The following is a 57,671-nucleotide window of genomic DNA, read 5'->3' as shown; positions in this document are numbered from 1 at the left end:
GTGTAATGGGCCTGATGTGGGGATTATTCAGCGTCATTATTGCTTCTGCTGCGCAATTAAGCCTCGGTTTTGCGGCGAATCATCTGCCGCCGATGACGCAATTATGGAATTTTATCGCGGCGCTTTTTACTTTTGATTTCGGTGCCCGGATGCTGGTCGTCGGCCTGGTTGGCTATCTGATCTCCGTTTTTTGCTGGTATAAGGCGTTGCATCGGCTGGCACTCAGCAAAGCCTATGCCTTACTGAGTATGAGTTATGTACTGGTATGGATTGCATCAATGGTACTTCCCGGCTGGGAAGGGACCTTCTCGTTGAAGGCTATGCTGGGCGTAGCCTGTATTATGGGTGGATTAACGCTGATTTTTCTACCAGCAGCAAAACAACGCTGCTAACTTTTGCAGCCAGACTGACATTGTCGCCCCCATTCTTCAACACTATAACTGCTCGCCGAAATGACTTTCACCGTGCGCTGTTTTTCCCGGTTGATGCAATAAAGCGCATCCTGTAGCGGAGAAAGCAGGTCACCTGATTTAACGCTAAAGTCAGTTTGCACTTCGGCAATCATTTTTATCGTGCCGCCAGTATCACAAAGCTTCAGTACATGTCTGTTGTCTTGTTTATCGCTGCATGATTTTTTAACCAGCCATTCCATTGCACTATCCTGCCTGATAAGAATTGTCACATTAATTTACAGATTAACAGATAAACTCATTATCAATGGCAATGGAATAGCGGAAATGAGAGATGAAACTAATGATTTCTTAATACTGGCGTTGCACCCACTCTTTTAATGCCTGACGTGAAATTTTAATGCCGCCGTTTTTCAGCTCCGGCGGAAGCGTCAGCCAACGCACCGGTTGTTGAAAACGGGCCAACTTGTCTTTCACCCATTCGCTAAGATCAACGGTTTCGTGGTCATACTCCACCACCGCTACCGGTCGATGACCAAACTCCTTGTCAGTAACGGGGACGATAAACACCTGCAAAACCGCAGGATGCGCGGCAATCACACGTTCGACTTCTTCTGGCTGAATGCCTTCGCCACCACTGAAGAACAGATTGTCTAAACGTCCGACAATGGTCAGCTTGCCATTATGCATCTCACCGCGATCGCGCGTGGCGTACCAGCCTTCGTCATTAACCAGCGGCACCAGTTTCCCGTTACGCCAGTAACCTTCTGCCATACTGGCAGCCCGCAGCCACACTTCATCGTTAACGATTTTTACTTGCCGCCCCGGCAGAGGCGAACCGACGTCAGCCAGGCCGTCCGCTTCTTTCGCGCAAACCGTGGAAGCGAACTCCGTCAGACCATAGCCGCAAAAGCAACGAATGCCCTGCTCGCGCGCCTGCTCCGTCAACTCAACCGGAATTGCCGCGCCGCCAAGTAACACCGCTTTCAGGGAAACTGAACTGCGGTTAACCAGCAAACGCCAGAGCTGTGTTGGCACCAGTGAAGCGTGAGTACAGCCTGCCAGCATTTGCTCCAATGGCTGTTTATCACGTACCGTCATCCGCGCACCAGCGTATAACCAGCGCCACATAATTCCCTGACCAGAGACGTGAAACAACGGCAAAGAGAGCAACCAGTCATCGTGATCGCCAAACGGAATCAGCGATAACACCCCTTCGGCACTGGCAAGATGGGCCTGATAAGTATGAACTGCGGCTTTCGGCAAGCCAGTGGAGCCAGAGGTTAACGTCATTGAGCACAGGCGCGTCGGCTGCCACGCAGCGGCATGTGCGCCTTCAACCAGCTGAATGTGCAGCGACGTTAACGCCGGAAACGTGTTTTCCCCTTCCGGCACCAGCGCAAATTGCAGAGTGAGATTTGGCAGCAATTCCTCAAGCAACGGTTGCGGCAGTTGTGGATTCACGGGCAGCACCCGCGCCCCACATTGCAGTAACGCCAGCCAGGCCAGCAGCGTTTGCGGCGTATTCCACGCCCGCAACATTACGCCGCTGCCCTCAACCACACCCTGCGCCGCAAAGCCGGAGGCTAATTCATCGACGCGAGCACAAAGCTTGCGCCAGTTGAGTTGCTCGTCATTAAGACGTAAGGCGATGGCTTCTCCCCGCACCTGCCGCCAGTGACGCCACGGCCAGTCAGAGAAGATCATAACAGCCGCTCCAGTGCATCAACTTCCACTAATGGCAGCGGGCTACCCGGCCAGCGACGAACCAGCTGCGCCTGCATCAGATCCAGCGTATCCAGCCCCGGAATGGTGTCTGGCGTTAACCAGGCAGCAATCCGCGCCAGTTGCGTTAAGCCTAAGCTCGACTCGATGGAAGAACTGATCACCGCCGTCAGCCCCAGCGCGTGCGCCGCCTGCACCTGCTCGCGGACTTTCTCCAGGCTGCCCGTGAGCGTGGGTTTGATCACCACCGCACGCACGCCCTCTTCCGCCACAAAGGCAAAATCCGGCTCGCGCAGGCTTTCATCCCAGGCAATGGCAATGCCGGTTTCACGGGCAAACGCACGCGAATCATCGCGGGTTTTGCACGGCTCTTCGAGAAACGCGATGCGGTGGCGATAGTCCGGGTTAACGTATTTGGCAAACTGCTGGCCTTTCAGCGGCGTCCAGGCGCGGTTCGCGTCAAGACGCAAATGCAGATCCGGAATTGCCTCCAGCAAAAGATTGACCACCATGCCGTCGCGCACGGCTTCGTACAATCCCACTTTGACCTTCGCCACTTTCTCGCCAGGCATATCGGCAAGTTTGAGGATCAGATCGTCCGGATCGCCATTACACAGCGGCGCAGCACGGTAATTGGCCGCCTGCGGGAGCGTATCTGCCAGTTCAGCCAGCGCGCAGCTTACGCCAAAGGCGACGGAAGGCATCTGTGGTAGCTCGCAATCGCCTGCCAGCCAGTTATGTACCCAGGCAAGCAGCACACTTTGCGCCTCTTCCCAGTTTTCCTGACTGAAGCCCGGCAATGGGGAGATCTCCCCCCACCCTTCGCGCTCGCCCTCACGCAGGCAAACGTATAGCCCGTCGCGGGTTTTTAACCGCCTGTCGCGCAGAACCACCCCCGCGTCCATGGGGATCTGCCAGCGGTATACCTGCGCGCTACGCATTACGGATTCCGTTTAAATTTGCTGAAATCAGGCTGACGTTTCTGGTTGAAAGCGTTGCGACCTTCCTGACCTTCTTCCGTCATGTAGAACAGCATGGTGGCGTTACCCGCCAGTTCCTGCAGACCTGCCTGACCGTCACAGTCAGCGTTCAGTGCAGCTTTCAGGCAACGCAGCGCCATCGGGCTGTTTTGCAGCATTTCACGGCACCAACGGACGGTTTCTTTTTCCAGATCGGCCAGCGGCACCACGGTGTTCACAAGGCCCATATCCAGCGCCTGTTTTGCGTCGTACTGACGGCACAGGAACCAGATTTCACGCGCTTTTTTCTGCCCGACGATGCGAGCCATATAGGAAGCTCCCCAGCCGCCGTCGAAGGAACCGACTTTCGGGCCAGTCTGACCGAAGATGGCATTATCTGCCGCGATAGTCAGGTCGCACATCATGTGCAGAACATGACCGCCGCCGATGGAGTAGCCAGCCACCATCGCGACAACCGGTTTCGGACAGGTACGGATCTGACGCTGGAAGTCCAGCACGTTGAGGTGATGTACGCCGGAATCATCTTTATAACCGCCGTAGTCACCACGTACTTTCTGGTCACCGCCGGAGCAGAACGCTTTATCGCCCGCGCCAGTCAGAATGATCACGCCGATGTTGTCGTCATAACGGGCATCCGCCAGCGCCTGGATCATCTCTTTTACCGTCAGAGGACGGAAGGCATTGCGCACCTGCGGACGATTAATGGTGATTTTTGCGATACCGTCGGTGGATTTTTCATAACGAATGTCCTCGAAACCTTCGGAGCAGTCGTGCCATTCAACCGGTGCGTAAAGCATTGCTTCATCAGGATAAATCATATTGTGTCCTTTAGTCAGAAACGCAAGATCTGCGCCAGACTTGCGATTACGCCAGCGGGATTTTCCCGATGCGCGTTATGTCCGGCGCGAGGAATGACATGGCAGTCGGCAGCCAGTTCCGCTGCCAGAGCGCGGAATTTGCTGTCACGTTCACCACATAAATAATAAAACGCAAATGTGCGGGCGCTAAGGTTAGCACGTAAATCAGGCTGGACGGCGAGAGAAGTGGCCTCCAGCATCGCGGCAAGGGTTGCGCCGTTATTGTTGCTGCGCAGCGCCACCAGCTCCCGGCGTTGATCGTCATTGAGCGAGGCAAAAACAGGCTGTTGATACCAGTCGGCAAATACCGCCGTTAACGGTTCTGAACAAAAACGCTGCGCCCAGCGATGATCGGAAAGCTGACGTTCCGTGCGTTGTTCAGCACTTTGCAGCCCGGGATGCCCACCTTCGACAATCACGCCACAAAGCCCCGCCATCCCCTGACAAGCCGCCATCATCGCCACCCGTCCACCGAGCGAGTACCCCACCAGCCAGAAGTTAAGGATGTTGTAACTAACAAAGGTTTTACGCAGTAAGTCGGTGACATCATCAAATCCATCGACGCTAATTGCCGCCGAACCGCCGTGACCTGGAAGATCAACATACAACCGCGAGTAGTCTGCAAACGCCTCGCCGACTTCCTGCCATTCGAGGCAATCGCCGGAGAAACCATGCAAAAACACCAGCCAGGGTAAACCTGGCTTGCCGTGTTTTGCCTGTGCGTGCAGGATCATAAATGGCTTACCTGCGCCAGCAGTTGCTGGAGGGTTTGCGCGCCGTCGGTGTCGTTAACCACCATTTCAATCACCGTGGTGGTCGGAGTGCGCCAGGCGTCGGCAAGTGCCGTTTCAAGTTCCTGCCAGTTTTGCGGACGATGATATTTCAGCTCAAACATCGCGGCAGCGTGCTCAAAATGGACGTTTTGCGGCATCAGATAGAAACGCTCGCGCTCGCTTTTCGGCGTCGGCAACAGCGAGAAAATTTGTCCGCCGTTGTTGTTCACCACAATTAATACCAGCGGCGCGGAAACCTGACGCAATAGCGCCAGCGCGTTGAGATCGTAAAGTGCTGAGAGATCACCCACAATCGCCAGCGTCGGTTTGCCGCTGGCCCGCTGAACGCCTGCGGCGGTAGAGAGCAACCCATCAATTCCGCTGGCCCCACGGTTGCTGTACACCGGATAGCCTGCCGGAAGTTGCGAGAGAGCATCGATCAAACGTACCACCAGGCTATTACCGACAAACAGTTGCCCCTGTTCAGGCAAATAGTCGCTGATGCGGTGCGCCAGTTGTGCTTCGCCAAACGCATCACGACGGGCAACAACTGCCTGCATTGCCTGTTCAGCCAGACGCGGGATCTCCACGCACCAGGGCTGGCGTTTTTCAGCCGGATGCAGCTCCAGCCAGTCGGCAATATTGGCGACCAGGCGACGTCCACGGTGGTGTGCCGGGTCAAGCTGCCCTTCGATGTTATCAACAATCCAGTACTCTTCTGGTTCACAGCTTGCCTGCCATTGCAGTAACCGTTTACCGGTCAGGCTGCTCCCCAGTTGCACGACAATCTGCGCCTGTCGCAGTTCGCTGGTCGCTTTGGCATTGCCTAACCAGAGATCGGCACACGGCAGCGGCTGCCCGGTTTGCGACAGCACGTCGCCAATCAGCGGCCAGCCAAGTGTTTGCGCCCACAGGGCAACTTTTTTGCCCTCTTCCGCACTCATGCGCCCGGCAACCACCACGCCGCGCTTTTGCCGCCAGAAGAACCAGTCGCGCTGTTTTTCGCTCTCAAGACGAGGCGCTTCACGCAGCCACGGTTTGTCGCCCTGCCACCAGTCGCCAAGACGTTGTTGCCAGCTAAGTCCGGTATCGTCCATCTCGCCATAAAGCGGTTCGGCAAACGGGCAGTTGATATGGACTCCACCCGCATGCAGCGTGCCTAAAGCGTGGTCGATAGTAGAAACCAGCCAACGGGCGGGAATATCCTGCGTCGGGCGCGGCAGTGAAATGCTATGCGTAGGATGAGAGGCGAACATGCCCGGCTGACGAATTGCCTGATTTGCGCCGCAGTCAATCAATTCCGGAGGACGATCGGCGGTTAACAGGATCAGTTTTTCTCCGGTTAACCCAGCTTCAATCAGTGCCGGATAGAGATTCGCTACCGCCGTGCCGGAAGTCACTATCACCGCCACCGGCTGCTTGCTGACTTTCGCCAGCCCCAGCGCCAAATGCCCCAGCCCACGCTCATCAAAATGAGTGTGATGAATGAAAGCGGAATTTTCCGCCGCCGCCAGAGTTAATGGCGTAGAACGAGAGCCTGGGGCGATGCAGACGTGTCTGACGCCGTGACGTGTTAATGCTTCCAGAATGACCGCCGCCCAGCGTCGGTTAAATGCGCTTACTGACATGAGTTTGTCCGGTATCAATATTGCGGCTAAGTATAAGGAGCTACAAAAAGAGATTATTGATATGAATCGGTAATGATGCGACTCATTACTATTCCAATTGTAATAAAGTGCGCAGTCCTGCCGCTTTGTTGTCGATTTCCTGCCACTCCAGTTCGGGGTCTGAGCCTCGGACAATACCCGCTCCGGCATACAATCGCACGACATTGCCACTGATTTTCGCCGAGCGCAGGGAAACGCAGAATTCGCTTTGTTGTAATGAGAGATAGCCCGCAGAACCCGCATACCATTCACGGGTAAACGGTTCGTGCCGGGCGATGAACTGCCGTGCCAAATCACGCGGTAAACCTGCCACCGCTGCCGTTGGCTGCAACTGATGCAGACAAACCACATCATCTGCCGTATTAAGCGAGGTCCAGATACAGCGACGCAGATGCTGCACTTTACGCAGACGAAGCACCTGCGGCGGTAAAACATCCAGCGCCTGGGTGTCGCTCTGTAATCGCTGGCAGATATCTTCCACCACCAGCATATTCTCGCGCTGGTTTTTATCATCCGCCATCAGCCACTCGCCCAGTTGCTGCGCCTGTTTATCATCAGGATGATTCGCCACCGTTCCCGCCAGTGCTTCAGTACGCAACGCTTTGTCACGCCGCCGCCAAAGCCGCTCAGGAGATGACCCCAGGAACGCGCTTTCGCCATCAAAGGCCATGTAGAAATGGTAGCAGTTCAGGTTCAACCGACGACTGGCAGCCATCATTGCCGCCGCGTTAACTGAATCGGAGAAATGCAGATCGGTCGCCCGCGCCAACACCACTTTATCCAGTTCACCTTCAGCAATGGTGTCTGTCGCCAGTTTAATTAACCCCGTCCAGGCTGATTTGTCCGGCCAGTGATTTTCTTGGATGATGGTTAAATGCAGAGCTGGCAACGGTTTAATGTTTGCCAGAGCAGCAATGTATTCCTTTGCCTGATGTGCGTCTTGCTGAAGGGAGTTTTCGCTGAAAAGGGTCAGTCGAAGGGTCGCTTTGCCTGCACAGCGTCGCCATTCCAACCGCGGGAGGAGTAAATTGCCCTGGGAAGGGTCAAACGCATTCAGCCCCCAGATACGCAAGTCGGTGTGATCCGGGTGTTGTCGGAGAAAACGCTGCGCCTGCGCCAGCGACGAAAAGCTGGCTATTGTACCCAGCACGGCAGCTTCTTCATCACCATTGCGTTGTTGCCAGTAAAATTGCGGATACATTTTCTGGCTGGCCAGCCAGCTTAAGGCATCAAAGGCGTCATTTAATGGGAAAGGAACATCAAAAACCCGAATGCCGGGCGTCGCTGGAAACTCTTGCGACAGATGGCGCAATAGATTTTCCAGCGCCGTAGTGAGTGATTGCACGCGGACCTCTCCCTGTTAAAAGCCTCACATTATACGGGGTACTGCAAAAAAAATGCAGTACCCCAGTGTAGGGAGGTTTTAACGGCGTGCCAGCAACAGTCCTAATACCAAACCAACCGCAGCGCCAACGCCAATCCCCTGCCACGGTTTTTCATGAACGTAGTCGTCGGCGCGATAAACCGCTTGCTTCGCCCGATAGTAATAGCTGTCCGAAGCCTGACTGACTCTTTTTTTCACATCATCCAGCGCCTTCTCTGCTCGCGCCTTCAGCTCAACATATTTCTGATCGGCGGGATCGCCAGAGGAGCGCAGCACTTCTTCCAGTGTTTCACTCAGCAACGTCAGGTCGTCATCGATGCGTGTATCACCAAATTGATTAGACATTCTCGTTCTCCATTTGCTTAAAACCTGCCACTAACTATAGACAACGGTTATCAATTACGCCTGAATGACTTCGCGCGCCATCCCAATGTGGGGAATACCATCTTCCTCGTAAATGTCGGTCACAGGGATAAAGCCAAAACTGCGGTAAAAGTTTTGTAAGTGCGCCTGCGCTCCCAGATAAATCGCCTTGTCCGGCCAGTGGCGCGTACATGATTCCAGCGCCTTACTCATCAGTTGCTGCCCCACTTTTTCGCCCCGCAACGCTTCGCTGACAATCACGCGACCAATCACCACCGGTTCGAGATCATCATCACTTTTCAGAATCCTCGCATACGCTACCAGTTTCCCGTTTTGCCAGCCGAGAATATGACGATTTTCACCAACCAGATCGTCACCATCGACATCCTGATAAGGACAGTTTTGTTCGACAACGAATACCGCACAACGCAGTTGTAATAAGGTATAAAGCTGAGAAACCGATAATTCAGAGTGATGAAGATCCTGCCAGTCGATCATGATGCGCTCCTTTTGGTTGTATGCCTTATACTAGCCGGATTATTTTTAGAAATGTGATGGTCTTATGGAATTAATTTTCTTAGGTACTTCGGCGGGAGTTCCGACCCGGGCGCGTAATGTCACGGCGATATTGCTTAATCTGCAACATCCGACCCAGGCCGGACTTTGGTTATTTGACTGTGGCGAAGGCACTCAACACCAAATGCTGCACACGGTGTTTAATCCCGGCAAACTGGACAGGATTTTTATTAGCCATCTTCATGGCGATCATCTTTTCGGTCTGCCCGGTTTGCTGTGCAGTCGTTCCATGTCAGGTATTGTGCAACCCTTAACCATTTATGGTCCGAAAGGTATCCGTGAATTTGTTGAGACAGCGTTACGCATTAGTGGCTCGTGGACCGATTATCCACTGGCGATTATTGAAATTAGCGCAGGCGAAATTCTTGATGATGGCTTGCGTAAAGTGACAGCTTATCCGATGGAACATCCGCTGGAGTGTTACGGCTATCGTGTAGAAGAACATGATAAGCCTGGTGCGCTGAATGCCCAGGCATTAAAGGCTGCAGGCGTACCGCCAGGCCCATTGTTTCAGGATTTGAAAGCCGGAAAAACTGTCACACTGGAAGACGGTCGGCAGATTAACGGCGCTGATTACTTAGCCGCGCCTACACCAGGAAAAGCGATCGCCATTTTCGGCGATACTGGTCCTTGCGATGCCGCGCTGGCGCTGGCCAAAGGTGTCGACGTAATGGTTCACGAAGCGACTCTGGATTTGGCGATGGAGGCCAAAGCCAACAGTCGCGGCCACAGCTCCACACGCCAGGCGGCGGCACTGGCCCGTGAAGCTGGTGTCGGTAAGCTAATCATTACCCATGTTAGTTCACGCTATGATGATAAAGGCTGTCAGCACTTGTTACACGAGTGCCGGACGATTTTCCCGGCAACTGAACTGGCGAGCGATTTCGCGGTGTTTAGCATTTAAGTCGAAAGCGGTGGTTAGTTGGCAGATTAATTTAATGATACCAACGCACTTATTTGCCATTTTTTCATCTGTTTGCCGGATACGTTTGATGTCGGTATCAGGCAAACAGATTTATCATTTTTAGTTTTGTGAATTATCCAGACCTTTCTCCAGCCCAATCAGGCGAATAAATTCCGCTCTGTAGCCTTGTTGATCCGGTCCTTTTGCTTGCCGCGCCCACTGTTCGATCTGCTGCCAGGATGTATTATTCAGGTATTCAGAACCGCGCAATTTTTGCCCATACGCAGAGACTGCTGCGCGAAAACGCATATCTTCTGAAGGTGCGTTTATTGTGGGTGCCAACGGGAATTCAACTAACTGACTTTCTTTTCCCTGCGGGTATTTCCAACGAATCTTTAACCAGGCCAGTTCTTTCGCTTTATCTGATTTCGCTGATTTGTTATCCGGGACATAGCGTAACTTATCAATTGATGCTTTTTGCCCATTCAGCGTTAGCTGCCGGTGTCGACGTCAAGGCTAAACGTCGCCAACGGGTTTTGCGCTACCTGCTTAACCGGATTATCATCGAACAGCTGATAGCGAGCGGTTCCTGGATTTGCGATACGTGTAGCTTTTGCTTTAGCCGCTCTTTCAAATGTTGGCGCTTCCTGCAATCGCCCCTGCAAAGCCTGTTTGTCTGAGGATTGTTGCGCTTCATGCAGGGCTAAGGTTTTTGCTTTCGCGGCTTTAGCGGCGGCGGCTCTTTGCTCCGCCACTTTTGTTGCCGCTTGTTGCGCGGCAAGTACTTGCTGGTCTGTGGGTGTAGTAGATTGTTGTTGCTGACTTTCCTTATCATCAGATTCCGGCCCACATCCTGACAAAATCAAACTACTAATAAGCAACATGATTATATTTTTATTTCGCATATAAAATCCTTTTAAATAAACTCAACCACCAGACATAAAATAGACTCTTTGTATAATCCGGCTAATCTTAATAAAATACGATCTCGAAACCTATAACAAATAATGATTCAACAACGAAACCTATCAACAATTTATATATGAAAAAAATAACCTTTTCCTTTTTTATATTGTTCCTGTGTTCACTTCCTCTGATTGTTTTTTACCAACCCTGGGTCAATGCATTACCACCAACGCCCCAGCACGCAAGTCCAGAGCAATTAGAAAAAACAGTTCGCTATTTTACACAAACTGTGCATCCACGTAGTGCCGACAATATTGATAATCTGAATAGGTCCGCAGAGTATATAAAAGAGGTCTTTGTCAGTAGCGGCGCCAGAGTTACCGTGCAGGATGTCCCCATTACTGGTGGCCCCTACAAAAACATTGTTGCTGATTATGGTCCTACCGATGGACCGCAGATTATTATTGGTGCGCACTATGACTCTGCCAGCAGTTACGAAAACGATCAATTAACCTATACGCCGGGTGCGGATGATAACGCCAGCGGCGTGGCAGGATTACTCGAACTGGCACGTTTGTTACAGCAGCAAGCGCCGAAAATAGGTGTGCAACTGGTCGCCTATGCGTCGGAAGAACCGCCCTTCTTTCGTAGCAATGAAATGGGGAGCGCGGTACACGCCGCTTCGCTTGAGCGTCCGGTGAAATTAATGATAGCACTGGAGATGATAGGTTATTACGACTCCGCACCAGGGAGTCAGGATTACCCTTACTCTGTCATGTCCTGGCTTTATCCCGACCATGGTGATTTTATTGCTGTCGTCGGTAGAGTGCAGGATATCAGCGCTGTGCGTCAGGTAAAATCTGCGTTGTTATCAGCAAAAGAGTTGCCTGTTTATTCTATTAATGCACCTGGTTTTATTCCCGGTATCGATTTCTCCGACCACCTTAATTATTGGCAACACGATATTCCCGCCGTAATGATTACTGACACCGCTTTTTATCGTAATAAACAATATCACTTACCTGGCGATACCGCAGACAAACTCAATTATCAGAAAATGACTCAGGTGGTGGATGGCGTTATAACCTTGTTGCAAAACAGTAAATAATAAAAATTTCTCGAGGAAGATCCAGAAAAAGCAACATGCGCATTTTATTTTCCCTCGTCTGTTTTAAGATGCGAAAAATTAAATTCGATGGAGGAAAAATAAATGGGAATGATTGGCTATTTTGCAGAAATTGACTCAGAAAGAATTAACCGACTGCTTGAGTCTACTGAAAAACCCTTAATGGACAATATTCATGACACGCTTTCAGGTTTACGGCGACTGGATATTGATAAACGCTGGGATTTTTTACATTTTGGCCTAACGGGTACCTCTGCTTTTGATCCAGCGAAGAATGATCCGCTGAGTCGTGCCGTGCTTGGTGAACACAGCCTCGAAGATGGCATAGATGGTTTCCTGGGATTGACCTGGAATCAGGAGTTAGCCGCGACAATCGACCGCCTGGAATCACTGGATCGAAGTGAGCTGCGTAAACAGTTTTCCATTCAGCGACTCAATGAAATGGAGATTTATCCGGGAGTGACCTTTTCAGAAGAGTTAGAGGGGCAACTCTTTGCTTCGATCATGCTTGATATGGAAAAGCTGATTAGCGCGTATCGACGTATGCTGCGACAAGGGAATCATGCGCTGACGGTTATTGTTGGGTGATATAGCTTGATGCCTGGGGGAGAAAGACCCATTAGTTAAAATTTACGCCAAGATCATCTTGAAAAAATATTTAACCATGGTCCGGTTTTTATCCCCTTGTATAAATATCGCTAAATGCTTGCTTAGTCGCATTCTTAAAGCAATGCCGTGTATTCGGTATATAACAGCGATGTCATCTGTGTTGGCAACGATTTGGAATCTTGGATGAAAACGGAACTCAACCTGTCATTACCTGGAAATTACCAGGCAGATAAAAAGCCTGTTCAATTTTGAGATGATTTTTTAAAAATCGTGTCCATTGTGACGACATGGGAAAAACTCAATATTATCCTCCACAAATTGCAGTAACACAGAATCAACATCTTTTGCAAGTTGGTCACAATGTGTGATAAGAATTTTGAATATTTCATCCTTTGTAATCTCATGAAAATTTTCTACCTTCTCTTTTAACTCATTATATCGGATTCTTGCAGTAACCATTTTTTTGGCAAGTTCTGACAATCCCAACGCTTGCAATTGTTGGTGAATATGATCACTTTCAAAAAAGATCCCACAATCCATTCCTTCCCAACCAACATATTCATGCCATTCATAAACCAGCATAAAAGTTTGTAAAACTGGCTGTAATAATTGGATATCTGCAAAACTAAACCAAAACTTACGCTTGAGATACCACTCATATTCAATCGCCAATGCTATTTTGTTTAAGGCATCTCCGGCATCCTTATTTTTACGCAAAATCAATTCCGTCAGTGTATAGCGTTGTTCATCAATACGCCGAAGAGTTTCTGCAATATCATAGTTTGTAGCCAACAAAACATTCTCTGCTTCCTGATGTGTGACGTCTGCTTTTGCAGTCAATAGATTGATTTGATCAATATGAAAGAATTTAATGGCCTCATCAACATTACCGCCAGTCCTCTCTAGCAAACGTCTGGCAGACTGGATACCGACAGGTACGTGCTCCCGAAGTTTGCGAATTTCACTTAACCATTCCATGTCAAACCCCTTTAAATATTTATGATGTTATATATAACAACGTCTGGATCACGACCCAGCCTAACTGAATATTTCACCTTTCCCTGCTTAACATCCATGTTATGATGTGCCTGAAACTAATAAGACGTGTGGCATTGTCACTATTTATCCGCTATTGAATTCAAACAATGCCATTCATTTGATGAATGAATTATTTCAGGGAATAATTATGACACCTTTAGAACGCATTACCCAACTTGTTAATATCAATGGTGATGTTAACGAGCCTGCTACCCCCCGTCCATTGTTATCTCTTGAGGATTTTTTTATCGGCAATAATATCCTCGGTTCAATATGTTGCAATGTGACTCCAGAACAATCTCCGCAAGCTATCTACCACCATTTGCTGAAAATTCGTGAGCGTAACGATGTCAGTGATGTTTTGGTAGAAATTACGATGTTCGATGATCCTAACTGGCCCTTTAGCGAAAGAATTTCAGTTATCACTTCTGCTTCACCCGAAGAAGTTCAGAATTGGTTTGCAGAAGAAATTGCCCCTGATGAGTGCCGGGAAGGATGGGAAGAAGATACAGATCATGGATGGGTTGAAGTCCCTGCGGGTATGCATCCGGTTAATTGTTGGTGGGATTAAAACATATTGCTCATTACGAAAAATTTTTAAAATACTTCATTGAGGATGTATATTGTCATTTTCAACGGGTGCTGTAATTATCATTTTTGCGTGTTATGCATTAGCCTTTATCATACCAATACTCTTTATCGTACCGTTTCTTCTTCGATGGGATAAAGAGAAAATGGATAACACCGGTTTCATTTCTTTAATCTATCTGGAATTGCCAATCGGCACTACCGCATTAGCCTATTTATTTTATTTCAATAAGTATTTCGATTCTTTCTTTGAATATATTTTCAACCTCATACCCTATACATTAATTTTATGGTATGTGTGTTTTCTAAGGAAAAGCATATATTGCAGCCCACGCAAGATTTTATTTACAGGCTGGCGCGCCTTTGCCATTATATTTGTTTTACATACATTCTATTTATTCCCCATGAAAAACGAATCAGATTATGACACTGCTGTGAATACGGCACTAAGACAAGGGGATGGTACTGCATTGGATAAACTTTGGAAAACATGCCCGGAGGGTATCAATTCACTTTTGTTCAATATGAAATTTAACTATAACAGAACATATAACTTTGACTACCCAATCACTTCATTCGAGAAAGTTATCCAGTGTAGTGAATTTAAAGACGACTTTACCAGCGATTATGCTGTCAACTATTCTTTTGCTAACGTAACAAGCATTAATTTCTTAAAATTTTTATATAGCAAAATAGATGATAATAAAAAGAAAGAGATTCAGAATGATAAAGGTATTATAAACACTAGATTAATTGATTTAAAGCGATGTTTAAGAGACGAAAAGTGCAGTGCACAAAAAATCCAAATGCTCGATTTTCTACTAAAGCTCGTTCCAAAATGGCAAAAGCATTTATTTATCAAACCGGTAGATTTGCATAATTCTATTTTAAACTCAAATAAGCTTAGTGCTTCTTATTTTTCAAAATTTGTTCAACCTGAAAATGAAAATGACATTATCGCTATGCATGTTGTTTTAGGTGATAACCAGTCCGTAATATCAAAAATAAAGAACAAAGAATACCTACCTTCCGTGATTGGTCAAGAATATGGTGATTTTGGTGAAAATATAACATTAGTAAAGTTTATTATAATGAATGGTACAGAAGACATGATCGACTTCATCATTAACGATTTAAACGTTGATGTGGCGTGTTATGCAAGTGCGTCAACCATAAACTATAATACTATTGTCTCTTCAGACTATAATTATAAATACAATAAACGTTTCCAAAATAAAACCTGCACAAACCCAATCAAATCATAACACCATAAAAAAACCGCCGAAATCGGCGGTTTTTTAACATCAATATTCAACCTTACATCAGCGGCAGGGCTAACCGCACAATGCTAATCAGCGGTTGCGGCCATACACCCAGCACCAGTACCAACAGTGCAGAGATCAGCACCACGATACCGCCCGCGCTGTACTGCCAGTTTGACGGTGCATCGCGACCCGGTTGTTCCGGGGCGTGCAGGTATAAGCTCACCGCCACGCGCAGGTAGTAGTAAAGGCCGATTGCCGAACCGACAACCACGGCCCCCACCAGCCACCACAAGTGCGCCTGGACACCGACTGCCAGCACGTAGAACTTACCGATAAAGCCCAGCGTCATCGGAATACCGGCCAGAGACAGCATCATCACCGTCATCACCGCCGCGAGGATCGGACGATGCCAGAACAGACCGCGGTAAGAGAACAGGGAATCAGCATCCGGGCCACGATACGGGCTGGACATCAGGCTGACCACGCCAAACGCGCCGAGGCTGCTGAACAGATAACCGGCCAGGTAAACCCCTACCGCTTCCATCGACATCTCGCCAGTTTGCAGCGCAATCAGCGCCACCAGCAGATAGCCGAGGTGAGAGATAGATGAGTAACCGAGCAGACGTTTGATGTTGGTCTGGCTCAGCGCCATCAGGTTACCGAAGATGATGGAGGCAAAGGCGATAATCGCCAGCACCACGCGAATCGCTTCGCTGTCACCCACTGGTGCGTAAAGGAACAGACGCATCACCACACCGAAGATAGCGATTTTGCTCGCCGTCGCCAGGAAAGTGGAAACCGGCGCAGGCGCGCCCTGGTATACGTCTGGCGTCCACAGGTGGAACGGCACCAGAGAGAGTTTGAAGCCGAGGCCAACAATCATCAGGCCGAAACCTGCCAGCAACAGCGGCTCGTTGAGCATACCGTCGCCGAGGTTTTTACCCAGTGCAACGAACGACAGATCCCCAGACTGCGCATACACCAGCGCCATACCGAACAGCAGGAAAGAAGACGCTGCGGCAGAAAGAATGGTGTATTTGATACTGGCTTCCAGCGAACGTTTCTGGCGGAAAGCGTAACCGACCAGGCCAAACAGCGGCAAAGAGATCAGTTCGATACCGAGGAACAAGGACGCCAGATGGTTGGCATTCGCCAGCAGGATCCCGCCCAGCGCAGCAATTAACACCAACAGGTAGAACTCGTCCTTGTTGCCGTTATAGCCTTCAAGCCACGGGTAGGCGAAAGTACAGGTGGCGAGGCTCGCCAACAATACCAGCCCGGTGTAAAGCATGGCGAAACCATCAACGCGCATCAGCGGCGTAACGTCCATAGCGCCCGCCTGGCCGACAAACCAGAGCGAAACCAGCGCCGCGTTAAGCCCAATAACCGAGAGCGTAGCGTTGAGGAAATGATTGCGTCGCCACGCAATGGAGAGCATCACAACCACCACCGTCAAGCCGACGATCAGCAACGGTAGCAGTGCGATCAGGTTTTGTGGAGTTATTGTCATGGCGATTTACGGCCTTGTAGTAGTAACGGAATTAACAAACCACTGCTGGATATTGCCAATCGCGGAGTGCGAGGTATCCAGAATCGGCTGCGGATAGAAGCCCAGCAGTACCAGCAGCACCACCAGCAACAGGATCATAAACAGCTCGCGCAGCGACATCCCTGGCAGTTCTTTGCTGGCAATCTCGCTTTTCGCTTTACCGAAGTAAGCGCGATGTAACATTGCCAGCGAATAAACAGATGCAAAGACCAGCCCAAAGGTAGAGATAACGGTAATCACCGGGACAACCTGGAAGCTGCCGAACAGAATCATAAATTCGCCGACGAAGTTACCGGTGCCTGGCATCCCAAGCGTTGCCACCGCAAAGAACAGCGACAGTGCTGGCAGCCATTTCATCTTGCTCCACAGACCGCCCATCATGCGCATGTCGCGGGTATGGATACGTTCATAGAGCTGACCGCAGAGAATAAACAGACCCGCCGCTGACAAGCCGTGCGCAATCATCTGAATTACCGCGCCCTGGTAGGCCAACTGGCTGCCGGTGTAGATGGCAATCAGCACGAAGCCCATATGGGAAACCGAGGTGTAGGCGATCAGACGTTTGATATCGGTCTGGGCGAAGGCCATCCACGCACCGTAGAAGATGCCGATAACACCCAGCCACATAGCGATTGGTGCAAACTCTGCCGACGCGTTCGGGAACAGCGGCAGGGAGAAACGCAGCAGACCGTAAGCGGCGGTTTTCAGCAAGATCCCCGCGAGGTCAACGGAACCCGCAGTTGGTGCCTGGGAGTGCGCATCCGGCAGCCAGCCATGCAGCGGAACCACCGGCATTTTCACCGCAAAGGCGATGAAGAAGCCCAGCATCAACAGGTATTCCACGCCGCCAGACATTGGCGTATTCAGCAGCTCTTCATAGTTGAAGGTCCAGACGCCGGTCGCGTTGTAGTGAACAAAGACCAGCGCCAGGATGGCGATCAACATCACCAGACCACTCGCCTGGGTATAAATGAAGAACTTGGTTGCCGCCGTGATACGCGTTTTACCGTCAGAAGCTTTATGCCCCCACAGTGCGATCAGGAAGTACATCGGCACCAACATCATTTCCCAGAAGAAGAAGAACAGGAACATGTCGATGGCAAGGAACACGCCGATAACGCCGCCCAGGATCCACATCAGGTTGAGGTGGAAGAAGCCCTGATATTTTTCGATCTCGTTCCACGAACAGAGTACCGCCAGCACACCGAGCAAACCGGTCAGCACGACCATCAGCAGCGACAGACCGTCAATGGCGAGATGGATAGAGATACCAAAACGCGGGATCCACGGCATGTCGAATTCAGACTGCCACTGCGGAATTCCGGCGGATTGCGTCAGTGAATAACCGCCCTGCAACCACAGTTGCAGCGACAGCGCCAGCGTCAATCCCATGGTGATCAGCGCTACCCAGCGCGGCACCTTGACGCCAAAGCGTTCGGTCTGCCAGCACAGGAAGCCGCCGATAAAGGGGATTAGTATTAACCAGGGTAATAACATAGCTAAGTATGTCCCTTATATTTACTCCTGCTCAGGCTATCTCACTCGCCAGCCCGAATCCCGGCAGTGCTCGCAATCCTCACGTACTTAAGTACGTTCCGGTTGCTGTGCGCTGGCGGTATCCGGTCTGACTTCGCCGATGACGCCTGTACTTCAGGAACAGTTACCTAAAATTTATTCTTAGTTCACAGACCCGGCGCAGCGCCGGGTATATTCACTCAGCCAACAACTCAACGCAGTACCATCAACAGTGCCAGCACCACGACCGCACCGATGCTCATGGATGCCACATACCAGCGCAGGTAGCCGTTCTCGCTTAACAGCAGACCTTTACCTGCAAAGCGGGAAAGAACCGCCGGGATGTTCATCATTGAGTTCAGCGGATCGCGTTTCAGCAACCAGGCAATCCCCAGGAACGGCTTGACGAATACTTTGTCATACAGCCAGTCGAAGCCCCAGGCGTTGTACCACCAGGTGCCCAGCAGGCGGCCCGGCGCACTGTTGGCGATGGAGGTCACCAGAGTACGTTTACCCAGCCACAGCCAGGCTGCCAGCAGAATGCCGACCACCGCGACCACGCCAGAGGTAATTTCCAGGGTCAACATGCTGCCGTGCGCCAGTTCCGTCGTTTGCGGAAGCACGCCCTGCAGCGGCGGTACAATCAGTGCGCCAACAAAGGTGGAAAGGATCAGCAGCACAATCAGCGGCAGGCTGTGAGTTACCCCTTTCACGGCGTGAGCGTGAATTTGTTCTTTTCCGTGGAAGACGATGAAAATCATACGGAAGGTGTAGAGCGAGGTCATAAACGCACCGACCAGACCTGCCACCATCAGATTGATATGACCATTCGCCATCGCACCCGCGAGGATCTCATCCTTACTGAAGAAGCCCGCAGTGACCAGCGGCAGTGCCGACAGTGCTGCGCCGCCCACCAGGAAGCAGAGATAAACCAGCGGAATAGATTTACGTAGACCGCCCATCTTGAAGATGTTCTGTTCGTGATGGCAGGCCAGAATGACGGAACCGGATGCCAGGAACAGCAGCGCTTTAAAGAACGCGTGGGTCATCAAGTGGAAAATCGCCGCATCCCATGCCTGCACGCCAAGTGCGAGGAACATGTAGCCAATCTGGCTCATGGTAGAGTAAGCGAGAACACGTTTGATGTCGGTCTGTACCAGCGCGGCAAAACCGGCCAGCAGCAGCGTAACCGCCCCAACAATACCCACCAGATGCAGAACTTCCGGCGTCATCAGGAACAGGCCGTGGGTACGGGCGATCAGGTAGACACCTGCGGTTACCATCGTTGCGGCGTGGATCAGCGCGGAGACAGGCGTCGGGCCCGCCATCGCGTCAGCAAGCCATGTCTGCAACGGCAGCTGCGCAGATTTACCAACCGCACCGCCCAGCAGCATCAGCGTCGCCCACATCAGCATGTTATTGCCGTCAGCAAAGTGCGCAGGCGCCAGTTCCACCATTTCGCGGAAGTTCAGCGTACCCAGCTCGTTGTAGAGAATGAACAGCGCGAAAGCGAGGAACACGTCACCCACACGGGTCACGACGAACGCTTTCATTGCCGCTGCGCCATTCTTCGGATCGGTGTAATAGAAACCGATCAGCAGATAGGAGCACAGGCCCACGCCTTCCCAGCCGAGGTACATCAGCAGCAGGTTATCGGCGAGAACCAGAACGACCATGCTGGCAATGAACAGGTTGGTGTAAGCGAAGAAGCGAGAGTAGCCCTCTTCACCACGCATATACCAGGAGGCGTACATGTGAATAAGGAAACCCACACCAGTGACCACCGAGAGCATGGTCAGCGACAGGCCGTCCAGCACCAGATTGAAACCGATGTTAAAGTCGCCTACCGACATCCACGTCCACAGCGGCTGGCTGTATGCCTGCTCACCGTTAGCAAAGAAGTCGACGCCAATAAAGGCAGTTACCAGCGCCGCCAGGCCCACAGAGCCAACGCCGACGATCGCCGAGACGTTTTCAGACCAGCGCCCACGGGAGAACGCCAGCAGGACGAAGCCAATCAATGGCAAAATAATGGTTAAGGCAAGCATGTTCATCCGCGCATCTCACTTACTGAATCAATGTTCAGGTTCTGGCGACGACGGTGAAGTTGCAGCAGCAGCGCAAGGCCGATACTCGCTTCTGCCGCCGCGAGGCTGATGGCGAGAATATACATCACCTGACCGTCGGTCTGGCCCCAGTAGCTTCCGGCGACCACAAAGGCCAGCGCGGAGGCGTTAATCATGATTTCCAGACCAATCAGCATAAACAGCAGATTGCGACGGATAACCAGACCGGTTAAGCCAAGAACGAATAAGATTGCCGCGAGGATCAGTCCATGTTGTAAGGGGATCATGCGTGCTCCTCCGTTTTTCTTTTCGCGCTGTCGTCTTTACGATTGCTCAGCACTTCACCCGCACGCTCTTCACGACCGACGTGGAAGGCCACAACCAGACCCGCGAGCAGCAGCATAGAAGCCAGTTCTACCGCCAGTACATAAGGCCCGAACAGCGTAATACCCACTGCTTTAGCACTGATTGGCGTACCGTCGATACCCTGATCGTTAACACCGAGGATGGCGTAAACAATCACCACCAGCATGATGGCCGACAAAATTGCCGGACCAATCCACACCTGCGGTTTCAGCCACTGGCGTTCTTGTTCGATTTCCGAACCGCCCAGGTTGAGCATCATCACCACGAACACGAACAGCACCATAATGGCACCCGCGTAGACGATAATTTCCAACGCACCGGCGAAGTAAGCGCCCAGCGAGAAGAACACCCCGGAAATCGCCAGCAGCGAAATAATCAGGTACAGCAGTGCGTGTACCGGATTGGTATGGGTGATCACTCGCAAGGTCGCAAGTATGGCTATCAGGCCACAGATATAAAAAGCGAACTCCATTGCCCCTCTCCTTACGGTAACAGGCTCTTGACGTCGATAGGCTTGGCTTCGTTCTCTGCTTCGCCCTTATCTTTGCCGTCGATTGCCATACCTGCCATCCGGTAGAAGTTATATTCCGGGTATTTGCCCGGACCGGAGATCAGCAGATCCTCTTTCTCGTAAACCAGGTCCTGGCGCTTGTATTCCCCCATTTCGAAATCCGGGGTTAACTGAATCGCCGTGGTCGGACAGGCTTCTTCGCACAAACCACAGAAAATGCAGCGTGAGAAGTTGATGCGGAAAAATTCCGGATACCAGCGACCGTCTTTGGTTTCTGCTTTTTGCAGCGAGATACAGCCGACCGGGCAGGCTACCGCGCAGAGGTTACAAGCTACGCAACGCTCTTCGCCGTCCGGGTCGCGGGTCAGAACGATACGACCACGATAACGGGGCGGCAGATAGACCGGCTCTTCCGGGTACATTCGCGTTTCGCGTTTGGCGAACGCGTGCAGGCCGATCATCCAGATACTACGAACCTGGGTGCCGAAACCTACTAACAATTCTTTTAAGGTCATGGTCTTATTGCCCCTTATTGCGCCTGCCAGAGAATGACAGCCGCCGTTACCAGCAAGTTGATCAGCGTCAGCGGCAGGCAGATTTTCCAGCCGAAGGACATTACCTGGTCATAACGCGGACGCGGTAACGACGCACGAATCAAAATGAACATCATCATAAAGAACGCGGTTTTCAGCGCGAACCAGATGAATGGCGGTAACAACGGGCCTTGCCAGCCACCGAAGAACAGCGTCACCATCAGTGCAGAGATGGTCACAATCCCGATGTATTCACCCACGAAGAACAGACCGAACTTCATGCCGGAATATTCAATGTGGTAACCATCCGCCAGTTCCTGCTCGGCTTCCGGCTGGTCAAACGGGTGACGGTGACACACCGCCACGCCCGCGATGGCAAAGGTAATAAAACCAAAGAATTGCGGGATGACGTTCCACACATGCGCCTGGCTGTTGACGATGTCGGTCATGTTGAATGAACCGGCCTGCGCCACCACGCCCATCAGGGAAAGCCCGAGGAACACTTCGTAGCTCAGGGTCTGCGCAGAAGCACGCATCGCACCCAGCAGCGAGTATTTGTTGTTACTTGACCAGCCCGCAAACAGCACCGCGTAAACCGCCAGACCGGCCATCATCAGGAAGAACAAAATCCCGATGTTCAGGTCGGCAACCACCCAACCTGGGCTGACTGGCACAATCGCAAAGGCCAGCAGCAGCGAGGTAAAAGCAATCATCGGTGCCAGGGTAAAGATGACACGATCCGAGAATTTCGGGATCCAGTCTTCTTTAAAGAACATTTTGATCATGTCCGCAACCAGCTGGAGCGAACCGCCCCAGCCAACACGGTTAGGTCCGTAACGGTTCTGGAACAGACCCAGCAGGCGACGTTCGCCAAAGCTCATGAATGCCCCACAGGTGACAACCACCAGCAGGATCACCACCGCTTTGAGGATGGTCAGCAGGATCTCAATCAGTTCCGGTGATATCCAACTCATTGTTGTGCCTCCTTGAGATCCTCAAGATGCGCGCCGGCCAGCACCGGAGCAATGCCGGACATACCCATCGGCAAGCCCACCTGCCCTGCCGTCAGCCCTTCGGCGATTTCAACCGGTAGCGTGACCGTGTTGCCATCGTAGCTAAAGGAGACGCGTGTCCCCGCATTCACGCCCAACTTCGCGGCATCCGCTGGGTTGAGTTTGATGTACGGCTGCGGCATACGGCTCTGGAAGACCGGAGCACGCTGTGACAATTCATCGCTGCCAAACAGGTGGTAGTACGGCGCGATACGCCATTTCCCGTCCTGCGGCTGGAAGCGTGCCGGTACGCTGGTGAAGTAATCCAGACCGTTTTCGCTGGTTTCAAACAGACGCACGCCCGGATCGCCAAAGCGCAGTTTGCCGCCCACTTCGTCCTGGAATTTGTTCCACGCCTGCGGGGAGTTCCAGCCTGGCGCCCAGGCAAACGGCACTTGCGAACGGTGCGCGGTCGGCTGGTTGTTACCTTCCATCGAGAAGGTGAACATGGTGTCAATATCCTGCGGCTGACGCGGCTCATGAACGCTGATATTGGCGCGCATGGCGGTACGACCGCTGTAACGGTGCGGTTCACGGGCCAGTTTCTGCCCACGAATACGGAATGTCGCATCCGGCGCAGCATCTTTGATACCTGCCAGTTCCGGGATTTTCGCCACAACAGCGTCAATTACATGGTCGAGCTGTGTCCAGTCCACTTCACGGCTCAGCAAGGTGCTGTGCAGCGAGTGCAGCCAGCGCCAGCTTTCCAGCATGACAGTTTTGCTGTCGTAATAGGACGGGTCGTAAACCTGGAAGAAACGTTGGGCGCGACCTTCATTATTAATTACCGTACCGTCGCTTTCAGCAAAGCTGGCAGCGGAAAGTACCAGATGGGCGTTTTCCATGATCGCTGTGCGTTGATGGTCAACCACCATCACCAGCGGCGCTTTAGCCAGCGCAGCATTCACGCGGGTAGCAGAAGCGTGACGATGCAGATCGTTTTCCAGCACCACCACCGCGTCGGCGCGTCCGGTTTCCAGTTCGGTTAACGCTTCTTCAAGCGATCCACCGCCCATAATGCCCAGACCCATGCTGTTGACGGAACGGGCAATCATGGTGATACCGACGTCAGCGCCGCGACCTTTCAGGGCTTTCGCGACGTTAGCCGCAGCCTGAATTACTTCAGCGCTACCGGCGTTCGTCCCGGAGATAATCAACGGTTTCTTCGCACCCGCCAGTGCCTGCACGATGACGTCGATTTTGCTTTGCAGCTCAGGTTCGATACCGTCAACCGCTGGTGCAGAGTTATCCAGCGCATGGGCGATGGCAAAACCTAAACGCGCCTGATCTTCAACCGGTGCGCGGTAAGTCCACGCCGCGATATCATCCAGACGGGTGTCATCAACGTTGGTAACAAACAGCGGATGCTTCGCACGTTGGCCGATGTTGAGGATTGCCGCAATCTGCCAGTCAGCCACTTTCTGGGCTGCCGCCATTTCGCGCGCTTTACCTTTCACCGCCTGACGCACTGCCAGCGCGACGCGCGCGCCGGTCTGGGTAACGTCTTCGCCCAGCACCAGTACCGCATCATAAGATTCGATTTCGCGCAGTGCCGGAGTATAAATGCCGCCTTCACGCAGCACTTTTAGTGCCAGTTGCAGACGTTCCTGCTCACCGTGAGCGATACCGGTATAGAAGTTTTCTTCGCCCACCAGCTCACGCAGCGCAAAGTTGCTTTCCACGCTGGCGCGCGGAGAACCGATGCCGATCACTTTCTTCGACTGACGCAGAATATCTGCCGCGCCCTGCATTGCCTGTTCGGCGTTGAGGGTAATGAAATCATCGCCACGACGCTGTACTGGCTGACGCGGACGATCTTTCAGGTTGACGTAGCCGTAACCGAAACGACCACGGTCGCAGAGGAAGTAGTGGTTTACCGTACCGTTGTAACGGTTTTCGATACGACGCAGTTCGCCATAACGCTCGCCGGGGCTGATGTTACAGCCGATGGAACATTGCTGGCAGATGCTCGGCGCAAACTGCATATCCCATTTACGGTTGTAACGCTCGGAGTGCGTTTTGTCGGTAAATACGCCGGTCGGGCAAATTTCGACCAGGTTACCGGAAAATTCGCTTTCCAGCGTGCCGTCTTCCGGGCGACCGAAGTAGACGTTGTCGTGCGCGCCATAAACGCCCAGATCTGTACCGTCAGCGTAATCTTTGTAGTAACGCACGCAGCGGTAGCAGGCGATGCAGCGGTTCATTTCGTGAGAGATGAACGGCCCCAGGTCCTGATTGCGGTGGGTACGTTTGGTGAAACGGTAGCGACGGAAGGTATGCCCGGTCATCACGGTCATATCCTGAAGATGGCAGTTACCGCCTTCTTCACATACCGGACAGTCGTGCGGATGGTTAGTCATCAACCACTCGACCACACTTTCACGGAACTGTTTCGCTTCTTCGTCGTCAATGGAAATAAAGGTGCCATCGGAAGCCGGTGTCATACAGGACATCACCAGGCGACCACGCGTGTCTTCCGCGTTTTGGTATTGCTTCACCGCACACTGGCGGCAAGCACCGACGCTTCCCAGCGCCGGATGCCAGCAAAAGTAAGGAATATCAAGGCCCAGAGACAGACAAGCTTCCAGCAGGTTGTCCGCTCCGTTGACCTCGTATTCTTTGCCGTCTACATGAATTGTAGCCATTAGCATGCTTCCAGTTTTCTCGGTCAGGGACCGAGCGTTAATCGAAATTCGGTTACCAGCGCTCTTTCAGCAGGTTCGGCTGAATCCCATTAATCAAATGGGTATTGCTGAACGGCTGTTTGATTCCCGCCTCAAATTCTTCGCGGAAATATTTGATGGCGCTCTGTAACGGCTCCACTGCACCAGGTGCGTGGGCACAGAAAGTTTTACCCGGGCCTAAGAATCGACACAGTTGCTCAAGTGTTTCGATATCGCCCGGCTGACCTTCGCCACGCTCCAGCGCACGCAGAATTTTCACGCTCCACGGCAGACCGTCGCGGCACGGCGTACACCAGCCGCAGGACTCACGGGCGAAAAACTCTTCCAGGTTACGCACCAGCGACACCATGTTGATCTCGTGGTCAACCGCCATCGCCAGCGCCGTACCCAGACGGCTTCCCGCTTTACCGATACTTTCGAATTCCATCGGCAGGTCAAGGTGCGCTTCGGTCAGGAAGTCAGTCCCAGCGCCGCCTGGCTGCCAGGCTTTGAACTTCAGGCCATCGCGCATACCACCGGCGTAATCTTCGAGGATCTCGCGTGCGGTGGTGCCGAACGGCAGTTCCCACAGGCCCGGATTTTTCACCCGACCGGAGAAGCCCATCAGCTTGGTGCCAGCATCTTTGCTTTTCGAGATGTTCTGATACCACTCCACGCCGTTTGCGAGGATTGCCGGAACGTTACACAGAGTTTCGACGTTGTTGACGCAGGTCGGTTTACCCCATGCGCCGGAGGTTGCCGGGAAGGGAGGTTTCGAGCGTGGGTTAGCGCGACGCCCTTCCAGGGAGTTGATTAACGCCGTTTCTTCACCGCAGATATAGCGCCCTGCCCCGGTATGGACGAACAGTTCAAAATCAAAACCTGTTCCCATAATATTTTTACCGAGCAGACCCGCTTCGGTCGCTTCGGCAATGGCACGGCGCAGATTCACGGCTGCTTCAATATATTCGCCACGCAGGAAGATGTAGCCACGGTAGGCTTTCAGCGCAAACGCGGAAATAAGCATGCCTTCCACCAGCAGGTGCGGCAGTTGCTCCATCAGCAGACGGTCTTTATAAGTGCCAGGCTCCATTTCATCGGCGTTACATAGCAGGTAACGGATGTTCATGGATTCGTCTTTCGGCATCAGGCTCCACTTCAGGCCAGTTGAAAAGCCTGCACCGCCGCGCCCTTTCAGACCAGAGTCTTTAACCTGATTAACGATCTCGTCCGGAGACAGCCCGGTCAGCGCCTTACGCGCGCCTTCGTAACCGTTTTTGCTGCGGTATTCGTCCAGCCATACTGGCTGTTTGTCATCACGCAGACGCCAGGTTAGCGGATGCGTTTCGGGAGTACGGATAATGTTTTTCATTTATACCGCTCCAGCAGTTCAGGGATCGCTTCCGGGGTCAGATGCGCGTGAGTGTCCTCATCGATCATCATGTTTGGCCCTTTATCACAGTTCCCCAGGCAGCAAGTTGGCAGCAGCGTAAAGCGGCCATCAAATGTCGTTTGCCCTGGTTTGATGTTCAGCTTTTTCTCCAGCGCCGCCTGAATGCCCTGGTAACCGTTGATGTGACAAACCACGCTGTCGCAATAACGGATCACATGGCGGCCTACCGGCTGACGGAAGATCTGGCTGTAGAACGTTGCCACACCTTCGACGTCGCTCGCCGGAATACCCAGCACATCGGCGATCGCGTGGATCGCGCCATCCGGCACCCAGCCACGCTGCTTCTGAACGATTTTCAGCGCTTCAATGGACGCCGCACGCGGGTCTTCGTAGTGGTGCATCTCGTGCTCAATCGCTTCACGCTCTGCCGCACTCAGCTCAAAAGCCTCGGTTTGTGGTTGTTGATTCTCGTGCATAATTAGCGGTCCACATCTGACATAACAAAATCGATACTGCCCAGATAAACAATCAGGTCAGACACCAGGCTGCCGCGGATCGCCGCCGGAATTTGCTGCAAATGCGCATAACTCGGCGTACGGATACGGGTGCGATAACTCATGGTGCTACCGTCGCTGGTCAGGTAGTAACTATTGATCCCTTTAGTCGCCTCAATCATCTGGAAAGATTCATTGGCAGGCATCACCGGACCCCACGACACTTGCAGGAAGTGGGTGATCAGGGTTTCGATATGTTGCAGCGTGCGCTCTTTCGGCGGCGGTGTGGTCAGCGGGTGATCCGCTTTGAACGGGCCTTCCGGCATGTTGTTGAGGCACTGCTCAAGAATGCGCAGACTCTGGCGCAGCTCTTCCACTTTAAGCATTACGCGGGTGTAGCAGTCAGAAACACCACCACCCACCGGGATTTCAAAGTCGAAGTTTTCATAGCCAGAATAAGGACGCGCCTTACGCACGTCGAAGTCGATCCCGGTAGCACGCAGGCCCGCGCCAGTGGTGCCCCACTCCAGCGCCTCTTTCGCGCCATAGGCGGCAACGCCCTGGGAACGACCTTTCAGAATGGTGTTTTGCAGCGCCGCTTTCTCGTAAGACGCCAGACGTTTCGGCATCCAGTCGAGGAACTCACGCAGCAGACGATCCCAGCCACGCGGCAGGTCGTGCGCTACGCCGCCAATACGGAACCACGCCGGGTGCATACGGAAACCAGTGATTGCTTCCACCAGATCGTAAATTTTCTGCCGATCGGTAAAGGCAAAGAACACTGGCGTCATTGCGCCGACGTCCTGAATAAAGGTGGAGATATAGAGCAGGTGACTGTTGATGCGGAACAGTTCGGAGAGCATTACGCGAATGACGTTAACGCGATCCGGCACGGTGATCCCGGCCAGTTTCTCTACCGCCAGCACGTAAGGCATTTCGTTAACGCAGCCGCCGAGATATTCGATACGGTCGGTATACGGAATGTAGCTGTGCCAGGACTGGCGTTCGCCCATTTTCTCAGCGCCACGGTGGTGGTAGCCGATGTCGGGTACGCAGTCGACAATCTCTTCGCCATCGAGTTGCAAAACGATACGGAAAGCCCCGTGCGCCGACGGGTGGTTCGGACCGAGGTTGAGGAACATGAAGTCCTCGTTTTCGGTGCCGCGCTTCATCCCCCACTCTTCCGGTTTGAAGGTCAGGGCTTCCATCTCCAGATCCTGTTTGGCTTTGGTCAGCTCAAACGGCGAGAATTCGGTAGCGCGCGCCGGGTAATCTTTACGCAGCGGGTGACCTTTCCAGGTTTGCGGCATCATGATGCGGCGCAGGTTCGGGTGACCGTCGAAAGTAATGCCAAACAGATCCCAGGTCTCACGCTCATACCAGTTAGCGTTCGGGAACAGTTTGGTAAAGGTCGGTACGTGCAGGTCGTTTTCTGCCAGCGCCACCTTCAGCATGATGTCGCGGTTACGATCGATAGAAATCAGATGGTAGAAAACGGAAAAATCCGCGGCAGGCAACCCTTCGCGGTGTGTGCGCAGACGTTCGTCCATGCCGTGTAAGTCAAACAGCATGACGTAAGGTTTCGGCAGTTTCTTTAAGAAATCGCCAACTTCCAGTAATTGTTCACGCTTGATCCACACAACGGGAACCCCGGTGCGAGTCGCCTGAACAGTAAAGGCATCCGGCCCAAAACGGTTGCGCAGTTCGCCAATCACCGGATCATCAAGATGATCGCGGGTCTGCCAGGCGGGTTCTTGCGCGGTTAAGTCGGTCATATTGTTCACCATTGCAAATGGTCCGTGGTGACTGTCGGCACAGTAAGCTTCGCGAAATAGATTTAGGAATAAGCGAAGAAAAATCCCTTTGCCGACAGGCGCAAATTAAATCTCGTCAGGTGTACGCAGGTTGGTTACGGCAATGCGTTCACCGCGCTTGCGTTCGCGCTCTGATTGCATATTGGCGCGATAAACGCCCTGATCGCCAACCACCCAGGAGAGCGGACGACGTTCTTTACCGATAGATTCCTGCAACAGCATCAGTGCCTGCATGTACGCTTCAGGACGCGGCGGGCAGCCCGGGATATACACATCAACCGGGATGAATTTATCGACGCCCTGCACAACGGAATAAATATCGTACATACCGCCGGAGTTGGCACAGGCACCCATTGAGATAACCCATTTTGGTTCCAGCATCTGGTCATAAAGACGCTGAATAACCGGTGCCATTTTTGTAAAGCAGGTTCCTGCCACCACCATCAGGTCAGCCTGACGCGGCGAAGCACGCAATACTTCTGCGCCAAAACGCGCCACGTCATGCACCGCGGTAAACGAAGTCACCATCTCAACGTAACAGCAGGAAAGACCGAAGTTATACGGCCAAATTGAGTTTTTACGACCCCAGTTAACCATGTCATTGAGCTTGCCCATAAACACGTTTTTGTTAACTTCTTGCTCCAGAGGGTCGGTTACGATCTCCTGCTTTTGCAGGGGGTAACGGTCGTTCTCACCGTTGGGATCTATGCGGGTGAGCGTATAATCCATCTTAATGCCTCGCGGTTAGCGTTGACGATTAGCGATACTGTTCGTTTCCGGGTTCATACGCTCGCGGCGTGAACGCGCGGGCGTCCAGTCCAGCGCGCCAATACGCACCAGATAAACCAGACCTGCCAGTAACACAAAAATAAAAATTGCAGCTTCCACAAAGCCTACCCAGCCGCTTTCGCGAATAGAGGTTGACCATGCGAACAGATACAGCGCTTCAACGTCGAAGATAACGAAGAACATGGCCACCAGATAAAACTTGGCGGACAGGCGTAAGCGGGCGGAGCCGACCGAGTCGATACCGGATTCAAACGGCACGTTTTTCGACCTCGCGCGTGCGCGACCGCCTAAAAACCAACCGCCTACCAGCATCAGGCAACACAGGCCAATGGCAACGATAAGAAAGATAGCGAATGCCCAGTGATGAGCGATGACTTCAGTGGATGTTGACATACTCATTGCTTACTCATCAAAAGTAGCGCCAGATTCACTGCTCTTCACGGCAGATGGACGCCACATCGATTCATGGGGAGGAATAAAAAAAACCTTACAACTACTGTAATAACAATTTTATACAGTGAATTGATGTGGTCTTTTACCCCTTTCTATAACCTTTTGTCAACTTTAACAAAAGTTTCTTCACATTAATTTACATAATACCAACAACCCTTGCATTTAATGCTCTTCATCCCAGATCATTGACGACTCCAGGAAAATTAGATGTTGTTGAATCGTGTCCGTTGTGAAGCAATGGAAAAAATACGGGCCTATTTTGACAGGAATTTGTGTCGATTCCTCCCCCTAAAAGAGAGTATTTTCTTGATCTGTGACACGCTTTTGTTAATCCATAACAAAAATACAGCAACAAGTTCACGTATTTTTTAACATTATTGTAGCAGGAGATTTTTATCAGGCGATTTTTTGTTCGCGCGTATAGAGAATGGAGGTCGATTGAAAAATGAACACATTTGTTCAAAATCAGGAAAAGTCGTCATCATTTATTGTAAAAAAAAGCCACTGACGTTCAAAAAAACATCAGTGGCTTGTTTTTACAAATGTGGTTACCTGGTACCAGGCAATTATTCGTAATCGCCTTCAATTAACAGAGAATCATCCCCTTCATGGGCTCCTGTCGCGCTGAACTGCCATGGATTCTGATAACTCTCCATAGCCTGATATATCACCTGGGCCAGTTCATTACCGCTGGACGGATCATAGCAGAGCAAATATTCGGTATCTGGCAGTGGTGGTAAACCGTCCACAGCACTCAAGACGCGCAGGTCCGGACTCATCATCTCAACCGGCCTGGCCGTTACACCCAATCCCGCTTTCACGGCAGCACGGACCGCCGGCAACGTGGAGGCGACATAAGCCAGACGCCATGGAATATCTGCTTTATTGAGTGTTGCCAGAACCATATCGCGGAACGGACTAGGATCATCCAACAACACCAGAGGGATCGGCTCGCCTTTTTGCAATACGTATTCCGCAGCGCAATACCAGTGCGTTGGAGAAGTTCTCAGATTCAACGCCTTAAAGGTATCAGGACGATTTGTGGTAACCATTAAATCCACTTCCTGGGACTTCAGCATATCTGCCATATAAGCATTACGCTTAACGCGGACATCCAGCGCAAGTTTCGGATAAACCGAACTCACGCGATTAAGCAGGAAAGGTAAGATCGTATCAGCAGATTCATCTGAAGCGCCGATTGTTAACACGCCCTGAAGATTACTGAACATTAATGATGAGCAAGCTTCATCATTAAAACGCAGGATCTTCCTGGCATAGCCAAGAAGCTGAATGCCATGTTCAGTTAACAGTTTGTTACGACCATGCCGAGCGAACAGTTCTTTCCCAACGAGTTGTTCAAGACGTTGCATTTGCTGACTAACAGCGGACTGAGTACGACACACGGCGGCAGCTGCGGCAGCAAAAGTGTTCAGATCGGCAACAGCAACAAATGTTCTCAGCAGATCGAGGTCGAGGTTAATTATCGGACGATTTGCACTTATCATATATTATCACTTACTGGCGGCTCATACTGAGCTGGTTAATGCTGTGCACACACAAACAAGCAATTCCATTTGTAATGTGCCTCCCTGGCAGTTTCATCCGGAAGTCTGGATGAAAGTTAAAATGCATATGAGTTGCACTAATAAGAACGACTCACATTGTTCCGTTATAATGCCTGAAGTAGTTCACAGAATATATCTTCAGGAATCGCATATCTATTAAGTTACTCACTCTTTTCTATTTATGACATGCGAGTGTTTGTGTAAATGTAAATGTTGATCCTTGTTCCACTACTAGCAAAGCGGCGCCAACCCAGCGTGAACACGCATAAGCGGCGATGATTTGTCTGCATCAAAAGTGGGGGTTCCGTCATTTAAGCGAGCATTTTACCCTAAAACCCATTTATTTATAAGGGCCATTGCGAATTATCTGATGCAAAGTTATGTTATGTTAGGCAAAGTAATCTTCTATTATTAATAAGCACAACAAAACCTTTTTGAATATTAAATAATAATTAATTAGCACACCCTGCATTCATTAATTACGCTTAACAATAGTTTCGCACGTCATCACCTATACGACACTTCGGCAATCACTACTCTGTTAATGTTTCACTTATAATGAAAATATCATGAATATGTTATGTTCGTGATTTCTTAAATCAAAGGAAATTCGCACATTTATCTACCAGACAAAAAACTATGCATTAGATTAATACTTAGAATAAATCACTACAAAACACAAATCATTAAGCATATGCATCTCAATATTTAACGATTATTAAGTTATTAACAGCACATTCCCTTCTTTTACTCTCGCAAAATCTTGTTCTGCAGAACTTCAAAACACCGCCTCGGGGGAGTACATTGTTCTAAGCTGACTTCCACGGCAGGGAGTGGCGATAACAGCAAAAAAGGTCAAGATTCATGTCACCCATTGAAAAATCCAGCAAGTTAGAGAATGTCTGTTATGACATCCGTGGTCCGGTGCTGAAAGAAGCAAAACGCCTGGAAGAAGAAGGTAACAAGGTATTGAAACTGAACATCGGCAACCCAGCCCCGTTCGGTTTTGACGCTCCTGATGAGATCCTGGTTGACGTGATACGCAACCTCCCGACCGCTCAGGGCTATTGTGATTCAAAAGGCCTCTACTCTGCGCGTAAAGCCATCATGCAGCACTATCAGGCGCGAGGCATGCGTGATGTTACCGTGGAAGATATTTACATCGGCAATGGTGTATCGGAGCTTATCGTTCAGGCAATGCAGGCCTTGCTGAACAGCGGGGATGAAATGTTGGTTCCTGCACCTGATTACCCACTATGGACCGCGGCGGTTTCGCTCTCCAGCGGTAAAGCGGTGCACTACCTTTGTGACGAGTCCTCTGACTGGTTTCCGGACCTTGATGATATTCGCGCTAAAATTACGCCTCGTACGCGCGGTATCGTTATTATCAACCCGAACAACCCTACCGGCGCGGTTTATTCCAAAGAGCTTTTAATGGAAATTGTGGAGATTGCGCGTCAGCATAATCTCATTATCTTCGCCGATGAAATTTACGACAAAATTCTCTACGACGACGCCGAGCATCACTCGATCGCGGCGATGGCGCCTGACCTGCTGACCATTACCTTTAACGGTCTGTCGAAAACGTATCGCGTGGCAGGCTTCCGTCAGGGCTGGATGGTGCTGAACGGGCCGAAAAAACACGCCAAAGGCTACATCGAAGGTCTGGAGATGCTGGCCTCAATGCGACTTTGCGCCAACGTTCCCGCACAACACGCGATTCAGACCGCATTGGGTGGCTATCAGAGTATCAGTGAATTTATCTTACCAGGCGGGCGTCTTTACGAGCAGCGTAATCGCGCATGGGAATTGATTAACGACATTCCAGGCGTTTCCTGCGTGAAGCCACGCGGCGCGCTGTACATGTTCCCAAAAATCGACGCCAAACGTTTTAATATTCACGACGACCAGAAGATGGTGCTGGACTTCCTGTTACAGGAAAAAGTTCTGCTGGTTCAGGGAACGGCTTTTAACTGGCCGTGGCCGGATCACTTCCGCATAGTTACGCTGCCGCGCGTTGATGATATCGAACTGTCATTAAGTAAATTCGCTCGTTTCCTTTCTGGCTATCATCAGCTGTAATCTTAAATTCACTGCCGGAGATTGCATCCGGCAGTGTTATCCCCCCACAATGATCTCATGAAGTCATCACACGCAAGGTCGTTATGAAGCAGAGCCATTTTTTTGCCCATCTCTCCCGCCTGAAACTCATTAACCGCTGGCCGTTAATGCGCAATGTACGGACAGAAAATGTGTCTGAGCACAGTTTGCAGGTGGCGATGGTCGCCCATGCGCTGGCTGCCATTAAAAACCGTAAGTTTGGCGGAAATGTCAACGCTGAACGCATCGCTCTGCTGGCGATGTACCACGATGCCTCTGAAGTACTCACCGGCGATCTCCCTACCCCAGTGAAATATTTCAACTCGCAAATCGCTCAGGAATACAAAGCCATTGAAAAAATCGCCCAACAAAAGCTGGTCGATATGGTTCCGGAGGAGTTGCGGGATATTTTCGCGCCATTAATCGATGAAAATGCGTATAGCGATGAAGAAAAGTCGCTGGTGAAACAGGCTGATGCACTTTGTGCCTATCTGAAATGTCTGGAAGAGCTCGCAGCCGGAAATAATGAATTTTTGCTGGCAAAAACGCGGCTGGAAGCGACGCTTGAAGCGCGCCGCAGCCAGGAGATGGACTACTTCATTGAAGTCTTTGTTCCCAGCTTCCAACTATCGCTCGATGAGATTAGCCAGGATTCGCCGCTGTAAGCAGACAGATACCAGCCGACGCAGCCTGATAAGACGCGCCAGCGTCGCATCGGGCTCTCGTTAAAACGGAAACAGCATCGGAATCATCACCACGCAAACCGCCATCACAATAACGGTGAACGGTACTCCCAGCTTCACAAAATCACTAAAGCTGTAATTTCCCGGCCCTAAAACCAACGTGTTAACCGGCGAGGAAACTGGCGTCATAAAGGCGGCGGATGCTGCCATCGCCACCACCATGGCAAATGGATACGGCGAGACGCCCATTGTTTTAGCCGCGGCCAGCGCAATCGGCGCCATCAACACAGCCGTTGCCGTATTCGAAATAAACAAACCAATCACCGCCGACAAGACAAACAAACAGCCAAGCATCATATGCGGCCCGTAACCGCCGCCGATGTCCATTAACCCTTTCACCGCCAGCGCGACACCGCCTGTTTTCTGTAGCGCTACCGCGAACGGCATCATCCCAACGATCAAAATAATGCTCGGCCAGTGAATGGATTTATAGGCGCTTTCAGCATCGATACAGCGGAATTTCCCCATCAGCAGGCAGGCAATGATAGCCGCGATGGGATTAGGGATTTCATCAGTCAGCATTAACGCCACCATCAACACCAGACAGAAAATGGCATGGGGTGCCTGACTGTGCGCAGGCGATGCTTCACTCACTTCTTCCGGTAAGTTCAGCGCCACGAAGTCGCGGCCCTGTTTTGCCAACATACCGATAAGCTTCCAGTTACCGACGACCAGAATGATATCGCCCAGCAGCAGAGGCTCATCCGCCAGCGAACCTTCTAGCGCCACGCCGTTGCGTTTCAGGCCCACCACATTCAGTCCGTAGCGCGTACGAAAGCCAATTTCGCGCACCGATTTACCAATCAACTCAGACTCAGGAATTAATGAAATCTCCGCCATGCCAACATCAAGGGCTTGATCGGAAAAATACTCGCCGCGCAGCACCATCGGTTCCAGCAATTGTTCACTACAAAATTGTCGGAGATCGACATCAGCCGCAGACATATCAATAAGCAAAACGTCACGCGCCCGGAATTCAGAAACCCCGTTCACGTTCACAATAACGCGACGAAAACGCCGCCAGCGTTCAACACCGATGACGTTAGCGCCATAACGTTCACGTAATTTGAGATCGTCCAGTCGCTGGCCAATCATCGGCGAACCGGGACGAATGGCCAGGCGACGCGCGCGCCCGGTAAGTCGGTATTCACGGATAAGATCGCGGAAGGTACGACGCGTCCAGCCTTCGCGCGGCGGGGTCTGGGCATCCCCTTTCAGCATGAAACGCATCACTAACATATACAAGATGCCCAGCACCAGTACGACCAGGCCGATGGGGGTTACGCTAAAGAAACTAAAACCATGATAGCCTTCACGCAGCAATTCACTGTTAATCACCAGGTTAGGTGGCGTTGCCACCAGCGTCATCATGCCGCTGATCAGCCCGGCAAAACTTAACGGCATCATCAGGCGCGACGGCGACGTTTGCATGCGCATAGCGACGCTTAACACCACAGGGATAAAGATAGCGACGACGCCCGTTGAACTCATAAACGCGCCAAGGCCCGCAACGGTCAGCATCAACAAAACCAACATTTTGATTTCACTGTTGCCTGCCACTTTAACCAGCCATGTCCCCATTACAGTGGCGACACCCGTGCGGACTAAACCATCGCCAATAATAAACAAGGCGGCGATCAGTACCACGTTAGGATCGGAAAAACCGGAAAACACTTCAGGGACGGTCAGCGTACCGCTTAATGCAAACGCAACAATGACAAACAAAGCGACCGCATCCATACGCACTCTGCCAGTCGCAAACAAGACGATAGCAACCGCCAGTAATGAAAGAACCCAGATCAATTCACCGTTCACAACGTATCCTTGTTAATTGAGGGGGATGGCCTGATTCTGCCACAAAAAAGCCCCGTCGGGACGGGGCTAAATCATGATCTGGCGTTTCACGCAATAATAACGTCACCATTTGGCTGTTTGATCACAGTAATTTGTTCCAGACTATGGAGGACCAAATCTACCTCATTCAGACGCGGCGTCTCAGTCGGCGCATTGACTGCGATAACCTTGCAACCCGCCGCCAGGCCAGAAAGCACACCAGCGGGAGCATCCTCTACCACCACGCATTCCTGCGGCGCAAGGCCCAACAGTTGTGCACCTAACAGATATGCATCAGGCTCTGGTTTTCCACGTTTAACCCGCTCTGCGGTAACAAACACTTCCGGCGCGGGAAGTCCGGCGACTTTGTGACGTGCTCGCGCAACAGGCATGGAACCAGAAGTGACAATGGCCCACGGAATCCCCGCTTTATTCAAATGATTGAGTAAAGCTATCGCCCCTGGGAGTGCGGTAATACCTTCGGTTTCCGTGGCCTCGATTTGTTCCAGACGGGTAAACTCGGCGGCAATTTCCGTCTCCGATTTGCCCATCATGAAATGGCGCAGAGACGTAATCGCCTGTTTACCATGAATAAACGCCAGCACATCTTCCGGTGCTAGCCCATGACGTCTGGCCCAGTTGCTCCACGCCCGCTCTACCGCGGGCAGAGAATCCACCAGCGTTCCATCCAGATCAAACAGAAAACCTTTACACCGCACGCGGGCCTCCTCAGGCGTTGATGATTTGGTTAATTTCGTTAGCGCTCAGGTGATACTGACGCGGGCAGGCATGCCAGACATTCAACATGCGCAGATATTTCTCCCACATTGGCGTCTGGGCATTAAAGCCGTGAGTTCCGGCATCAAAATGGGTGTAACGCCCTTCAACGTTAACCATAAAGCGGACATAACCGAGATAACGTGCTTCGGTGGCGGCGTCAAAGCCGAGGAAGGTGACACGACGTTCATCGATGGATTGCTGGTCCTGTAAATTAGACCAGGAAACATGCAGCGCGTGATACATCTCCATAATGTCGATGATAGTGCGGCAGGTTTCTTCTTTCAGCTCGCCAAACTCGCGATCCAGTTCACGCATTTGTAAACCATAACCACGCTCAATGATTGTTTGCAGGCGACGGTAACGTTCAGCATTTGCCGGATCGAGCATAGTCATCATTTTGTACTGGTTAGACAAAATAAGACGTTGCGCGTTGGTCATTTCCATTGTTGACTCCTGTATCACTCTACTACGGTGAAAAAAAAGAAGGCCGATGTCTGCCTTCTTTTATATGCGTAATCAGGGGTCAATTACAAATCATCAAGGAAAGTTTTATCCAGTTGTTTGAAGGCGCGCTTAAGCGTGTCAGCTAATGCCTGGTAATCAGGCTTGCCTTCAACAGGTGCCAGCACCTGTCCAGACTCCTGCAATTTACCGCGAACTTCATAAAACCAGTTGAGGATTGCAGGTGGTAATGGCGTTACAGAGCGCTTGCCCAGCCACCACAGTCCCTGCATGGGTAAGCTTAGGGCGAACAACGCAGTGGCGACTGCCGGACCAAGCTGACCGCCCAGCGCAATCTGCCAGCAGAGAGTAAACACGGCGATCGGCGGCATAAAGCGGATCGCATAGCGCGTCATCTTAATGACTCGATTCTCAACAAAGACCGGGGCAAGGCGTTTTTCCAGCGGCCACGTCTTTGAGTAATGCTGTCCCCGGCGAAACAAGCTAAAAAAATTAACAGAACGATTATCCGGCGTTGACATGCTTCACCTCAACTTCACATATAAAGATTCAAAAATTTGTGCAAATTCACAACTCAGCGGGACAACGTTCAAAACATTTTGTCTTCCATACCCACAATCAGGTATCCTTTAGCAGCCTGAAATGGCCGAGTAGTACATATTCATTGAGTCGTCAAATTCATAAACATTATGCCATTGGCTGAAAATTACGCAAAATGGCATAGACTCAAGATATTTCTTCCATCATGCAAAAAAAATTTGCAGTGCATGATGTTAATCATAAATGTCGGTGTCATCATGCGCTACGCTCTATGGCTCCCTGACGTTTTTTTAGCCACGTATCAATTATAGGTACTTCCATGTCGAGTAAGTTAGTACTGGTTCTGAACTGCGGTAGTTCTTCACTGAAATTTGCAATCATCGATGCAGCGAATGGTGAAGAGTACCTTTCTGGTTTAGCCGAATGTTTCCACCTGCCCGAAGCACGTATCAAATGGAAAATGGACGGCAATAAACAAGAAGCGGCTTTAGGTGCAGGCGCCGCTCACAGCGAAGCGCTCAACTTTATCGTTAATACTATTCTGGCACAAAAACCAGAACTGTCTGCGCAGCTGACCGCTATCGGTCACCGTATCGTACACGGCGGTGAGAAGTATACCAGCTCCGTAGTGATCGACGAGTCTGTTATTCAGGGTATCAAAGATGCAGCTTCTTTTGCACCGCTGCACAACCCGGCTCACCTGATCGGTATCGAAGAAGCACTGAAATCTTTCCCGCAGTTGAAAGATAAAAACGTTGCTGTATTTGACACGGCGTTCCACCAGACTATGCCGGAAGAGTCTTACCTCTACGCCCTGCCGTACAACCTGTACAAAGAGCACGGCATCCGTCGTTATGGCGCGCACGGCACCAGCCACTTCTATGTAACTCAGGAAGCGGCAAAAATGCTGAACAAACCGGTAGAAGAACTGAACATCATCACCTGTCACCTGGGCAACGGTGGTTCCGTTTCTGCTATCCGTAACGGCAAATGCGTTGATACCTCTATGGGTCTGACTCCGCTGGAAGGCCTGGTAATGGGTACTCGTTCTGGTGACATCGATCCGGCGATCATTTTCCACCTGCACGACACCCTCGGCATGAGCGTTGATGCCATCAACAAACTGCTGACCAAAGAGTCTGGCCTGCTGGGTCTGACCGAAGTGACCAGCGACTGCCGCTATGTTGAAGATAACTACGCGACGAAAGAAGACGCGAAGCGCGCAATGGACGTTTACTGCCACCGCCTGGCGAAATACATCGGTGCATACACCGCGCTGATGGATGGTCGTCTGGACGCTGTTGTATTCACCGGTGGTATCGGTGAAAACGCAGCGATGGTTCGTGAACTGTCTCTGGGCAAACTGGGCGTGCTGGGCTTTGAAGTTGATCGCGAACGCAACCTGGCTGCACGTTTCGGCAAATCTGGTTTCATCAACAAAGAAGGTACCCGTCCTGCGGTGGTTATCCCAACCAACGAAGAACTGGTTATCGCGCAAGACGCGAGCCGCCTGACTGCCTGATTTCACACCGCCAGCCCAGCTGGCGGTGCTGTTTTGTAACCCGCCAACCGGCGGTAACGAAAGAGGATAAACCGTGTCCCGTATTATTATGCTGATCCCTACCGGAACCAGCGTCGGTCTGACCAGCGTCAGCCTCGGCGTGATCCGTGCAATGGAACGCAAAGGCGTTCGTCTGAGCGTTTTCAAACCTATTGCTCAGCCGCGTACCGGTGGCGATGCGCCCGATCAGACAACGACTATCGTGCGTGCGAGCTCTTCCACCACGACAGCCGCCGAACCGCTGAAAATGAGCTACGTTGAAGGTCTGCTTTCCAGCAATAAAAAAGATGTGCTGATGGAAGAGATCGTCGCGAACTACCACGCTAACACCAAAGACGCTGAAGTGGTTCTGGTTGAAGGTCTGGTACCGACACGTAAACACCAGTTTGCCCAGTCTCTGAACTACGAAATCGCCAAAACGCTGAACGCGGAAATCGTCTTCGTTATGTCTCAGGGTACTGACACCCCGGAACAGCTGAAAGAGCGTATCGAACTGACTCGTAACAGCTTCGGTGGTGCCAAAAACACCAACATCACTGGCGTTATCGTTAACAAACTGAACGCACCGGTTGATGAACAGGGTCGTACTCGCCCGGATCTGTCCGAGATTTTCGACGACTCTTCCAAAGCTAAAATCAACAATGTTGATCCAGCGAAGCTGCAAGAATCCAGCCCGCTGCCGGTTCTCGGCGCTGTGCCGTGGAGCTTTGATCTGATCGCGACTCGTGCTATCGATATGGCACGCCACCTGAATGCCACCATCATCAACGAAGGCGACATCAACACTCGCCGCGTGAAATCTGTAACTTTCTGTGCACGCAGCATTCCGCACATGCTGGAGCACTTCCGTGCAGGTTCTCTGCTGGTAACTTCCGCAGACCGTCCTGACGTACTGGTTGCCGCTTGCCTTGCTGCAATGAACGGCGTAGAAATCGGCGCCCTGCTGCTGACTGGCGGCTATGAAATGGACGCGCGCATTTCTAAACTGTGCGAACGCGCTTTCGCCACCGGCCTGCCGGTATTCATGGTGAACACCAACACCTGGCAGACTTCTCTGAGCCTGCAGAGCTTCAACCTGGAAGTTCCGGTTGACGATCACGAGCGTATCGAGAAAGTTCAGGAATACGTTGCTAACTACATCAACGCTGACTGGATTGACTCTCTGACTGCCACTTCCGAGCGCAGCCGTCGTCTGTCTCCGCCTGCGTTCCGTTATCAGCTGACCGAACTGGCGCGCAAAGCGGGCAAACGTATCGTTCTGCCGGAAGGCGACGAACCGCGTACCGTTAAAGCAGCCGCCATCTGTGCTGAACGTGGTATCGCAACTTGCGTACTGTTGGGTAACCCGGCAGAGATCAACCGAGTTGCAGCGTCTCAAGGCGTAGAACTGGGCGCAGGCATTGAAATCGTTGATCCAGAAGTGGTTCGCGAAAAATATGTTGCTCGTCTGGTCGAACTGCGTAAGAACAAAGGCATGACCGAAACCGTTGCCCGCGAACAGCTGGAAGACAACGTGGTTCTCGGTACCCTGATGCTGGAACAGGATGAAGTTGATGGTCTGGTTTCTGGTGCTGTTCACACTACCGCAAACACCATCCGTCCGCCGCTGCAGCTGATCAAAACTGCACCGGGTAGCTCTCTGGTATCTTCCGTGTTCTTCATGCTGCTGCCGGAACAGGTTTACGTTTACGGTGACTGTGCGATCAACCCGGATCCGACCGCAGAACAGCTGGCTGAAATCGCCATCCAGTCCGCGGATTCCGCCGCAGCCTTCGGTATCGAACCGCGTGTGGCTATGCTCTCCTACTCCACCGGTACTTCTGGTGCAGGTAGCGACGTAGAGAAAGTTCGCGAAGCAACTCGTCTGGCGCAGGAAAAACGTCCTGACCTGATGATCGACGGCCCGCTGCAGTACGACGCTGCGGTAATGGCTGACGTTGCGAAATCTAAAGCGCCGAACTCTCCGGTTGCAGGTCGCGCTACCGTGTTCATCTTCCCGGATCTGAACACCGGTAACACCACCTACAAAGCGGTACAGCGTTCTGCCGACCTGATCTCCATCGGGCCGATGCTGCAGGGTATGCGCAAGCCGGTTAACGACCTGTCCCGTGGCGCACTGGTTGACGATATCGTCTACACCATCGCGCTGACTGCGATTCAGTCTGCACAGCAGCAGTAATCTCGTCATAATCCGCAGCCTTACTGCTGCGGATATCAGAACCGGAAATAGCCACTATTTCCGGTTTTTTATTCTCTTAATTTGCATTACTCCTTTCTGATTATCTTGCTTAACTGCGCTGCATCAATGAATTGCGTCATCTCACTTTGCATACTTACCACTTTGTCTTGTGCAAGGGAAAATTTGCGCTATGTCAGCAATCACTGAATCCAAACCAACCAGAAGATGGGCAATGCCCGATACTCTGGTGATTATCTTTTTTGTTGCTATTTTAACCAGTCTCGCCACCTGGGTTGTTCCGGTGGGAATGTTTGACAGTCAGGAAGTGCAATATCAGGTTGATGGTCAGACAAAAACACGCAAGGTTGTAGACCCTCACTCATTTCGCATTCTGACCAACGAGGCGGGCGAACCAGAGTATCACCGCGTACAACTGTTCTCGACGGGCGATGAACGTCCCGGCCTGATGAACTTCCCGTTTGAAGGGCTAACCTCTGGTTCGAAATATGGGACCGCCGTTGGCATCATCATGTTTATGCTGGTGATTGGCGGCGCGTTTGGCATCGTGATGCGTACAGGAACTATTGATAACGGCATCCTGGCGCTTATCCGCCACACACGAGGGAATGAAATTCTTTTCATTCCGGCGTTATTTATTCTCTTTTCACTCGGCGGTGCGGTATTTGGCATGGGGGAAGAGGCTGTCGCCTTTGCCATCATCATCGCGCCACTCATGGTGCGGCTGGGTTATGACAGTATCACCACCGTCCTGGTAACCTATATCGCTACGCAAATCGGTTTTGCCAGCTCGTGGATGAACCCGTTCTGCGTGGTCGTCGCCCAGGGGATCGCTGGTGTTCCGGTGCTTTCTGGCTCCGGTTTGCGCATCGTGGTATGGGTAATCTCTACTCTGATTGGCCTGGTCTTCACCATGGTGTACGCCTCACGGGTGAAAAAGAATCCTCTGTTGTCACGCGTTCATGAGTCCGATCGTTTCTTCCGCGAAAAACAGGCGGATGTCGAACAGCGCCCATTTACCTTTGGTGACTGGCTGGTATTAATTGTTTTAACCGCCGTCATGATCTGGGTGATTTGGGGCGTTATCGTCAATGCCTGGTTTATTCCTGAAATTGCCAGCCAGTTCTTCGCTATGGGTCTGGTAATTGGCATCATCGGCGTTGTCTTCCGTCTGAATGGTATGACGGTAAACACCATGGCTTCATCATTTACCGAAGGCGCGCGAATGATGATAGCCCCCGCCCTGCTGGTTGGTTTCGCCAAAGGGATTTTGCTGCTGGTAGGTAACGGCGAAGCCGGTGATGCCAGCGTACTGAATACCATCCTCAACAGCATTGCCAATGCCATTAGCGGTCTTGATAACGCGGTCGCGGCGTGGTTTATGCTGCTCTTCCAGGCGGTATTTAATTTCTTCGTGACATCCGGTTCTGGCCAGGCCGCGTTAACCATGCCGTTACTGGCACCGCTTGGCGATCTGGTCGGCGTTAACCGTCAGGTTACCGTGCTGGCCTTCCAGTTTGGCGATGGCTTCAGTCATATCATTTACCCGACCTCGGCTTCATTAATGGCCACGCTCGGTGTTTGCCGGGTGGACTTCCGTAACTGGATAAAAGTGGGGGCAACACTGCTTGGACTGCTGTTTATTATGTCCAGCGTGGTGGTGATAGGCGCTCAGTTGATGGGCTACCATTAAAAACGTTAAGAGCCGCGATTGCGGCTCTTAGATTGATGACAACGGAAAAATTGCCTGATGCGCTACGCTTATCATGCCTACATGGCCCATGCAATATTTTGAATTTGCAATATTTTGTAGTCCGGATAAGGCATTTACGCCGCATCCGTCATAAACAAAGCGCACTTTGTCTACAACCTGAGAGCCGCAACTGCGGCTCTTTTTTCATTCTGCCGTTTCAGCCTCTACGGCTTCATTGTTGGCATTGCGCTTCATCCACAACGCCAAAGCTTTTAGCGAGTCTGGTGTGAACTCATCGCAACGCGCGGTGATTTCTTCTGGCGTCAGCCAGCAGACCTCGCTGACTTCATCTTCCTGAAGGGCGAAAGGGCCGTGAGAAACACAGCTGAACAACGCGCCCCAGACTCGGCAATTTTTATCTTCGAAATAGAACTGCCCGTGCTCGGCAAAGGGGACACCGGCAATGCCCAACTCTTCTTCCGCTTCGCGACGTGCGGATTCCAGCAGTTGTTCATCAGCCTGGACCACACCACCAGCAGTAGCATCTAACATGCCGGGTAAAAAGTCTTTTGTCTCGGTACGACGCTGGACCAGAATTTTGCCCATACCATCATGCACGACGATGTAAGTTGCACGATGACGCAGACACTGTGCCCGCATTTGTTCCCGGCTGGCTTGTGCAATGACTTCGTTATCTTCATTGACAATATCCACCCATTCAGTACTTGCCAAACGACGCTGTTCCATTATCAGGAAACCTTCTTTTTCTGGCGCTCTTACGGCGCATTTTGAGTTGTTGGGTAAATTACGGATTAATCGCGACCTGCGCAATGATACTTTGATCATTGAGTGCGATTACGCTTAGTACGTCATCTTCGAGCATGCCGTAGCTCGCCAGATTGCCGCCTTTCGGAATGCTAACCGAACCGGGGTTGAAGTGGAAAATCTCCCCCCGCTGCTCCGCCACCGGCAGATGGGTATGACCATACACCAGCACGTCGTTCTGGTTTAACGCCGGCAGATTATCCGGGCCAAACAGATGCCCATGTGTCAGAAACAGGCGCTGTTTTTCCAGCAACACCTGTTGCCATGGCGCGGTCATTGGGAAATGCAGCAGCATTTGGTCCACTTCACTGTCGCAGTTGCCACGTACAGCGATGACTTTATGCGCCACTTCATTCAAGCGTTCCGCCACCTTTGCCGGCGCATAGCCCTCCGGTAAAGCATTGCGTGGGCCGTGATTCAACACGTCGCCAAGAATCACCAGCCACTGCGCGCCGCTTTGGGCAAACAACTCCAGTACACGTTCCGTCGCCGGTAACGACCCATGAATGTCCGATGCAAACATCAGTTTCATCACTCACTCCTCGTCGAAAAAACGTAAGCTATGATACTGGATTCTGTCGCTGCTATCAGCCAGATTGCTTTGCTGAAAGTGCAATAAAACGCTGAACTGAAGCACGCTGCCACTGGAATGCCGCATAATCCACCATACGCTCCGGCACCTCATCGCCGTGCAGCACCAGACGATTAATCATTAGCGCTAAATCAGTGTCGGCAATGCACCACTCGCCAAACAAATTAGGCTGGTTATGCGTCAGTAAATGTTCTGCCATTGCGAACAATTTCTGCGCGCTGGCTTTTCCCTCCGCCGTTAGCGGTGCTTTTTTTGCGCCAGCAAAAACGACATCCGTCGAACGCTCTTCACGCAGAGGCATCAGGTCGCTCCGCAGCCATGCCTGAATCTGCCGTGCACGCGCCCGGTTTTGCAGATCCAATGGATAAATGCGTTCCCAGGTCGGCGGCGCAAAACGGTCTTCCAGATATTCCGCTATGGCAGAGGATTCACTCAACTCAAAATCATCAATCTGTAACAAAGGCACGCGGCGTGTCTGCCCGTAACCTTGCCACGTCGGTTGTAAATGTTCACCGCTGTCAAGGTCGATAGTCTTTATATGAAAAGGTAGTCCTTTCTCCTGCAACGCCACCCAGGCAGATAACACGTAGGGGGAGAAAAAATGGGCATCTGACCAAAGCGTGATAGCGGGTTTACTCATTATATCCTCGGCGATAAAGGGGCTTGCTCTCAAACTATAGAGCCTTTTTGCCACGGTTACTTGATGAAAACTCACGCAAGCCTCCCGGGTTTCTATACTTGAGATGTTCAGATTATTAGACAACCGGAGCTGCAATGATCGATCTCTATTATGCCCCTACCCCAAATGGCCACAAAATTACGCTGTTTCTCGAAGAGGCTGGCCTGGATTATCGTTTAATTAAGGTTGACTTGGGGAAAGGCTGTCAGTTTCGCCCGGAGTTTTTGCGCATTTCGCCGAACAATAAGATTCCGGCAATTGTTGATCATTCACCGACTGATGGCGGCGAACCGTTAAGCCTCTTTGAGTCAGGTGCAATATTGTTGTATCTGGCAGAGAAAACGGGACTATTTTTAAGTCACGACCCGCGTGAGCGCGCCACCACCTTACAATGGTTATTCTGGCAGGTTGGCGGCCTGGGGCCAATGCTCGGACAGAATCATCATTTTAATCATGCTGCGCCACAGACTATTCCTTACGCTATTGAACGTTATCAGGTTGAAACCCAGCGTCTGTATCAGGTACTCAATAAGCGCCTGGAAAACGCCCCCTGGCTTGGCGGCGAAGATTACAGCATTGCGGATATTGCCTGTTGGCCGTGGGTAAATGCATATGCTCGTCAGCGGATTGACCTTGCTATGTACCCGGCAGCGAAGAACTGGCATGAGCGGATCCGTTCGCGCCCAGCCACCGGACAATCACTATTAAAGGCCCAATTGAATGATGAGATCTCAGATAGTTAACTGAGAAAGGTTCTCGTGTATTATTCCAGTCTAAGTAAAACAACAGGGAACCTGCAATGTCACAACCTGCCGCTATTATTCGTATAAAGAACCTTCGTTTACGTACATTTATCGGAATTAAGGACGAAGAGATTAACAACCGTCAGGATATCGTTATCAATGTCACGATCCACTACCCCGCCGATAAAGCGCGTACCAGTGAAGATATTAATGACGCGCTGAACTATCGCACCGTCACCAAAAACATCATTCAACACGTAGAGAATAACCGTTTCTCTTTGCTGGAAAAATTAACTCAGGATGTGCTCGATATCGCACGAGAACATCACTGGGTAACCTATGCTGAAGTGGAGATCGATAAACTGCACGCGCTGCGCTACGCCGATTCTGTATCAATGACCTTGAGCTGGCAGCGTTAACCGCCATATCGGGAGGCTGCATGAATATAGTGATCACCGGAGGGACTGGATTAATTGGTCGCCATTTAATCCCGCGTTTGCTGGAGTTGGGCCATCAGGTCACTGTGGTGACGCGTAACACGCAGAAAGCCAGTTCAATCCTCGGCCCTCAAGTGACACTATGGCAAGGGCTTGCCGATCAAAGCAACCTCAACGGCGTTGATGCGGTAATCAACCTGGCTGGCGAACCGATTGCCGACAAACGCTGGACTCGCGAGCAAAAAGACCGACTGTGCCAAAGTCGCTGGAATATTACGCAAAAACTGGTGGATTTAATTAACGCCAGCGACACGCCACCGTCGGTCCTTATTTCTGGTTCGGCGGCGGGATATTACGGTGATTTAGGTGAAGTAGTGGTTACCGAAGAAGAGCCTCCGCATAACGAATTTACCCATAAACTCTGCGCCCGCTGGGAAGAAATTGCCTGTCGGGCGCAAAGCGACAAAACGCGTGTGTGCCTGCTGCGTACCGGTGTGGTGCTGGCACCAGATGGCGGAATTCTCGGCAAAATGCTGCCGCCGTTTCGCCTCGGTTTAGGTGGCCCCATTGGCTCTGGTCGGCAGTATCTGGCCTGGATTCATATCGATGATATGGTCAACGGGATTCTCTGGCTGCTGGATAACGATCTGCGCGGACCGTTTAATATGGTTGCCCCCTATCCGGTACGCAACGAACAATTTGCCCACGCGCTCGGTCATGCACTGCATCGCCCGGCAATTATGCGCGTCCCCGCCACCGCTATTCGGCTGTTAATGGGCGAATCTTCAGTTCTGGTATTAGGCGGGCAACGTGCGCTGCCAAAAAGGCTGGAAGAAGCGGGATTCGCTTTTCGCTGGTACGATTTAGACGAGGCGCTGGCAGACGTTATTCACTGATGTGTTTTACCGCGAACATCCGCCAGTTAGTTCCTGGTAATTCAGAATTAGTGGCTTTTCGCCAAAAGCTCGTCTGGCGAAAGTCGGGTCAGTGTCAAAACTAACTCTCGGTCTAAACCTCTCTCCAGCATCTCCTGAGCAATACGCAGGGCTTCTTCGTGTTTGCCCTGCATTGCGCCTTCTTCACGTAATCTGTCAGCAATGGTCATCAGTTTCTCCTTTTCTTGTGGTGCGCGTTCTGTTATCTCACCAATAAACGCATGGAAACGCTGGGCATCTCCCGTTTGTAATACATAATTAAACAGGGCTTTTAGCTGTCTGTCATTAGTGTTCCCTGTAACTAGCAGCGAAACAATTTGATCGACTAATCCTAACAGATCGCGCTGGCGAATATGTTTCTGCATTAACTCCAGTAACGCCATTTTGCGGTGTTGCATAATCTCGTCATCCGGCACTACGGTAATATCCACCAGCGGAAAAGCCGATGAATAAATTTGGCGGGCAATAGCAGGCTCCGCAAATTCATCAAGCCAACAGAGAGAATAAGGATAAGGACTTCTGCAACCATGATAAAACAGCATCGGGATCACCAAAGGTAGTTCTTTATAGCCTGCATCAAGATGGTTTTGCATTGCCGCAATAGAATAGCGCATCATGCGAAAAGCCATTAATTCTTCCGCCTTACTTTGGTGTTCAATGACGACATAAATATATCCCATCCCCTCCTCAGTTTTCACTGACCACAAGATGTCGGAGTAATATTGTCGCAGGTTTTCATCAATAAAACTGTTGGGTTCCAGTTTTAACGTCGATAAATCACAAAGTTTACGTAGCGGCGCGGGAAGGTGAATATCAATAAAGTCCCGCGCGGTGTCCGGATGACGTAAAAAGGATTTAAATACCGCATCATGCGGTGTGGAAGTTGTCGATATGGTCATGGCGTTCCGTCACCTCTCAAATTTAAGATGACGAGACAATAACCACCCTTTATAAGCAAGGCAGCAGGCAGTTTTTATATCTGGACAGCGAATTCAGAACTATTTTAAGTGGACTGCAATATATACATTTCAACGGAAGCTAACTCGCAAATTAGCCTTGAAAATACTCCGGCAGCATTAGCCACCGGAGAGGCAATTATTTCAGCGATCCCTTAAGGAACTGTTGCAAACGAGGACTTTGCGGGTTGCCAAATAATTGTTCTGGCGCACCCTCTTCTTCGATTTTCCCCTGATGGAGGAAAATAACATGTGTGGAGACATGGCGAGCAAATTCCATTTCGTGGGTTACCACCACCATCGTTTTGCCCTCTTCCGCCAGCTGCTGCATAATGCGCAGCACTTCGCCCACCAGCTCTGGATCAAGGGCCGATGTAGGTTCATCAAACAACAGAACTTCCGGTTCCATTGCCAGCGCCCGCGCTATAGAAACACGCTGTTGCTGACCACCGGAAAGATGCACCGGATATTTCCCCTGCGCACGTTCGTCTATGCCGACTTTCGCCAGATATTTCACCGCCCGCTCGCGCGCTTCATGCTTGCTCAGGCCCAGCACCTGAATGGGCGCTTCCATGACGTTTTCCAGCACCGTCATGTGGCTCCAGAGATTGAAGTGCTGGAACACCATCGTCAGGCGCGTGCGCAGTAAACGCAGCTGATTTTTATCGGCGACTTTGAGTTGGCCGTCTTTATCCCGCACCAGATTGATAGTCTGGCCGTTAACCACGATCGTGCCTTCACTCGGTTTTTCGAGGAAGTTAATGCAACGCAGAAAGGTACTTTTCCCCGATCCCGACGATCCGATGATGCTGATCACATCCCCGGCGTTCGCTTGCAGTGACACCCCTTTCAGCACTTCATGTTCGCCGTAGCGTTTGTGCAAATCGATAACGTTTAATTTATTCTCGGACATCGTATTCTCAGTGCGTTGAAGAAGGTTTCACATGCTGCAACCAGCGTTTTTCCGCTCTGCGAAAGAGGCTGATCAGGACATAAGAGATGATTAAATAGAGTACCGCAGCAATGCCAAAGGCGGTAAAAGGTTGATACGTCGCGGCGTTGATATCACGGGCAATTTTCAGCAGATCCGGCACCGTGGCAGTAAACGCCAGCGCAGTAGAGTGCAACATCAGGATCACTTCGTTGCTGTAGGCCGGTAAAGCAATACGCAGCGCCGACGGTAAAATAATGCAGCGATACATTTTAAAGGTCGAGAAACCATAGGCCCTGGCAGCTTCAATTTCCCCGTGCGGCACCGAGCGGATCGCTCCGGCAAAAATCTCGGTGGTGTAAGCACAAGTGTTAAGCGTCAGCGCCAGCACGGTACAGTTCAGGCCACTGCGGAAAAAGGCGTTAAGGAACTCGGTCCCTTTAACAATCTCCAGCGTGTACATGCCGGAATAGAACACCAGCAACTGCACATACAGCGGCGTACCGCGAAAAATATAGGTAAATAACCAGATTGGAAACTGGATGTATTTATTACTTGAGACGCGACCAATCGCCAGAAACAGCGCCAGAATTCCGCCTATCACTACTGACAAAATCAGCAACCAAAGGGTAATCGCCACGCCGGTAAAGCGATAACCGTCGGTCCACAACAGCGGTTTCCAGTATTCATGTAAGATTTCGATCACAGGTCAGCCCTCTTCACACCCACGGAGTAGCGGCGCTCAAGGAACAGCAGCACACCATTGGAAACGGTGGTGAAAACCAGATAAATCACGCCACAGACGATGGCGAAATAGAACGGTTCCCATGTACTTTTGCCTGCCAATTGGGTGGCTTTCACCACATCTTCCAGGCCGAGTAACGAAACCAGAGCGGTAGATTTGAGGATCACCTGCCAGTTGTTGCCAATGCCCGGCAGAGCGTAACGCATCATCGCCGGAAACATAATCCGCCGAAATACTTGCCCGCGAGTAAAACCGAACGCCGTAGCCGCCTCTATTTGTCCTTTCGGCACCGCCATAAACGCGCCACGGAACGTTTCGGTGAAGTAAGCACCGTAAATAAAACCCAGGGTGATAATACCGGCAACCATCGGGTCGATATCAATCTGTCCGACGCCCATCGCTTCCGTCACCGCGTTTAGCGCAATCTGCAAACCGTAAAATATCAGCAGCATCAACACCAAGTCCGGCACGCCGCGAATCAGCGTGGTGTACCCTTCGAAAATCAGCCCCGAAAGCCGATTTTGCGAGAGCTTACCGCCAGCGCCAATTAAACCGATGATTACAGCGAGCACTACAGAGCTGATAGCCAGCTCCAGCGTGACGAGCGCCCCCTGTAAAATAACACCTGAAAACCCATACAACATGCAGCCTGTCCTGTCGTGTGTGGTGAATTTCCTGCCTCTTGTCTCCCTCCGGTTACCCAAAGGGAGCGGGCTTTCTTTCACCGATGGTGATTAACCACCATAAACATCAAAATCGAAGTACTTTTTCGCTAATTTCTCGTAAGTACCGTCAGCGCGCATTTCGGCAAAGGCTTTGTTCAGTGCCTCGCGCAGTTCGTTATCTTCTTTACGCAGGCCCATGCCGGTGCCTACGCCAAACAGTTTTTCATCTTTAACAGACGGGCCACCGAATTTGTAATCTTTACCGACTGGCTGTTTGAGGAAACCTTCGCTGGCGGCAACTTCGTCCTGGAACGCGGCATCAATACGCCCGGCGGTCAGGTCAGAATAAATGTTGTCCTGCCCCTGATAAGAGACGATTTCAATGCCTTTTGGCGCCCAGTGCTCGTTACCAAATGTCTCCTGGGTCGTGCCCTGCAATACGCCCACCCGCTTGCCTTTCAGCGATTCTACTGTCGGCTGAATGTCGGAATTTTTCGCCACAACCAGGCGAGAATCGGCGGCGTACAATTTGTCGGTGAAGGCTATTTCCTGCTGACGTTTTTCGGTGATGGAAAGCGATGACATGATGGCGTCAATCTTCTTCGCTTTTAATGACGGAATTAACGCATCCAGCGGGTTTTCGACAAATGTACATTGCGTATTGATGCGTTTGCACAGTTCCTTCGCCAGGTCGATATCAAAGCCAACCAATTCACCTTGTGAATTTTTTGATTCAAACGGTGCATAAGTCGGGTCAGTACCGATGCGAATATTTTGCGGAATAGCAGCAAAAGCAGCAGTCGCGCTGGAGAAGGCCAGAACCAAGGAGAGCGATAGCACCAGTTTTTTCATAATGTCCTCAACTGACAGTCTTTTAATAGGGAATATTTACAGGTTTGTTACACTTATCGTGCCATAAAATTGACCAACAAGGCAAAATATCCTGGCCCGTTAATCGTATTATTTTTCATTAAAATTGCTTAAGTATGCATTTCAATGCACCACGATAGTGCAACAAACCTATAATGCACCATGATAATGACGCTATCAGGTGCAGCTTCCCTGCGACGTATCAGTCACCGTAGACATTAAAATCGAAGTACTTTTTCGCCATCTTGTCGTAAGTACCATCCTGGCGCAGTTCGCCAAGCGCCTTATTAAACGCAGCCGTCAGTTCAGCATCATCTTTACGTAGCCCGACACCGGTGCCGTCACCGAAGTATTTTTTGTCTTTCACTGAAGGGCCAGCAAAGGCGAACTCTTTACCGGCAGGTTGCTTAAGGAATCCTTCACTGGCGGCGACTTCATCTTGTAACGCAGCATCCAGACGCCCCGCAGCCAGATCGGAATAGACTAAATCCTGGTTGGCATAAGCCACAACATCAATACCTTTACTGCGCCAGGTATCGTTAGCGTAGGCTTCCTGAGTGGAGCCTTGCAGCACTCCGACATGTTTACCTTTCAGTGAATCCAGCGTTGGCTGAATCGGCGAACCTTTAGCGGCAATCAGACGGGAATCCGCGGCGTACAGCTTGTCGGAGAAAGCAATCTCCTGCTGACGTTTATCGGTAATGGAGAGCGACGAAATAATAGCGTCGATTTTTTTCGCTTTCAGTGAGGGGATCAGCGCATCAAAGTCACTGGCAACCCAGGTACATTTCACCTGCATCCGTTTGCACATCTCGTTACCGAGATCGATATCAAAGCCAACAAAATCACCTTTGGCATCTTTCGATGAGAACGGTGCATAGGTGGTATCCGTTCCGATACGTACCGTCTCCGGCAGCGCCGCGTAGCTGGAAGCTGCTGCGGAGATACCGACTAACAAAGACAGAGCGAGAATCGACTTCTTCATACATAACCCTCAAGTGAAATGGCTTTTTTATATTGTGTATTGTGTTGTGTGTTTGCAGGCTCATTCATGCAGGTCTTATGCCATCTTGCCGACAGCAGCAACATTCAACGTAAAATATGTTAATAAGACGTTGCATTATTGTCCTGAAATTGAAGATAGCAGGTATGGCGGTTGAATCGCAGCGTTTCGATTCAATGGAAGGAACAAAATGTCGAGGATTTGATCGCGGTTGCAAAATTGCCCTGAAACAGGGCAACAGCAGAGTTATGCGCCCTGCCAGCGGGCAAAGAGATCTTTGGGAAGGGTTATCGCAAACTGGTCAAGAACACGGTTAACCGTCTGATTTATCACATCATCAAGGGATTGCGGGCGATGATAAAACGCCGGAACGGGAGGCATAATCACCGCACCGATTTCAGCCGCCTGAGTCATTAAACGCAGGTGGCCTAAGTGCAACGGTGTTTCACGCACGCAGAGCACCAACGGGCGACGCTCTTTCAGCACCACATCTGCCGCGCGGGTCAACAGGCCATCGGTATAGCTATGGACAATGCCGGAAAGGGTTTTGATTGAACAGGGTAAAATCACCATGCCCAGCGTCTGGAAAGAACCAGAAGAGATGCTGGCAGCAATATCGCGCGCATCATGAGTTACATCGGCTAACGCCTGCACTTCGCGCAGGGAAAAATCCGTTTCGAGGGATAAGGTCTGGCGCGCCGCCTGGCTCATAACCAGATGCGTTTCGATGTCTGTGACATCGCGCAGAACCTGTAATAAGCGCACGCCATAAATCGCGCCGCTGGCACCACTGATGCCTACAATGAGTCGTTTCATAGAGAGTTGCCCTGTCAGACTTGCAGGCAGACTTTGCAGGATTTCGGCGGGAGTTGCAAGTCAGGGTACCAGACTGGCACCCTGAGTGAAGGCATCATCCTTCGTTATGCATTTCCAGGTTTTCCACTTCGTTCTGACGTTGCAATGCTTTGGCGTCGTCATTACGTAAAGTATCGAGAAAATCGAGATAGCCCTGATCAACATCTTTAGTAACGTAAACGCCGTTGAACACCGAGCATTCAAACTGCTGGATATCCGGGTTTTCAGCGCGGACGGCTTCGATCAGATCATTGAGATCCTGGAAAATCAAACCGTCGGCACCGATGATCTGGCGAATTTCATCCACTTCACGGCCGTGAGCGATCAGTTCCGTGGCACTCGGCATATCAATACCATAAACGTTCGGGAAGCGAATTTCCGGTGCCGCAGAGGCGAGGTACACTTTCTTCGCTCCGGCTTCGCGTGCCATCTCGATAATTTGTTCAGAGGTGGTGCCGCGCACGATGGAGTCATCCACCAGCAGGACGTTTTTATCGCGGAACTCGGCGCGGTTGGCGTTCAGTTTACGGCGCACGGACTTACGACGCAGTTGCTGACCCGGCATGATGAAGGTACGACCAACATAGCGGTTTTTAACAAAGCCCTGGCGGTATGGTTTGCCCAGAATTCGGGCGATTTCCAACGCGATATCGCAGGAAGTTTCCGGAATCGGGATCACCACGTCGATATCAAGATCTTCCCATTCACGGGCAATTTTCTCGCCCAGTTTCGTGCCCATATTCACACGCGCGCTGTAAACGGAAATTTTGTCGATGAACGAGTCAGGACGGGCAAAGTAAACATACTCAAACAAGCATGGATTGCTGACTGGATTGTCGGCACACTGACGGGTAAACAACTGCCCTTCTTCAGTGATGTAAATCGCTTCGCCTGGGGCGACGTCACGCAGGAACTCAAAGCCCAGCGTATCGAGCGCAACGCTTTCGGAAGCGACCATATATTCTGTGCGATTCTCGTCGATATCACGTTTCCCCAACACCAGCGGACGAATCCCGTTAGGATCGCGGAAGGCGACCATACCGTGGCCGATAATCATCGCCACGCAGGCATACGCGCCGCGAATTTGGCGGTTAGTCGCGGCAATGGCGGAGAAAATGTTGTCGGCTTCCAGCGGATAGTGGCGGAAGTTATCCAGCTCGCTGGCGAAGATATTAAGCAGAATTTCCGAGTCGGAAGTGGTGTTGATGTGGCGGCGTTTTTCTTCAAACAGTTTTTTACGCAACTCGTGAGCGTTGGTCAGATTGCCGTTGTGGGCAAGCGTAATACCATACGGAGAGTTAACGTAAAACGGCTGCGCTTCAGAGGCACTGGAGCTGCCAGCCGTAGGGTAACGCACATGACCAATGCCCATATTGCCCTGCAAACGCTGCATATGGCGAGCTTCAAATACATCGCTCACCAGCCCGTTCGCTTTACGCAAACGGAAGCAGTTATTGGCATCTATGGTGATGATGCCGGCGGCATCCTGACCGCGATGCTGAAGCACCGTTAAGGCATCATAAATCGACTGGTTAACCGGCATAACACCGGCGATACCGACAATACCGCACATACGTCTTTTTCCTCGTTAAGCCACATCTCAGAGCACTTACGCCCTGGGCAAGAAACTTGACGAGCTTTGCAGATAATCAAAAAACCATCTGATGATAAAACTGAACTGCGGGATCAATTGTGATTTGCTCCAGTCTTCGCTTTTCGACACCCCAGTAAAGGAGTCGAGAAAGAAAAGAATAGCGGCGACAATCAACACACCGCGCAACGCACCGAAACAGACGCCCAGCACCCGATCGGTGCCTGACAACCCCGTTTTCTCCACCAGCTGGCCTATCACGAAGTTCACGATAGCACCAACGATCAGGGTAGCGATAAACAGTACCGCGATGGCAATCCCATTTCGAACCAGTTCATCTTCAAAGCCCGTAAACCAGACTGACAGGTAAGTGTAGTAATGACTGGCAACAAAGAAAGCACAACCCCATGTCACCAGCGATAACGCTTCACGAACAAAGCCGCGGATCAGGCTAACCAGAGAGGAAAAAGCAATCACCGCGATTATGGCGTAATCAATCCAGACCATATGTGTCCCACGATTTTACGCCCTGTCATCCTGTTCGGGGCGCATTCTAACAGAAAAAGAAAACGTTTGCGTAGGGATTTCCTTCCCGCGCATCAATAAAAATGGCGCTGAAAAAATATTCAACGCCATCGACTTTTTATGCCTTTGCGGCATCGGGCAATGCGTGTCGGATGCGGCGTAAACGCCTTATCCGACCTACGGTTCTGCCCCTGCGTAGGCCTGATAAGACGCGCCAGCGTCACATCAGGCAACGGCTGTCGGATGCAGCGTGAACGCCTTATCCGACCTACGGTTCTGCCCCTGCGTAGGCCTGATAAGACGCGCCAGCATCACATCAGGCAACGGCTGTCGGATGCGGCGTGAACGCCTTATCCGACCTACAGTTCTGCTCCAGCACAGGCCTGATAAGACGCGCCAGCGTCACATCAGGCAACGGCTGTCGGATGCGGCGTAAACGCCTTATCCGACCTACGGGTCTATCCCTGCGTAGGCCTGATAAGACGCGCCAGCGTCGCATCAGGCAACGGCTGTCGGATGCAGCGTGAACGCCTTATCCGACCTACGGTTCTGCTCCAGCACAGGCCTGATAAGACGCGCCAGCGTCACATCAGGCAAAACCGTATTAATTCGGCGTGTAGCCCATCACCACGCCGCTCAAACCAGAGATCTGCTTCAGTTCGCCAAGCGATCCTTTCAGCTTATCTTTTGAGGCATCTGGCCCCACGAGAATACGGGTGATTTTACCCTGCACTGGCGTTGACGGCGAAGTATAAACCCGATATCCCGCGCCACGCAGCTTACCGACAATCTCATTCACTTTATCGGCATTTTTCAGCGCGCCCAGTTGCACAACATAGGCTTTACCCGTCGGCGCTGCCTTTTCTTCAACAACCGGCTTCGGTTCTGGCTTCGGCGGGGGCGGCACTTCAACCTTCGGCTTAGGCGGATCCACCGGTTTCGGTTTCGGTGGAGCGACCGGTGCAGGCTCCGGTTCAAACACGGTATTATTGGCCGCAATGGTTGTCGGATCGAGCGAAGGCGCTGCGGCATCACCTGCCCGCACCTCTTCTGCCGCGCCTTCTGGCGGCTGTGTCGGCAACGCCTGAGTGGCGGCTGGCATCATATCTGGTTCGTCACGATCGCCCGCTTTCGGCACCAGCGGGATCGCTGCAAACTCATCCTGATAATGTTTTTTCTGCCCATCAAGCAATCCTGGAAGCACAATAACTCCCAGAGCTACCAGCACAATAGTGCCAACTAACCGATTCTGAAACTTACTCGCCACCGCTTCTCCTCGCGTCAATCACTTCCATGACATGTGCGACCGTATGGAACGAACCACACACCAGCACGGTATCTTCCGGTTTAGCGTCCGCCATTGCGGCTTCCCATGCCTGCGCAACGCTATCGAATGGTTTGCCGTTCCCCAGATGCTCAAGCAGTTGTGCTGCCGTGGCACCGCGCGGCCCTTCCAGTGGCGCACAATACCAGTCA

The 57,671-nt window shown here is 51.4% G+C and carries 57 protein-coding genes and 1 pseudogene (2 of these 58 only partly in view); 15 read left to right on the top strand and 43 right to left on the bottom strand.

All coding sequences use genetic code 11. The features are described from left to right. Together arnE and arnF are read left to right on the top strand one after the other, a co-directional pair. Window positions 1-6, top strand: partial view of a 4-amino-4-deoxy-L-arabinose-phosphoundecaprenol flippase subunit ArnE gene (gene arnE / locus FEK43_RS10450; protein ID WP_130207182.1) — the final stretch only. 330 nt of this gene lie to the left of the window's left edge; 6 of the gene's 336 nt are visible here — the last part of the coding sequence; the start codon falls outside the window, past its left edge; the stop codon is at window positions 4-6. Continuing rightward, window positions 6-392, top strand: coding sequence for a 4-amino-4-deoxy-L-arabinose-phosphoundecaprenol flippase subunit ArnF (gene arnF / locus FEK43_RS10445; protein ID WP_130260549.1), 387 nt, complete (start codon window positions 6-8; stop codon window positions 390-392). Before arnE ends, arnF begins: the two co-directional genes overlap by 1 nt. Here arnF and pmrD read toward each other — a convergent pair. From pmrD to FEK43_RS10400, 9 genes are all read right to left on the bottom strand, one after another. After that, complete coding sequence (gene pmrD / locus FEK43_RS10440; protein WP_130260550.1) at window positions 389-652, bottom strand: signal transduction protein PmrD; 264 nt, start codon at window positions 650-652, stop codon at window positions 389-391. The genes arnF and pmrD overlap by 4 nt on opposite strands. Window positions 653-761: 109 nt before the next feature. After that, window positions 762-2,117: an o-succinylbenzoate--CoA ligase gene (gene menE, locus FEK43_RS10435; RefSeq protein WP_135407450.1), complete on the bottom strand. Its 1,356-nt coding sequence runs from the start codon at window positions 2,115-2,117 to the stop codon at window positions 762-764. Beyond that, entirely contained in the window at window positions 2,114-3,076 is a 963-nt protein-coding gene (menC, locus tag FEK43_RS10430) for an o-succinylbenzoate synthase (protein ID WP_135407453.1), read from the bottom strand. Before menC ends, menE begins: the two co-directional genes overlap by 4 nt. Then, the gene (gene menB, locus FEK43_RS10425) at window positions 3,076-3,933 is read right to left on the bottom strand and encodes a 1,4-dihydroxy-2-naphthoyl-CoA synthase (RefSeq protein WP_000639996.1); all 858 of its coding nucleotides are present in this window, start codon (window positions 3,931-3,933) and stop codon (window positions 3,076-3,078) included. The genes menC and menB overlap by 1 nt, the downstream gene beginning before the upstream one ends. A gap of 14 nt (window positions 3,934-3,947) precedes the next feature. Beyond that, window positions 3,948-4,706 (bottom strand): 2-succinyl-6-hydroxy-2,4-cyclohexadiene-1-carboxylate synthase, encoded by a 759-nt coding sequence (menH, locus tag FEK43_RS10420; RefSeq protein WP_130207192.1) that lies wholly within the window; start codon window positions 4,704-4,706, stop codon window positions 3,948-3,950. Continuing rightward, window positions 4,703-6,373 (bottom strand): 2-succinyl-5-enolpyruvyl-6-hydroxy-3-cyclohexene-1-carboxylic-acid synthase, encoded by a 1,671-nt coding sequence (gene menD / locus FEK43_RS10415; protein WP_135407455.1) that lies wholly within the window; start codon window positions 6,371-6,373, stop codon window positions 4,703-4,705. The genes menH and menD overlap by 4 nt, the downstream gene beginning before the upstream one ends. 88 nt (window positions 6,374-6,461) lie before the next feature. Then, window positions 6,462-7,757, bottom strand: coding sequence for an isochorismate synthase MenF (gene menF / locus FEK43_RS10410; RefSeq protein WP_135407457.1), 1,296 nt, complete (start codon window positions 7,755-7,757; stop codon window positions 6,462-6,464). 78 nt (window positions 7,758-7,835) lie between these two features. Beyond that, window positions 7,836-8,141 (bottom strand): stress response protein ElaB, encoded by a 306-nt coding sequence (elaB, locus tag FEK43_RS10405; RefSeq protein ID WP_000070621.1) that lies wholly within the window; start codon window positions 8,139-8,141, stop codon window positions 7,836-7,838. A 54-nt stretch (window positions 8,142-8,195) separates the two neighbouring features. Next, window positions 8,196-8,657: a GNAT family N-acetyltransferase gene (locus FEK43_RS10400; RefSeq protein WP_135407459.1), complete on the bottom strand. Its 462-nt coding sequence runs from the start codon at window positions 8,655-8,657 to the stop codon at window positions 8,196-8,198. Window positions 8,658-8,721: 64 nt separating this feature from the next. Here FEK43_RS10400 and rbn point away from each other — a divergent pair, with 64 nt between their 5' ends. Further along, the gene (gene rbn / locus FEK43_RS10395) at window positions 8,722-9,639 is read left to right on the top strand and encodes a ribonuclease BN (RefSeq protein WP_135407461.1); all 918 of its coding nucleotides are present in this window, start codon (window positions 8,722-8,724) and stop codon (window positions 9,637-9,639) included. 120 nt (window positions 9,640-9,759) lie between these two features. Here rbn and FEK43_RS10390 read toward each other — a convergent pair. Beyond that, window positions 9,760-10,544: pseudogene (locus FEK43_RS10390) on the bottom strand (von Willebrand factor type A domain-containing protein). Window positions 10,545-10,681: 137 nt separating this feature from the next. Between FEK43_RS10390 and FEK43_RS10385 the strand changes: the two are divergent. Beyond that, window positions 10,682-11,653, top strand: coding sequence for a M28 family metallopeptidase (locus FEK43_RS10385; RefSeq protein ID WP_135407463.1), 972 nt, complete (start codon window positions 10,682-10,684; stop codon window positions 11,651-11,653). Between the two features lie 102 nt (window positions 11,654-11,755). Then, window positions 11,756-12,259 carry a YfbM family protein gene (locus tag FEK43_RS10380; protein WP_135407465.1) on the top strand — a complete coding sequence of 168 codons (504 nt, stop codon included), beginning with the start codon at window positions 11,756-11,758 and terminating at the stop codon, window positions 12,257-12,259. A 282-nt stretch (window positions 12,260-12,541) separates the two neighbouring features. Here FEK43_RS10380 and FEK43_RS10375 read toward each other — a convergent pair whose 3' ends face one another. Further along, a complete protein-coding gene (locus FEK43_RS10375; RefSeq protein WP_135407468.1) occupies window positions 12,542-13,258 on the bottom strand; it encodes a hypothetical protein in 717 nt (238 codons plus the stop codon). Window positions 13,259-13,466: 208 nt separating this feature from the next. Between FEK43_RS10375 and FEK43_RS10370 the strand changes: the two genes are divergently transcribed. Both FEK43_RS10370 and FEK43_RS10365 read left to right on the top strand, forming a co-directional pair. After that, entirely contained in the window at window positions 13,467-13,889 is a 423-nt protein-coding gene (locus tag FEK43_RS10370) for a hypothetical protein (protein ID WP_130207206.1), read from the top strand. Window positions 13,890-13,941: 52 nt separating this feature from the next. Next, entirely contained in the window at window positions 13,942-15,171 is a 1,230-nt protein-coding gene (locus FEK43_RS10365; RefSeq protein WP_135407470.1) for a hypothetical protein, read from the top strand. 52 nt (window positions 15,172-15,223) lie between these two features. Here FEK43_RS10365 and nuoN read toward each other — a convergent pair whose 3' ends face one another. From nuoN to lrhA, 14 genes are all read right to left on the bottom strand, one after another. After that, the gene (gene nuoN, locus FEK43_RS10360) at window positions 15,224-16,681 is read right to left on the bottom strand and encodes an NADH-quinone oxidoreductase subunit NuoN (protein ID WP_135407472.1); all 1,458 of its coding nucleotides are present in this window, start codon (window positions 16,679-16,681) and stop codon (window positions 15,224-15,226) included. Between the two features lie 6 nt (window positions 16,682-16,687). Then, window positions 16,688-18,217 carry an NADH-quinone oxidoreductase subunit M gene (gene nuoM, locus FEK43_RS10355; RefSeq protein WP_130260560.1) on the bottom strand — a complete coding sequence of 510 codons (1,530 nt, stop codon included), beginning with the start codon at window positions 18,215-18,217 and terminating at the stop codon, window positions 16,688-16,690. A 230-nt stretch (window positions 18,218-18,447) separates the two neighbouring features. Further along, window positions 18,448-20,289: an NADH-quinone oxidoreductase subunit L gene (gene nuoL / locus FEK43_RS10350; RefSeq protein WP_001056618.1), complete on the bottom strand. Its 1,842-nt coding sequence runs from the start codon at window positions 20,287-20,289 to the stop codon at window positions 18,448-18,450. Beyond that, on the bottom strand, window positions 20,286-20,588 hold the full coding sequence (nuoK, locus tag FEK43_RS10345; protein WP_000612644.1) for an NADH-quinone oxidoreductase subunit NuoK: 303 nt from the start codon (window positions 20,586-20,588) through the stop codon (window positions 20,286-20,288). Before nuoK ends, nuoL begins: the two co-directional genes overlap by 4 nt. Continuing rightward, complete coding sequence (gene nuoJ, locus FEK43_RS10340; protein WP_000393511.1) at window positions 20,585-21,139, bottom strand: NADH-quinone oxidoreductase subunit J; 555 nt, start codon at window positions 21,137-21,139, stop codon at window positions 20,585-20,587. Before nuoJ ends, nuoK begins: the two co-directional genes overlap by 4 nt. 11 nt (window positions 21,140-21,150) lie before the next feature. Next, window positions 21,151-21,693 carry an NADH-quinone oxidoreductase subunit NuoI gene (gene nuoI / locus FEK43_RS10335; RefSeq protein WP_000172749.1) on the bottom strand — a complete coding sequence of 181 codons (543 nt, stop codon included), beginning with the start codon at window positions 21,691-21,693 and terminating at the stop codon, window positions 21,151-21,153. Between the two features lie 14 nt (window positions 21,694-21,707). Further along, window positions 21,708-22,685, bottom strand: a complete 978-nt coding sequence (gene nuoH / locus FEK43_RS10330) for an NADH-quinone oxidoreductase subunit NuoH (protein WP_000118507.1) — start codon at window positions 22,683-22,685, stop codon at window positions 21,708-21,710. After that, window positions 22,682-25,408: an NADH-quinone oxidoreductase subunit NuoG gene (gene nuoG, locus FEK43_RS10325; protein WP_130207217.1), complete on the bottom strand. Its 2,727-nt coding sequence runs from the start codon at window positions 25,406-25,408 to the stop codon at window positions 22,682-22,684. Before nuoG ends, nuoH begins: the two co-directional genes overlap by 4 nt. Before the next feature lie 52 nt (window positions 25,409-25,460). Then, window positions 25,461-26,798, bottom strand: coding sequence for an NADH-quinone oxidoreductase subunit NuoF (gene nuoF / locus FEK43_RS10320; protein ID WP_000789507.1), 1,338 nt, complete (start codon window positions 26,796-26,798; stop codon window positions 25,461-25,463). Further along, window positions 26,795-27,295: an NADH-quinone oxidoreductase subunit NuoE gene (nuoE, locus tag FEK43_RS10315; protein ID WP_000545042.1), complete on the bottom strand. Its 501-nt coding sequence runs from the start codon at window positions 27,293-27,295 to the stop codon at window positions 26,795-26,797. The genes nuoF and nuoE overlap by 4 nt, the downstream gene beginning before the upstream one ends. Window positions 27,296-27,297: 2 nt before the next feature. Next, complete coding sequence (gene nuoC, locus FEK43_RS10310) at window positions 27,298-29,100, bottom strand: NADH-quinone oxidoreductase subunit C/D (protein ID WP_000247878.1); 1,803 nt, start codon at window positions 29,098-29,100, stop codon at window positions 27,298-27,300. Between the two features lie 93 nt (window positions 29,101-29,193). After that, window positions 29,194-29,856, bottom strand: coding sequence for an NADH-quinone oxidoreductase subunit NuoB (gene nuoB, locus FEK43_RS10305; protein WP_000386733.1), 663 nt, complete (start codon window positions 29,854-29,856; stop codon window positions 29,194-29,196). A 15-nt stretch (window positions 29,857-29,871) separates the two neighbouring features. Further along, entirely contained in the window at window positions 29,872-30,315 is a 444-nt protein-coding gene (gene nuoA / locus FEK43_RS10300; protein WP_000062997.1) for an NADH-quinone oxidoreductase subunit NuoA, read from the bottom strand. Between the two features lie 620 nt (window positions 30,316-30,935). Beyond that, window positions 30,936-31,874 (bottom strand): transcriptional regulator LrhA, encoded by a 939-nt coding sequence (gene lrhA, locus FEK43_RS10295; protein ID WP_130207219.1) that lies wholly within the window; start codon window positions 31,872-31,874, stop codon window positions 30,936-30,938. A 924-nt stretch (window positions 31,875-32,798) separates the two neighbouring features. On the opposite strand from lrhA, the gene alaA reads away from it, so the two are divergent. Together alaA and yfbR are read left to right on the top strand one after the other, a co-directional pair. Beyond that, complete coding sequence (gene alaA, locus FEK43_RS10290; protein WP_064526608.1) at window positions 32,799-34,016, top strand: alanine transaminase AlaA; 1,218 nt, start codon at window positions 32,799-32,801, stop codon at window positions 34,014-34,016. 83 nt (window positions 34,017-34,099) lie between these two features. Then, window positions 34,100-34,699: a 5'-deoxynucleotidase gene (gene yfbR / locus FEK43_RS10285; RefSeq protein ID WP_130207221.1), complete on the top strand. Its 600-nt coding sequence runs from the start codon at window positions 34,100-34,102 to the stop codon at window positions 34,697-34,699. Window positions 34,700-34,759: 60 nt separating this feature from the next. Here yfbR and FEK43_RS10280 read toward each other — a convergent pair whose 3' ends face one another. The 4 genes from FEK43_RS10280 to yfbV all read right to left on the bottom strand — a co-directional run bounded on the left by FEK43_RS10280 (window position 34,760) and on the right by yfbV (window position 38,373). After that, complete coding sequence (locus FEK43_RS10280; protein ID WP_130207223.1) at window positions 34,760-36,592, bottom strand: SLC13 family permease; 1,833 nt, start codon at window positions 36,590-36,592, stop codon at window positions 34,760-34,762. 86 nt (window positions 36,593-36,678) lie between these two features. Further along, window positions 36,679-37,329 carry a hexitol phosphatase HxpA gene (gene hxpA / locus FEK43_RS10275; protein ID WP_130207225.1) on the bottom strand — a complete coding sequence of 217 codons (651 nt, stop codon included), beginning with the start codon at window positions 37,327-37,329 and terminating at the stop codon, window positions 36,679-36,681. 10 nt (window positions 37,330-37,339) lie between these two features. Further along, window positions 37,340-37,834 (bottom strand): YfbU family protein, encoded by a 495-nt coding sequence (locus tag FEK43_RS10270; RefSeq protein WP_064526599.1) that lies wholly within the window; start codon window positions 37,832-37,834, stop codon window positions 37,340-37,342. 83 nt (window positions 37,835-37,917) lie between these two features. Next, complete coding sequence (yfbV, locus tag FEK43_RS10265) at window positions 37,918-38,373, bottom strand: terminus macrodomain insulation protein YfbV (protein WP_000106627.1); 456 nt, start codon at window positions 38,371-38,373, stop codon at window positions 37,918-37,920. A 338-nt stretch (window positions 38,374-38,711) separates the two neighbouring features. On the opposite strand from yfbV, the gene ackA reads away from it, so the two are divergent. From ackA to yfcC, 3 genes are all read left to right on the top strand, one after another. Beyond that, window positions 38,712-39,914, top strand: a complete 1,203-nt coding sequence (gene ackA, locus FEK43_RS10260) for an acetate kinase (protein WP_130207228.1) — start codon at window positions 38,712-38,714, stop codon at window positions 39,912-39,914. 73 nt (window positions 39,915-39,987) lie between these two features. Next, window positions 39,988-42,132 (top strand): phosphate acetyltransferase, encoded by a 2,145-nt coding sequence (pta, locus tag FEK43_RS10255; protein ID WP_130207230.1) that lies wholly within the window; start codon window positions 39,988-39,990, stop codon window positions 42,130-42,132. Window positions 42,133-42,322: 190 nt separating this feature from the next. Next, the gene (gene yfcC, locus FEK43_RS10250; protein WP_130207232.1) at window positions 42,323-43,843 is read left to right on the top strand and encodes a putative basic amino acid antiporter YfcC; all 1,521 of its coding nucleotides are present in this window, start codon (window positions 42,323-42,325) and stop codon (window positions 43,841-43,843) included. Window positions 43,844-44,047: 204 nt separating this feature from the next. Here yfcC and yfcD read toward each other — a convergent pair whose 3' ends face one another. Genes yfcD through yfcF form a run of 3 tightly spaced genes read right to left on the bottom strand, consistent with a single transcriptional unit; the run spans window position 44,048 to window position 45,900 of the window. Then, a complete protein-coding gene (yfcD, locus tag FEK43_RS10245; protein WP_130260565.1) occupies window positions 44,048-44,590 on the bottom strand; it encodes an NUDIX hydrolase YfcD in 543 nt (180 codons plus the stop codon). A 58-nt stretch (window positions 44,591-44,648) separates the two neighbouring features. Then, on the bottom strand, window positions 44,649-45,200 hold the full coding sequence (yfcE, locus tag FEK43_RS10240; RefSeq protein WP_064526570.1) for a phosphodiesterase: 552 nt from the start codon (window positions 45,198-45,200) through the stop codon (window positions 44,649-44,651). Between the two features lie 55 nt (window positions 45,201-45,255). Beyond that, window positions 45,256-45,900 (bottom strand): glutathione transferase, encoded by a 645-nt coding sequence (yfcF, locus tag FEK43_RS10235; protein WP_130207236.1) that lies wholly within the window; start codon window positions 45,898-45,900, stop codon window positions 45,256-45,258. A 134-nt stretch (window positions 45,901-46,034) separates the two neighbouring features. Here yfcF and yfcG point away from each other — a divergent pair, with 134 nt between their 5' ends. Genes yfcG through FEK43_RS10220 form a run of 3 tightly spaced genes read left to right on the top strand, consistent with a single transcriptional unit; the run spans window position 46,035 to window position 48,015 of the window. Beyond that, window positions 46,035-46,682 (top strand): GSH-dependent disulfide bond oxidoreductase, encoded by a 648-nt coding sequence (gene yfcG, locus FEK43_RS10230; RefSeq protein ID WP_130207238.1) that lies wholly within the window; start codon window positions 46,035-46,037, stop codon window positions 46,680-46,682. Between the two features lie 56 nt (window positions 46,683-46,738). Continuing rightward, the gene (folX, locus tag FEK43_RS10225) at window positions 46,739-47,101 is read left to right on the top strand and encodes a dihydroneopterin triphosphate 2'-epimerase (RefSeq protein ID WP_130207240.1); all 363 of its coding nucleotides are present in this window, start codon (window positions 46,739-46,741) and stop codon (window positions 47,099-47,101) included. Window positions 47,102-47,121: 20 nt separating this feature from the next. Beyond that, window positions 47,122-48,015 (top strand): TIGR01777 family oxidoreductase, encoded by an 894-nt coding sequence (locus FEK43_RS10220; RefSeq protein ID WP_130260567.1) that lies wholly within the window; start codon window positions 47,122-47,124, stop codon window positions 48,013-48,015. A gap of 47 nt (window positions 48,016-48,062) precedes the next feature. Here the strand turns inward: FEK43_RS10220 and FEK43_RS10215 are convergent, their stop codons facing one another. From FEK43_RS10215 to folC, 11 genes are all read right to left on the bottom strand, one after another. Further along, the gene (locus FEK43_RS10215) at window positions 48,063-48,953 is read right to left on the bottom strand and encodes an Rpn family recombination-promoting nuclease/putative transposase (RefSeq protein WP_135407474.1); all 891 of its coding nucleotides are present in this window, start codon (window positions 48,951-48,953) and stop codon (window positions 48,063-48,065) included. Between the two features lie 196 nt (window positions 48,954-49,149). Then, on the bottom strand, window positions 49,150-49,923 hold the full coding sequence (hisP, locus tag FEK43_RS10210; protein ID WP_130207246.1) for a histidine ABC transporter ATP-binding protein HisP: 774 nt from the start codon (window positions 49,921-49,923) through the stop codon (window positions 49,150-49,152). Between the two features lie 7 nt (window positions 49,924-49,930). Next, entirely contained in the window at window positions 49,931-50,647 is a 717-nt protein-coding gene (locus FEK43_RS10205; RefSeq protein ID WP_000569948.1) for an ABC transporter permease, read from the bottom strand. After that, complete coding sequence (gene hisQ / locus FEK43_RS10200; RefSeq protein WP_130207250.1) at window positions 50,644-51,330, bottom strand: histidine ABC transporter permease HisQ; 687 nt, start codon at window positions 51,328-51,330, stop codon at window positions 50,644-50,646. Before hisQ ends, FEK43_RS10205 begins: the two co-directional genes overlap by 4 nt. 90 nt (window positions 51,331-51,420) lie before the next feature. Further along, the gene (hisJ, locus tag FEK43_RS10195) at window positions 51,421-52,203 is read right to left on the bottom strand and encodes a histidine ABC transporter substrate-binding protein HisJ (protein ID WP_000737621.1); all 783 of its coding nucleotides are present in this window, start codon (window positions 52,201-52,203) and stop codon (window positions 51,421-51,423) included. 220 nt (window positions 52,204-52,423) lie between these two features. Next, entirely contained in the window at window positions 52,424-53,206 is a 783-nt protein-coding gene (gene argT / locus FEK43_RS10190) for a lysine/arginine/ornithine ABC transporter substrate-binding protein ArgT (RefSeq protein ID WP_130207252.1), read from the bottom strand. A 264-nt stretch (window positions 53,207-53,470) separates the two neighbouring features. After that, window positions 53,471-54,040, bottom strand: coding sequence for a flavin prenyltransferase UbiX (gene ubiX, locus FEK43_RS10185; protein WP_135407476.1), 570 nt, complete (start codon window positions 54,038-54,040; stop codon window positions 53,471-53,473). A gap of 94 nt (window positions 54,041-54,134) precedes the next feature. Further along, window positions 54,135-55,652, bottom strand: a complete 1,518-nt coding sequence (gene purF / locus FEK43_RS10180; RefSeq protein ID WP_130207254.1) for an amidophosphoribosyltransferase — start codon at window positions 55,650-55,652, stop codon at window positions 54,135-54,137. Between the two features lie 36 nt (window positions 55,653-55,688). After that, complete coding sequence (gene cvpA / locus FEK43_RS10175) at window positions 55,689-56,177, bottom strand: colicin V production protein (protein WP_000262113.1); 489 nt, start codon at window positions 56,175-56,177, stop codon at window positions 55,689-55,691. A gap of 622 nt (window positions 56,178-56,799) precedes the next feature. Continuing rightward, on the bottom strand, window positions 56,800-57,462 hold the full coding sequence (gene dedD / locus FEK43_RS10170; RefSeq protein ID WP_130207256.1) for a cell division protein DedD: 663 nt from the start codon (window positions 57,460-57,462) through the stop codon (window positions 56,800-56,802). Next, on the bottom strand, window positions 57,452-57,671 hold the 3' end of the coding sequence (folC, locus tag FEK43_RS10165) for a bifunctional tetrahydrofolate synthase/dihydrofolate synthase (RefSeq protein ID WP_130207258.1). The gene runs 1,049 nt beyond the window's last position; 220 of the gene's 1,269 nt are visible here — the last part of the coding sequence; its start codon lies off the right edge, out of view; its stop codon occupies window positions 57,452-57,454. The genes dedD and folC overlap by 11 nt, the downstream gene beginning before the upstream one ends.

The sequence above is a fragment of the Escherichia sp. E2562 genome (assembly GCF_005781075.1).
GTDB lineage: Bacteria > Pseudomonadota > Gammaproteobacteria > Enterobacterales > Enterobacteriaceae > Escherichia.
This window is presented reverse-complemented; position numbering and strand designations above follow the sequence as displayed.

Excerpts from the sequence above, each read along its gene's own strand:
- yfbR (WP_130207221.1), top strand. The coding sequence starts at position 34,100 with ATGAAGCAGAGCCATTTTTTTGCCCATCTCTCCCGCCTGAAACTCATT.
- cvpA (WP_000262113.1), bottom strand. The coding sequence starts at position 56,177 with ATGGTCTGGATTGATTACGCCATAATCGCGGTGATTGCTTTTTCCTCT.
- purF (WP_130207254.1), bottom strand. The coding sequence starts at position 55,652 with ATGTGCGGTATTGTCGGTATCGCCGGTGTTATGCCGGTTAACCAGTCG.
- nuoA (WP_000062997.1), bottom strand. The coding sequence starts at position 30,315 with ATGAGTATGTCAACATCCACTGAAGTCATCGCTCATCACTGGGCATTC.
- rbn (WP_135407461.1), top strand. The coding sequence starts at position 8,722 with ATGGAATTAATTTTCTTAGGTACTTCGGCGGGAGTTCCGACCCGGGCG.
- hisQ (WP_130207250.1), bottom strand. The coding sequence starts at position 51,330 with ATGTTGTATGGGTTTTCAGGTGTTATTTTACAGGGGGCGCTCGTCACG.
- yfcG (WP_130207238.1), top strand. The coding sequence starts at position 46,035 with ATGATCGATCTCTATTATGCCCCTACCCCAAATGGCCACAAAATTACG.
- nuoK (WP_000612644.1), bottom strand. The coding sequence starts at position 20,588 with ATGATCCCCTTACAACATGGACTGATCCTCGCGGCAATCTTATTCGTT.
- nuoN (WP_135407472.1), bottom strand. The coding sequence starts at position 16,681 with ATGACAATAACTCCACAAAACCTGATCGCACTGCTACCGTTGCTGATC.
- FEK43_RS10380 (WP_135407465.1), top strand. The coding sequence starts at position 11,756 with ATGGGAATGATTGGCTATTTTGCAGAAATTGACTCAGAAAGAATTAAC.
- FEK43_RS10215 (WP_135407474.1), bottom strand. The coding sequence starts at position 48,953 with ATGACCATATCGACAACTTCCACACCGCATGATGCGGTATTTAAATCC.
- nuoI (WP_000172749.1), bottom strand. The coding sequence starts at position 21,693 with ATGACCTTAAAAGAATTGTTAGTAGGTTTCGGCACCCAGGTTCGTAGT.
- menH (WP_130207192.1), bottom strand. The coding sequence starts at position 4,706 with ATGATCCTGCACGCACAGGCAAAACACGGCAAGCCAGGTTTACCCTGG.
- yfcD (WP_130260565.1), bottom strand. The coding sequence starts at position 44,590 with ATGGAACAGCGTCGTTTGGCAAGTACTGAATGGGTGGATATTGTCAAT.
- nuoC (WP_000247878.1), bottom strand. The coding sequence starts at position 29,100 with ATGGTGAACAATATGACCGACTTAACCGCGCAAGAACCCGCCTGGCAG.
- menD (WP_135407455.1), bottom strand. The coding sequence starts at position 6,373 with ATGTCAGTAAGCGCATTTAACCGACGCTGGGCGGCGGTCATTCTGGAA.
- yfcF (WP_130207236.1), bottom strand. The coding sequence starts at position 45,900 with ATGAGTAAACCCGCTATCACGCTTTGGTCAGATGCCCATTTTTTCTCC.
- nuoE (WP_000545042.1), bottom strand. The coding sequence starts at position 27,295 with ATGCACGAGAATCAACAACCACAAACCGAGGCTTTTGAGCTGAGTGCG.
- nuoL (WP_001056618.1), bottom strand. The coding sequence starts at position 20,289 with ATGAACATGCTTGCCTTAACCATTATTTTGCCATTGATTGGCTTCGTC.
- arnF (WP_130260549.1), top strand. The coding sequence starts at position 6 with ATGGGCCTGATGTGGGGATTATTCAGCGTCATTATTGCTTCTGCTGCG.
- menB (WP_000639996.1), bottom strand. The coding sequence starts at position 3,933 with ATGATTTATCCTGATGAAGCAATGCTTTACGCACCGGTTGAATGGCAC.
- pmrD (WP_130260550.1), bottom strand. The coding sequence starts at position 652 with ATGGAATGGCTGGTTAAAAAATCATGCAGCGATAAACAAGACAACAGA.
- folX (WP_130207240.1), top strand. The coding sequence starts at position 46,739 with ATGTCACAACCTGCCGCTATTATTCGTATAAAGAACCTTCGTTTACGT.
- alaA (WP_064526608.1), top strand. The coding sequence starts at position 32,799 with ATGTCACCCATTGAAAAATCCAGCAAGTTAGAGAATGTCTGTTATGAC.
- nuoH (WP_000118507.1), bottom strand. The coding sequence starts at position 22,685 with ATGAGTTGGATATCACCGGAACTGATTGAGATCCTGCTGACCATCCTC.
- FEK43_RS10270 (WP_064526599.1), bottom strand. The coding sequence starts at position 37,834 with ATGGAAATGACCAACGCGCAACGTCTTATTTTGTCTAACCAGTACAAA.
- FEK43_RS10385 (WP_135407463.1), top strand. The coding sequence starts at position 10,682 with ATGAAAAAAATAACCTTTTCCTTTTTTATATTGTTCCTGTGTTCACTT.
- FEK43_RS10220 (WP_130260567.1), top strand. The coding sequence starts at position 47,122 with ATGAATATAGTGATCACCGGAGGGACTGGATTAATTGGTCGCCATTTA.
- FEK43_RS10400 (WP_135407459.1), bottom strand. The coding sequence starts at position 8,657 with ATGATCGACTGGCAGGATCTTCATCACTCTGAATTATCGGTTTCTCAG.
- yfcE (WP_064526570.1), bottom strand. The coding sequence starts at position 45,200 with ATGAAACTGATGTTTGCATCGGACATTCATGGGTCGTTACCGGCGACG.
- hisJ (WP_000737621.1), bottom strand. The coding sequence starts at position 52,203 with ATGAAAAAACTGGTGCTATCGCTCTCCTTGGTTCTGGCCTTCTCCAGC.
- argT (WP_130207252.1), bottom strand. The coding sequence starts at position 53,206 with ATGAAGAAGTCGATTCTCGCTCTGTCTTTGTTAGTCGGTATCTCCGCA.
- hisP (WP_130207246.1), bottom strand. The coding sequence starts at position 49,923 with ATGTCCGAGAATAAATTAAACGTTATCGATTTGCACAAACGCTACGGC.
- FEK43_RS10370 (WP_130207206.1), top strand. The coding sequence starts at position 13,467 with ATGACACCTTTAGAACGCATTACCCAACTTGTTAATATCAATGGTGAT.
- menE (WP_135407450.1), bottom strand. The coding sequence starts at position 2,117 with ATGATCTTCTCTGACTGGCCGTGGCGTCACTGGCGGCAGGTGCGGGGA.
- nuoB (WP_000386733.1), bottom strand. The coding sequence starts at position 29,856 with ATGGATTATACGCTCACCCGCATAGATCCCAACGGTGAGAACGACCGT.
- nuoJ (WP_000393511.1), bottom strand. The coding sequence starts at position 21,139 with ATGGAGTTCGCTTTTTATATCTGTGGCCTGATAGCCATACTTGCGACC.
- menC (WP_135407453.1), bottom strand. The coding sequence starts at position 3,076 with ATGCGTAGCGCGCAGGTATACCGCTGGCAGATCCCCATGGACGCGGGG.
- FEK43_RS10375 (WP_135407468.1), bottom strand. The coding sequence starts at position 13,258 with ATGGAATGGTTAAGTGAAATTCGCAAACTTCGGGAGCACGTACCTGTC.
- yfcC (WP_130207232.1), top strand. The coding sequence starts at position 42,323 with ATGTCAGCAATCACTGAATCCAAACCAACCAGAAGATGGGCAATGCCC.
- nuoM (WP_130260560.1), bottom strand. The coding sequence starts at position 18,217 with ATGTTATTACCCTGGTTAATACTAATCCCCTTTATCGGCGGCTTCCTG.
- yfbV (WP_000106627.1), bottom strand. The coding sequence starts at position 38,373 with ATGTCAACGCCGGATAATCGTTCTGTTAATTTTTTTAGCTTGTTTCGC.
- ackA (WP_130207228.1), top strand. The coding sequence starts at position 38,712 with ATGTCGAGTAAGTTAGTACTGGTTCTGAACTGCGGTAGTTCTTCACTG.
- nuoG (WP_130207217.1), bottom strand. The coding sequence starts at position 25,408 with ATGGCTACAATTCATGTAGACGGCAAAGAATACGAGGTCAACGGAGCG.
- nuoF (WP_000789507.1), bottom strand. The coding sequence starts at position 26,798 with ATGAAAAACATTATCCGTACTCCCGAAACGCATCCGCTAACCTGGCGT.
- lrhA (WP_130207219.1), bottom strand. The coding sequence starts at position 31,874 with ATGATAAGTGCAAATCGTCCGATAATTAACCTCGACCTCGATCTGCTG.
- ubiX (WP_135407476.1), bottom strand. The coding sequence starts at position 54,040 with ATGAAACGACTCATTGTAGGCATCAGTGGTGCCAGCGGCGCGATTTAT.
- elaB (WP_000070621.1), bottom strand. The coding sequence starts at position 8,141 with ATGTCTAATCAATTTGGTGATACACGCATCGATGACGACCTGACGTTG.